Origin of the sequence: Dapis purpurea BLCC-M126, assembly GCF_050015975.1 — a bacterium.
GTDB lineage: Bacteria > Cyanobacteriota > Cyanobacteriia > Cyanobacteriales > Microcoleaceae > Trichodesmium.
This window is the reverse complement of record NZ_JBNHER010000183.1, coordinates 24,579-69,348: the sequence shown is the minus strand read 5'-3', so window position 1 is coordinate 69,348 and position 44,770 is coordinate 24,579. Positions and strand designations below refer to the sequence as shown.

Below are 44,770 nucleotides of genomic sequence, written 5' to 3'. Positions count from 1 at the left end.
TTCTAGCCTTCTCAATATCTGGCGTTGTTGTTCTAATGCTGCTTCTAATGTTTGAATTGTAGATTCTCGATTTCTTTCCAACTGGGTTACTCGTCTTTTTGCTTCTTCTACCCTTGCCTGAGCTGCTTTCTCTTCTTGAAAAATTTCCTGAAAGGTTAACTCAGCGATCGCTCCTTCTGCTCTTAACTTTTGGTTTCGTCTAACTTGTTCGCTAGCTAATTCTAATTCTGCTTGTTGTACTTCTATTTGTGCCTTAGCTTGGGCAATTTCTTCTAAAAGACTACCTGATCTAGCATTTTCTAATCGTACTTGTGCCTCTTGTAATTCTGCTTTTGCTTGGGCAATCTCTTCATAACGAGTGCCCGCCTGCAGTTCAGCCAAGGTTGCCTGAGATTGCTGGAGACGCGCTCTGGCTGCTGTAATTTGTTCTGGCCGTGTTCCTCTTTTGAGTTCAGCCAAGGTTGCCTGAGATTGTTGGAGACGCGCTCTAGCTGCTGCAATTTGTTCTGGTCTTGCTCCCGTTCTCAGTTGTGCTAAACGTGCTTCAGTTCGCTGGAGGTTAGCTTTAGCTCTCCTTAAGTTTGCTTCCACATTATCACTTTTAAGTTTAGCGATCGCCTGCCCCTTAGATACAAAAGTTCCTTCCTGTACTAAAATTTGTACTACTCTACCATCTATTTCTGGTCTGATTCTGACAGAGCGTTTTGCTTCCATCGTTCCAACAAATTCTGAGGTTTCTTGGAGAGAAGTAATTTTTATTGGTATTGCTTTAACCAAGATACTTCGTCGTCTACCTGGGGCTGGTATTGATGGCTGGTTTGCTTTTTCATTGCTATGAGATTGCCACGATTGTCCTCCCACAAATCCTACTCCGAGAGTGGTAATAATTACTATTGGCCACAATAGTTTAGTAAATTTTCTGTTGTGAGGTTGAGGCGACTGATAGATTGTTTTTTTTTCTTGATATAGTTTTCTGTTATTATCTTTTGTTATGGTATGTTCCAAATATTTAGTTTGATCTTGAATGTTAGTTTCGGATAGTTTCATGTTTGACATAATTGAAAATTTGAAAATTTTTTTATTGATTTTTTAGAACCTAATTAACAGTAATATATTTGTCTATTGTATCTAAGCTCCGATTTTTCGGTAACTGTAGGTATTAAGTATTAAAAATCAACAGCAGATTTTTTCAGATTACTGTACAAAAGAGACCTATAGCAAAAGTAAAAAATTTTTCATTTTTCTCGAAAATCTCTTACCTATTCCCTATTCCCTACTTCCGACTTCTACAATAAGTCTAAGTAATTATCTTAAAGTTCTTATCTTAGATTCAGATTAGTTTCATCAAAAACCTAGGTTAATTAGAAAACTACGACTTTTAATCAAACAAAGTTCAGACATTCTTAAATTAATTTAATTCTGAATATAAACAGAAAGATAGGTTTTACCTTGGTATAAAAATCTTCCCCAAAGAATATTACTTTATCTTTAGGAAAAATAATGGCCATATTTATTTTAGATCCATAAATTTTTTTGCAACCAAATAAAAAAATACTATTTCAAATTATTTTATAAACATAGCCTGAAAATTTTACTATTTTTTTATCTAAAATCTAAAAACCCCAACGTTATAGTTATGAGTGTTTCATATGTCAGTACAACAGAAGCAGCATTTCTACTCAATATTTCTACAGGTAGATTACGATTACTATTAAATCAAAAGCGAGTAATAGGAGCAAAAAAAGTTGGTAGACTTTGGAGGATGCCCCTCAACCATCGGGGAATGCCAGAGGTTATACCAGGTAGTCGCGGTCCTGAAGGAACTTGGAATAAATTCCAACGAAAAGCCAAAACTATCGTTCATGTGTTGCGAAAAACCATAGATTACAACAGACATAATGGAACTGCTTATCCAGCGGTTGCTGTGAAAGTAGGAGATAGAAAGGATTATTGCCATGCTCTAAAAATTAAAGGCGATTGCCAAATAGTTTATCAACCTCATCAGCCAAATAGAAGTCAAGCTGGGGGTGCCCGTTTGTGGATTGAAGTAGAATCAGAAAATATAGTAGAGCGGGTATATTTTTCAGACGGAGATTATGGTCTGCCTCCTGAAGTGGTTCAGCAAAGAGCGAGATTTGAAAAGAAAAAATCAAAAGTCAAAAAGAAAAAGCCAAAAAAGAAAGGTAAAAGGTAATTAAGAGAATCAGTTAAGTAAAAAATAAGTATGAGTAAAGAGAATTTTTGAGTAGAGGTAATGTTCTGCTCTATTTTTGGGTATCTATTTAAAGCATTGAATCCTTTGTGATATTTTGCTTGTTAATATAGGAAAGAAATGAATTGTTAGGACATTTTTTTTCCTGTAACCTTGTTCCCGTTTTTTGGTTATTTTTAGCCTTAGCTATTGTTCTAATCAACTACTTATTTTCTTTAGCGTAAAAGACAAATTCATCTGGCAGTTTTTTCTCAGACAATTTCGGGAAATTCAAAAACTTACAGGCTAGTCACCCATAGAACCGAAACACCTGCAAAAAACTTAGGAAATTTATAATTTAGGGTTAGTTGTTCTGAGTTTGGTGAGGCTTAGTATCTTTATTAAATAAGTTCAGTTAGATATTTTCCTATGAAAAGCGATCGCTTTATATATTTATTAGGTCTGATAATTCCATTAGCTGTTATTTTTATATTATTTTTACCAACATTGTCAAAAATAATAAAGGTAACTAATTTTTGTCAGGTTGAGAATATCGAGAATAAAACACCTCTATCCAAGAGTTGATGGTTTTAAATTCTCTCAAATATAGCGATCCAGAAATTAATACTTCTCTTAGTTCAACTACAGGTTAACTGAGAGGGGGAGAGAGAATAGAAATCGGCAATAACTTAGCTACGATAATATTTAAAGCCGAAGTTAATCAGGAGGATTTAGATACTATTGAGCCGACAATATTTCTGGAAAAGTGTAGTGAATTTGGAATTAGAGTAGTCGATACTAAGTTTTCAAATTTGAAAGCAGTAGTTGATGGACTTTCATTTGCTAACTGCCAGTTAGTTAATGTAGAGTTTTCTGAAGCTCAACTTCAAGGAGCTAATTTTTCTAACAGTTTACTTAATCAGATTAAATTTTTAAATTCTAATCTTAATCGTGCAAACTTTAGTAATTCAAAATTAACTCAAGTTGAGTTTTCTCAATGTAATAATTTCACAAAGGCTACTTTGGATAACTGTAGTACAACTTATGGTAAACAGAGAATAGAAAATAATGAAATACTGATTTTAAATAATTGTGATTTGACTGGTTCTAGCTTTAAAAAAGCTATACTTTGTAGCAAATTTGAAGACTGCAATTTATCTCAAACTGATTTTTCCTCAGCAAAACTTGTAGCTTGTATATTTTACGATTGTGAGTTTTCAGAGATTATATTCTCTCATTCTCAATTTAAGGCTTTTGGAACACAAATAGATAAAAATAAGAAGCAAAATGATAATAATGATGAATTAATTAATTGTTATATTGGAGTCAAACCAAATTTTCCTAGTAAAGAGGAAAAAGCTCATAATGCCACAATCAGCAAATGTAAATTTGATGGTGCTTTAATGGATTTTATTGAAATTAGTGAAAAGACTAAAATTGAAGACAGTAACTTTGAAGCCACAAGTTTATACAAATCTAAACTTCGTAAGTGTGAATTTGTTAAAACTAATTTTACTGGCGAAGTTATGAAATCAGCGAATCTTTCATCTGCTGATATTTCAGGTAGTACATTTAAAAGTTGCTGTTTGAACGAGGTCAACTTATTTCGAGTAAAAATGATAGAAGCTGAATTTAATAAGTCTGAGCTAGTAAGAGCCAGCTTCTGCAATGCTAATTTAAGAGGTAGTAAATTCTTAAATGGTGATTTAACAGGAATTGATTTTATATATGCAGATTTAACTCTATTAAATATAGATAAATGTATCCTTAACTGCGCAAATTTTTTTCAAACTCAAAGAGGTGGTATTAACTTAAATATTAGTAATGAAAAAAATAACAGCGAAAAATTCCTAAAAACAAGTTGCACTATTTTTTGTATTGATTGGAGTCCTAAAAAAGATGGTGAAATACAAATTAGTAAAGAAGCTTTTTTAGATATAATTCAAGGAAAACAATCAGCCGTTACTGTGATTACTAATCTGTCAAAAGAAGGAGCTAGTTATATATTCAATACTTACACAAATGCCAATGCAAAAAGTGCTGAAAACTTAAATGATGCCTCAGTCAATACTCAAGGAGAGGTGAATAATAGTTGATTTGCTAAAGGAAATATTGAAACAGATTCTAATGAAGAGTCAGAACAAAATGAAGATCATACTCTAGAGAATAATGAAACTTTATGCAATGATTCATCCGATGAAGAGAATGAAAAAATTTAGTTTTTACCAGATTTCCATTTGAAATAAAAGTATTAGTTCAAACAAACTAGTTATTGGAAACTATTTCAGATTAACAATTTTCTACTACTATTTAGAAAATGCTACACTGAGATTATCTAAAAACAAGAATAAAAGGTAAAATTATAAGTAAAAAAAATAATACATCTATTACGACTAGTTCTGTCATTAAGACTACTATGGAGACCGGAAGTATCTGCACTCCTAAAGATTCACTTTCTGATGAGAGTAATACATCTATGAATTTCTCAGATGTAGATGATGCTAACTTAAAGACAGGAAATATTGAAGAAACACTTGAAAAGTATCAACTAGAAGCAGAAATCCAGCAACTTAGAAACGAAATTAAACCACTATTAGAATATCTTGCCCAAAATCCCATAACTGCAAATGAAGCTTTAGCAGAAACAGCAAATAAATAGCAAATAAATAGCAAATAAATAACCATTAAACTTTTAGACGGCAACTAATGAGTGCTTGGAAAGAAGGAGGTACTGAAGCATTAAAAGCAATATTTAATCATCCTGCTTTCTCTATTCCTATTCAAACAATCAAGGGATTTTTAGAAGTATAAGAACATCTTCAGCAGATATTTGAAAATTTGAGGCAGATTAAGCGATCGCTCATCTCCTAAAAGTTAAAACCGCTGTAGATTCATAATAAATCTCATAACCAAAAATCTTATAGCGGTTCATAACTACTTACCTATAACAAAACTAAACTAAAGTGTTTTGCGACTCAATAAACTACAACAACAAATAACTTACCCACCAAAATAATAAGCAAATTAAAATTTCAGAACTTCAAACTCAATTGCTCATCGGGCGGACTAAAACCCAAATGCCTCCAACCAGCAGAAGTCACAACTCTCCCACGAGGGGTACGCTGCATAAACCCAATCTGCATCAAATATGGCTCATAAACCTCCTCAATAGTTTGAGCATCCTCCCCCGTCGCTGCCGCCATGGTCTCCAAACCAGCAGGTCCGCCATTATAATTCTCAATCATCGTCCTCAATAAATTACGGTCTGTCCAATCTAAACCTAGAGGATCGACATTAAACAACTCCAAAGCTTCACCTGCAACCTCAGCATTTATCGGACTTAACTTTTTCACTTCCGAATAATCTCTCACCCGCCTAAGTAAACGATTAGCTATTCGAGGCGTACCCCGGGAACGACGGGCAACCTCCTCAGCACCATCCTCTGTAATATCCGTATTTAAAAGTTTTGCTGCTCGGATAATAATTAAACTCAGTTCATCAACCTCATAAAACCGTAACCTCTGAATAATTCCGAAGCGATCGCGCAGAGGAGAAGTTAAAGAACCCACCCTAGTAGTTGCTCCTACCAGAGTAAAAGGTTTTAGAGGAATACTTCTAGTCTTAGATGTTTTTCCTTGACCGACTGTAATATCTAGTCGAAAATCTTCCATCGCTGGATATAGGATTTCTTCTGTCATTTTGGAAAGGCGATGAATTTCATCTATAAACAAAATATCCCCTTTTTGTAGACCTACTAGCAAACCAACTATATCTCTAGGTTTCTCAATAGCAGGTGCAGTAGTTATTTTACAATTTACTTCCATTTCGGCTGCCAATATCAGAGACATAGTAGTTTTGCCCAACCCAGGAGGACCATACAAAAGTAAATGGTCTAGAGATTCTTTTCTAGATTTAGCTGCCGAAATAGCAATATTCAATACTTCTTTCAGGTCTTTCTGTCCGATATATTCATCTAATCTTTGAGGTCGGATTTTTTCTTCATTTTGATTACCACTTTTTTCTTCAGTAGTTGCCTCTGCTTCTAACAAAGCGTCTACTTCGGCTGCTTCAGTTTGAGATTTTGATTTTTTGGTTTTATGTCTATATGAACTTTTACTTTCTGAGGCTAAGAAAATGTCATTATCTGGCCTTTCTGGTGGTTGTTTTTTAGAAGAGATTATGGCCATAGCTGGAAAATTAAAGCTAACACATTTATTATCATACAGAAAGTATATTCAATAATTGTCCCAAATTTATGAAATCATTATTATCAGTACCAGAAAATATCACATTTGAAGAAGCGATCGCCCTGACTCAAGAAATAATGTCGCAGATGGAAACAGGCCAACTATCGGAAGCTGAAATAGAAGCATTAATTGGAGATTTAGTCAAGAGTAAAAATGGTGCTAGAGGATTTTTTGTAGGTTATCTTACAGATTCTAAGCCTTTAGCGGATAATCCATCACCATCAATATTTAAAGCCCTAGAATCAGCTCCAGAAATAGTGGTAGAACTGTTAGTTAAAAATCTGGCCATGTGTTCGGCAATGGTAGTCCACCATCAGCGAAATCAAGATGAGGAGACAGCCAATGACTCGAAAAAAGTGCGATCGCGAACCACGAAACTAATAAAAAGTGTAAATATACCAGGCTTATCAGACAATATTCTGGAATTATATCAAGCTACAACTACTGGCCAGGGAAATTACACAGACTTTCTCAAACGTTGGGGCTATGATACGGAGCAATTAAAGGCTATTAAGCAAGCAATAGAACCTTTACTTAACTAGAATAGTTAGACAAATAAATCCCCATTGCTTTTCAGTAAACACCTAACAGGAAAAAAGTGATATTTCTGAAGAACAGTATGATTTTTGGTAATCATATAAATTTACTTAAATAGTTATACTCAGATATTTTCTAGGAGAAAAAACGGCTGTTTGCCCAGTATTCCCCAGGAAACGTCAGTCTATACGAGAGAATTATATCAATCCCATAAAAATGGCTAGAACTATTGGTAATTAAGGATTTATAACTTTTTGACATCAAAGCTTTTGCCTGTCTATATTTAAGTCTATTTTTGGGCACTATTTTGTCTAAGTCCCGATAGTACCACAAATATAGCAATCCGCGCATAGGTTGCGGTTGATTAAAAAGTAAATAAAAAAGTTGAAACTCTTACCTGTTGCCTGTTGCCAGTTAAGTGTTCCCTAAAAAGCAGTAAGATTTTTGCCACGAATATGCGGAGGATTGCTATAGTTTTACACGATTGGGGTAAAATAATCGCCTAAAAAGCTTGTAAGTAATAGTTTTCAGACTAAATAATCTTGTTTGTAACTGTTAACTTTTGACTTTTGACTTACTAATTACTTCTTGCATAGTGGAGGGAAAGAGTACATTATATACATTTAACATCAGGTAATTTTGCTTGAGTGTGGTGTAGAGGAGAAAAACGGAAATAAGTAGGACTATGAAAGGTATTGTCCGCAAAACTATCAGGGTTAGTAGTTGGCTAACCCTGATAAATACTCATTGGTTAGTTAATCTAAACCTGCTATTTACATTAGTACGAAGAGATTTGGAAGCTAGATATAAAGGCTCAATTTTGGGAAATTTATGGCCACTACTCAATCAGCTATCCCAACTTTTAATTTATACCTATGTCTTCTCAATTATTCTTAAAGTTAAGCTTAACCTAAAAGGATTACCAGAAGATAGTAAGTTAACCTTTGGATTATGGTTATTTGCAGGATTAATACCTTGGTTAGCTTTTACTAATGGATTGACTCAAGCTTCTGGATGTGTAATTAGACAGCCCAATTTAGTTAAAAAAGTAGTGTTTCCCCTCAGTTTATTACCCTTAGTTCCGATTCTTTCAACATTTATAGAAAGTACATTTGGATTAGTAGCTTTAACAGGAATGGTTTGTATATCATCTGGGGTGATAAATCAAACATTATGGCTACTACCTGTCGTGTTTTTACCTCAGCTTTTATTAACAGCAGGTTTAGGATATTTTACTGCTGGATTAACAGTATTTTTGCGAGATATTCCGCAGACTCTAGGCGTAATTCTAAATCTTTGGTTTTACGTTACACCAATAGTATATCCTGCATCTGTAATTCCAGAAAATTGGAGAATATGGGTGTTTTGGTGTAATCCTTTAACAGCGATCGCCGAAGTATATCGTGACCTAGTTTTAGTAGGAGAAATAAAACATTGGGGAGAATTAGGAATTGCTGCTTTAATGTCTGCACTAATATTTTATTTTGGTTTGTGGGTTTATCAAAAATTACGTCCTGCTTTTGCCGATGTTTTATGAGTAAGTATTTAGCCCTCAGCTCTCAGTTATTAATTCATTGCTTTAGTAAGAATAAATATTGAGAGATTTAAGGGGAATTAAAAGTGTTTAAATGCGAGGTTTAAATGAATACTTATAATTAATACTTTTCGTGGTTAAGGGAACCTAAACCTGCCAGTAAATTTTAATTATCTCTAAATTTTTCAATAGCTTTTACCTCCTCCATTCTGGAATAGCTAATGATTGAATACTTAATGAAAACTGCTATAATTTTTGACAAATCGAAGATCTAGTATATGCTACTAATTACCTTTTTCTTTCCTGGGTCATGCTAGGCAAACATATTTCACTTCTTGGAGACTAATTCCTCCTTCGATGTGATAATAATTCATAGCTGTTAACGCAGTTCCTCTGCAAGAGGCTAGCTAATAGCTGAAGACTGTTTTCGCAGCATTCCGCACCGAAAAGCTTACATATAAAATCCATGATGCCTGAAACTGTAATTTCACTGCAAAATGTTTCTAAATGTTTTAAACGATATCCACATCCTGTAGACCGTTTAAAAGAAATTTTACTCCCAGGAAAAAGTCGTGCTGATGAATTCTGGGCAGTACAAAATATAAGTATAGAAATAGAAAGAGGGCATACTTTAGGAATTGTGGGGCGGAATGGTTCAGGAAAAAGTACCCTTTTACAAATAATTGTCGGCACTCTAACACCAACAACAGGAAAAGTAAAGGTGCAAGGGAGAATTTCTGCACTATTAGAGCTTGGCAGTGGATTTAATCCAGAATTTACAGGGAGACAAAACGTTTTTTTTAATGGTCAGTTATTGGGATTAAAAACATCAGAAATAGAAGCAAAATTTGACAAAATTGCTAGTTTTGCCGATATAGGTGATTTTATTGACCAACCTGTAAAAACTTATTCTAGTGGAATGTTTGTTAGGTTAGGATTTGCTGTAGCTACCAGTGTAGATCCAGATATTTTAGTGGTTGATGAAGCACTTTCAGTAGGAGACGAAGCATTTCAAAGAAAATGTTTTGCTCGTATTCAAGACATTCAAGAAAGGGGAGGTACGATTTTATTTGTCTCTCATGCTGCTTCAACAGTTGTTCAGCTTTGTGATTCAGCAATTTTGATGGATCATGGCGAAATGTTACTTTATCATACTCCTAAATATGTAGTTTCTAAATATCAGAAATTAATCTATGCTTTTCCAGATAAAATTCCCTCAATAAGAGAGGAAATTCGCCAAATTCCTAATTTGACTATTCAGGATTTATTTGATGATGAAGAGACAGATGAATCAGCATCTCAATCCCAACAAAATCTTGAAAATAAAAGTAAAAATCAGATTGCAAAATCAACAGAATATGAAGAAATTTATGATCCGGAGATGATACCTTCAAATACTATACATTATCCTAACAAGGGAGCCGAAATTATTGACCCCCATATTATTACTTTGGATAGTAAAAGGGTAAATCATTTAATTAGTAGGCGGGAATATTACTATACATATAAAGTAAAATTTATTAATTCTACATCCAAAGTTAGGTTTGGAATGTTGATAAAAACTTTAAGTGGTTTTGATTTAGGAGGAGCATCATTACATGGTTATACTAAATCAGTAGAATATATTTCAGCCCAACAAACAGTTATAGTTAAATTTAAGTTCAAATGTTTACTAAATCCTGGTGTATATTTTTTAAATGCTGGAGTTGTTGGAATGGCAGACGATCATCTGACGTATTTATCCCGTTGCATTGACATTGCTATGTTTAGAGTGCAACATTATAGTGATTCATGTGGTACAGGTGTCGTTGACTTTTTAATAGAACCTAACTTAAACATTAAACATGGAACTCTGAATAAGCAGACAGAAATTGAATATATTTAAAAGAATAAATAGGGTAGAAAAAATTAGCTCAATTTCAAACCATCTGTAAAGATTTTTAATTGCAAATCAACAGTTTTGATACATAAGAAATCAAATTTTATGTCTCTTATAGCAAGGTTGATAAAATATTTTTTTAAATTACTAATAAGCTATTGTAAATTTAAACTATGAATATAGATATTGATAATAAAAAGTCCCTGATGACTTAAAAGTCTTTCCCTATTGCTTGCTGCTTCTTACTTCTGGTAGTTAGATTTATTATTCTCAAAATCAATCTAAATTAACTCAGGATTTGGAATACTAAAAAACTTGATTTGGTATCTTAGCAAGATTAAAACCTAGCACCTAAAACCTGTAGATAGATGTTATTTTATAAAACGACTACAAAAATATTTTTTCCAAATCGGATGATAGCATTTATCAAAAGTAATACTGTAGTTGTAAACTGATAAAATAATCATCAAAATAACAAATATTATTAAAAACTTATATCAGGTCAATTAATAGTATTTATAAATATAAATTTCAAGCACATAAAAGTTATTAGAGATTTGTATACCCTATTTTTATATAGTAACAACAAAACGACAGAAGTAAATTAAAACCTAAAAATATGAATACTGAAAAAATCAAGATAAATAATAAGTTAACGATAGATACATTTATTCAAGACCAAACTAGAAAACCTGAAAAAATTAACGTGAAAATTCATCCACAAGATGAAATGTATCTCTATGCTTTGAAAAATACAGACGGGAGAAAAGATGAAGCATTACTACGATATTTTTCTAATGGCAAAAGAATCTTAGATGCAGTTAAACAAATTGTAGAATGGTATTTTAATGGCTTTGAAAATATATCCTCTTTTCTAGATTTTGCTAGTGGTTATGGGCGTTTTAGTAGATTTTTGCTTCACGAAATACCAATAGATAAAATATGGATTTCGGATATTTATCCTGAAGCAGTAGAATTTCAAAAACAAGAGTTTGGTTTGGCAGGGATAGTTTCAACTAATGCTCCTGAAGATTATCAAATAAATCAAAAATTTGACTGTATTTTTGCCTGTTCTTTTTTTAGTCATACTCCTCAAAAAACTTTTACTGGTTGGTTACAAAAATTATATAGTTGTTTAACTGAAAATGGCATATTAATTTTCAGTACTCACGATTTATCTTTGATGACTATAGAAACAGATGTAGAAGCAGAAAAAATTTATTTTACTCCAGAAAGTGAAAGTCTTTTTCTCAAAACTGAAGATTATGGAGTTACTTATGTTGGAGAGAAATGGGTAGGTAAAGTTATTCAAAAAGTGACTCAGGGAAAAGCAAAATGGCATCGAATTAAAAGAGGTCTTTGTGGATACCATGACTTATATATTATTTGGAAGGAAGAAGGAAGAAGCAAGAAGCAAGAAGGAGTAAAAAAGAAGGAGGAAGTTAGAAAGGAAGATGTCTTTATAAATTCAGAAGTTGGAAGCCATAATTCAGAAATTAGAAAGGAAGAAGTTAGAAACAAGAAAGAAGAATTTGAGGAACAAACAGCTAAATTATTAAACTTTCATTGTCATCCTGATGGAGGTTGCGAACAAATAAAAATGACAGCTACAGGAGATATTTATTTAGAGGGATGGGCAGCAGATATTAATCCAGAAGAAAAGGTAGAAAAAATATCAGTTTTAGCCAATGGAAAGGAAGTAGAAACCTGTTTCCCAAAATATGAAATTCAAGCCCAAAGATATAAATGGTCATGTACTATTAATAGTCAAAATTTATCATCAGATGACATAATACTCGTGAAAATTATTAATAATTTCTGTTTGGAGCGAGTAGTTAATATTTCTCCAGTTGATAACATTGCATTACTACCACCAAGCCATCTGTTACTAAGAATTAGTGGGAACCCTAGTGCAAAAGCTTTTCTTAGTTCATTTGATGACCTTAGATATACAGTAAAAAATTATCTCCAGACCGCAGGATTTAATTTTAATCAATTCGAGAATATATTAGATTTTGGCTGTGGAGTAGGGCGTTATTTAATGGCATTTGAACCAGAACTTTTGCCAAATCAAAAACTATTTGGTTGTGACGTTTTTGCCGAATGTGCTGGATGGTGTCAAGAAAATATTAAATTTGCCACAGTCAAACATAATGATATTCAACCACCATTACCTTTTGAAAATAATCAGTTTGATCTGATTAATGCTATATCAGTATTCACTCATCTAAATTTAGATTTACAACATCTTTGGGCGTGGGATATTTATCGAGTTTTGCGACCTGGTGGAATATTATTTATGACACTTCACGGACCTCAATTTTTCCCGATAATTTATGATATTTTCCGCAGTGGTAATGCTCATAAAGCGGAAATGTATAGTATTGGTGAAGAGGGATTATTTTTATATCTTGACCATCAAGGTGAAACAGACGGTCAAGGTCAACATACTATTGCAGCAGTTCATACACCTGCAGCTTATCAGGAAATATTTTCTATGTTTAAACACATTAAAAGATTTCCTCAAAGTAATTTGGCAAATGGACAAGATTTATATATTTTACAAAAGCCAATTTCTGGAAGTTTAGTTGCTCAACCTCTAAATAGTAAGGAAGAAGGAAGAAGGAAGAAGCAAGAAGCTGGAAATATCAAGTTAGAAGTTAAGAATTTTGCCAAAAAGGAAGAAATTGTAAATCTTAAGGAAGAAATAATAGAAAAAAAGATAGAAGTAGAAAAAATCTCCATATCTGATAATAGAGAAAGTGAAAATTTGTCTGATACTCAAACAAAGGAACTACTAACAACAGAAGTTGAGAAAGTACCTTTATCTGATAATGGAGAAGGTGAAGATTTGCCACATAAAATATTCTCTGATACTCATCAGCACCAGACTGAAATTAAATTTCAAATACAAGGTCAAAAACGATTCCGAGTTTACCCACAAATAGAACCTGTAGGCACTTACTCTATTGCCTGTAAAATTGAAATTATTAACAGTAAAAATGGAAAAATATTAGTACAAAAAACTATTGCCTTAAACAATAAAAATATATTTGGCAAGACTAACTATGGAGTGATAGAAATAGAAATTCCTGAATATTCAGGAGAAGTAATTGTCAGATTAAAAACTGTAATTACTGACAGAATTAGTTTGCCACCAGAACAGGAAGTATTAGTATCTTGGAATTTTGCCAACTTTGCTTAACATAAGGAGAAAAATCAGATGAAATCAACAGTTTTGATTATTACAGGGATGCACCGTTCGGGAACGTCATTAACCGCTTCTTTATTTCAAAGCTTAGGAGTAAATATTGGAGAAAAATTAGTTGGACCAGAATATGGAAATATTAAGGGACATTTTGAAGATATAGAATTTGTAGAACTCCATAAAGGAATATTGCGATCGCAACAGATTGACGACCTGGGTAGCAATATAGAAATCAAAGAAATTCCAGTTAAAAAGCAATATTTAAAAGCAGCAAAAAGACTCATAAAAAATCGTCAAGAAGAAAAACAGAGAAAAAACAAATTTTGGGGATGGAAAGACCCTAGAACAACATTATTTTTAAATTTTTGGTCAAACTTATTGCCCGATGCTAAGTTTATTTTTGTTTATCGTTCCCCTTGGGAAGTAGTAGATTCTCTTTATCGGCGAGGTACGGATCAAAAGTTATTGGAGCAACCAGAAATAGCTGTAAAAATGTGGTTGAATTATAATCAGAGAATCTTAGATTTTTATCAAAAATTTTCAGCACAATGTTTAATAGGTAAAGTTGATAGTATTGGCAAAAATCCTGAAAGCTTCATTGAGGCAGTTAACGAAAAATTTGAAATAGATTTAGCGGTGCCTCCTACTGGAAATTTTACCGAATCATTATTAGTAAAAGATATTAGTAAAACTACTAAACCTAGTCTCATAGAAAAATATTTCCCAGAAACATTAGAGGTTTATCAGCAACTAGAAAAAATTTCTATAGGTGGAGATGAAGAAGTTATAAGTCAGAAATCAGAAGTCAGAATTAAAGAGTCAGAACTCAACACTCAAGGATCAAAATTTGAAGGTAAATCAGAGTTATTAGAATTTCAGGATTGGTTGAATATTCGAGGTTTAGAAAAAAAAATTAATAGTTTAGAAACAGATGTAGAAAGATGGCAAGAAATATTTCGAGAAGCAAAACAGAAAGTAGGAAATTTAGAAACAGAACTAGGTAAAACTCAGCAAAAACTTGATATTAGGTCACTTAAGCTCCAAGAGTCCAGTAAAAAGCTAGAATTACTGGAAATAGAATTAGGTAAAGCTCAAATTCAACTGGAGGGTAAAGATACAAATTTACAAGCATCTCAAACAAAAATAGTCACATTAGAAAGAAAACTAGGGCAGACTCAATCTCAACTGGAAAACAATCAAACAAAATTACAAGAGTCTCAACAAAAAATTATTAGGTTAGAAATAGATTTAGGGCAAACTCAGGCACAAATTAATAACTCAAAAACTAGGTTTCAAGAAGCTTTAGCTAAAATATTGAGTTTGGAAACAGAGTTAGGAAAAACTCTAGTGCAACTAGAAGGTACTCAGATTAAATTAACTGAGTCTCAGAGAAAGCTATTAGCAGTAGAAACAGACTTTGGGCAAACTCAAATTCAACTTGAGAGGAATAAAATTAAGTTAGGAGAGTCTCAAGAAAAAATTGGAATATTAGAAACAGAATTAGGTCAGACTCAACTACAACTTAATGGGAATATCCTGAAATTACAAGAGTCTCAGAATAAAATTCAACTGTTAGAAACAGAATTAGGAGAAGCTCAAGGATTATTAGATGGTACTCAGGTAAAATTATCAGAGTCTCAGAATAAAATTCAACTGTTAGAAACAGAATTAGGAGAAACTCAAGGAGTATTAGATGGTACTCAGGTAAAATTATCAGAGTCTCAGAATAAAATTCAACTGTTAGAAACAGAATTAGGAGAAACTCAAGGAGTATTGGGGCAAACTCAAGTAGTATTGGGGCAAACTCAAACTACTCTTGAACAAACCAAAGTTGAATTAAACGCTCAAAACTACGAAACAGAAACACTTAGGGCAGAAATTTCTGCTATGAAGTCTTCTAAATTCTGGAAACTCCGAGAAAAGTGGTTTAGTTTGAAAGGGAAACTAAAAAGGAGATTGAGAAGTTTAACATCACGCTTCCTTTTTTCTATCGACTCTCCTATTAACTGGAAAATTTCCAGTTCCCAAATAGAAATAGTAGGTTGGTGTTTCCACAATAGTCTGAATATCCAAAATATTCGTGCCAGAGTAGGAACAGAAACTTTTCTTGGTACGTATGGCATCCCACGACTAGATGTTACCCAACAATATAATGATATTTCCACTGCCGAAAATTCTGGCTTCCAAATATCTGTACAACTCTCACCAGGAAATTATCAGTTAACTATGGAAGCGGAGGATAGAAAAGGAAAGTGGCATGAATTTGTAACCCATCCCATATCAGTATCTACTGTTGAAGCTAATTTCGATGCACCCACAAACTGGCAACAACGGGAGGGAGTAATTTTATTTGCTGGTTGGTGTTGCCATCCAGAACAGAAAATTACCAAATTAGTTCTCAAATGTGGGGATATTTCTGTAGACTGCGCTTATGGTTTACGTCGGAAAGATGTAGGGGAAGTTTTTCCAGACTGGGTGGGAAGTGAGCATAGTGGGTTTGAAGTAACTGTGGAAGTTCCATCTGGAAAATGGGAAGTTAGTTTAGAAGCTTATTTGGAAACTGGGGAAATAGTAGGTTTCACTTGCTCAGAAATTTTAAAACTAAAACGTTATAGTTTCTGGGAGAAAACTAAGGATAAATTTCAAGAGTTATCCAAATTTGCCAAAGCTATTCAGAAACGGACTGCCGAAAGGAAACAAAGGTTAGGTCGTATCTTACCTCTACCTTCAGAGTTACCTAGTATTGCTAGACAAATATTAGCAATATATAGACAGCAACAAAAACAAGACGGAGAATTATTACCTCCCCCTGGTTTTGTCTTACCAGAAACTATAGATGTTTATGATGCTTGGTTAGCAGTAAATAAGTGGGGCGATCGCTCCCTTCAATATTTAGTATCCCGTTTGGAAGGTTCTCAGACTCCTTTGCCAAAAATTTCTGTGGTTATGCCAGTTTATAATCCCCCCGTGGAATTTTTACGCAAGGGAATAGCCAGTGTACTAAACCAAGTTTACCAAAATTGGGAATTTTGCATAGCCGACGACTGTAGCACTAACCTAGATATTCGAGAAATTCTGACAGAAATAGCTAAGACCGACTCCCGGATTAAACTGACGTTCCGTTCCGAGAATGGCAATATTAGTGCTGCAACTAATTCTGCTGCGGAACTTGCTACGGGAGATTTTATTCTCTTTTTGGATAATGATGATGAACTTACTCCGGATGCTTTAGGGGAAGTTGCTCTATATATAAGTCAAAATCCAGAGATAGATTTTCTTTATTCGGACGACGACAAAATTAATACGGAAGGCAAAAGATTCGACCCTCAATTTAAACCAGAATATTCTCCAGAACTATTACTTTCCTATATGTATATGGGTCATTTATGTGTAGTGAGAAAGGAAATTTTTGACAGAATAGGAGGTTTAAGAATTGGTTTTGAAGGTTCTCAAGATTATGACTTTGCTTTAAGAGCAACGGAAATTTCTCGTCAAGTCGGACATTTACCTTTAGTGTTATATCATTGGCGAACTTCTCCTGGTTCAACTGCTATTTCTGGAGGAGAAAAACCGAAAAGTTTTCTAGCAGGTCAAAAAGCAGTTCAAGAAAGTTTAATTCGTCGAGGTATCGCAGGAAATATTTATCAACCAGATTGGGCATTACGAGAAAAGTTAGGAATTTTTAAACCGAGTTTTCCTGACCAGGGTGACTCGGTAACTATTATTATTCCAACCAAAAATCAAGCCAAGTTATTGAAAGCTTGTATTGAGTCTTTGCGCAAGACAACTTATCAAAATTATCAGGTGTTTGTGATTGATAATGAAAGTGATGAACCAGAGAGTTTAGAATATTTGGCAAGTTTGAAAGATTTATATTTTGGTGAGGCAAATATATCTGTTATTCCTATTGCTAATACTGATGGAAAATTTAACTTTGCTGCCATAAACAACCGTGCCGTCAAACAGGCAAAAACTGAATATATTCTCTTTCTAAATAATGACACGGAAATTATTTCTCCCCACTGGTTAAGTCAAATGATGGGTTATGCAAAAATTCCTGGAGTCGGTGCGGTGGGTGCTAAGTTAATTTATCCCGATCAAAGAGTTCAACACGCAGGTGTTATTCATGGTTTACATCATGGTTTAGCAGGTCATGCTTTTAAATTATTACATAGTGAAAATAGAGGTTATCTTTCCCAAGCATTTGTCTCAAGAAATTATTCGGCAGTAACGGCAGCTTGTATGTTAACTTCCCGCAAATTATTTTTAGAATTAGGTGGTTTTGATGAGGAAAATTTTGCTGTTGCTTATAATGATGCGGACTATGGTTATCAACTTTTAGAAAAAGGTTATCGTTCGGTTTATTGTCCGGATGCTGAGTTAATTCATAAGGAAGGAACAAGTCGGGGTTATTCTGATAACCCTCAAGAAGAGGCAAATTATCGTCGGAAATATTCTCGGATGATAGATGGATTTTATAGTCCTCATTTTTCTCTAGAAAGTGAGTTGTTTGAAATTCAAGCAAGAAAATTTTTTATGAAGGAAGAAGGAAGAAGGAAGAAGGAAGAAGGAAGGAAGGAGGAAGTTTCTATTAAGTCAGATAATTCTCAGAAAGATTTAGAATTAAATACTCAGAAACTAGAGGCAAATTCTCCAAATGAATCAGAATTAAATGCTCAAGCAAAAGTCGATAATTCCCAGAAAGAATCAGAATTAAATGCTCAGGTAAAAGTTGATAATTCTCAGAAAGATTCAGAATTAAATACTCAAGCAATTAACTGCCTGTTCCCTGTTTCCTCTCTTGGTGCGCATTCCCTTGCGTCTGTCGCCGACGCGGGGTCCCACCGCTGTTCCCTTTTCCCTCCTAATCCCAAAATTAAATTATTGATGTGTAGTAATTCTTTAGACCTAACTGGCGCTCCACTTCATCAATTAGAAATCGCCCTAAAGTTAGCAAAAGATGGAATTGTCGAACCAATAATATTTTCTGTAAATGATGGAGAGTTGAGAGAAATTTATCAACAACAAAATATTCAAGTCATTGTTAAAGATAATCCCCTAGAACATATCTATCAAAGAGATGCTTATGATTCAGCTTTAACCACCTTTGCTGAAGAAATAAAATCTCTAGATATTGACGTCATGTATATCAATACTTTAGAAAACTTTTTTATGGTAGACGTCGCTCAAATGTTAAACATTCCCAGTGTCTGGAATGTGCATGAAAGTCAACCTTGGCAAACTTATTTTAATCGTTTCGGAAACGATATAGCTGCCAGAGCATTAGAATGTTTCCGTTATCCTTATCGCATAATTTTTGTTTCCGATGCTACTCGAAATAAATATCTCTCTTTAAATAGTCATCACAATTTTACCGTTGTTCATAATGGATTAGATTTAGATCTATTAAAAAAAGCTAGTGCTAAATGGTCTAGACGAGAAGCAAGGTTAGCTTTAGGAATAAAAAAAGATGAAATAGTTATTCTATTATTAGGTACTGTCTGCGAAAGGAAAGGTCAACACGACTTAGTAAAAGCTCTATCATTTATGTCAGAAGAAGAAAGACAGAAAATAAAATGTTTTATAGTAGGCGATCGCCCAAATCTTTACAGCTTAAAGTTACACGAACTTGTCAAAAGTTTGCCAGAAGAATTTCAGCAAAAAGTAGAAATAGTAGAAGAAACTTCAGAGACAGCAAAATATTATCAAGCAGCAGATATATTTGTTTGTACTTCTCGCATCGAGAGTTTTCCCAGAGTAATATTAGAAGCAATGGCTTATAATTTACCCATAGTTACTACTCCAGTTTTTGGCATAGTTGAACAAGTCAAACAAAATATTAACGGTTTATTCTATACTCCAGACAACCCTGAAGAATTAGCAAATGTTTTAACATCTTTATTAATAGATGAAGAGTTACGTCAGCGACTAGGAGGTAATGCTAAATATGTACTGGAGTCATTAAATACCTTTGCAGAAATGACTGAAACTTATGGTCAAATTTTTCAAGAAGCATACTTTTCTTTAGATAAATTAGCAGACATGGAGGATGGTAAAGCACACACGATTATGCCACGGATACACTGATTAATTAGTAGGTTTAATTTGACTAATAGATTCTAATTTGATGTAACTTTTGACTTTGGTTTCAATGTAATTAAATAGGGTTTTCTGAATAAACTTCAAAGTCATTACATATTAAGGTTTTAGCCTTTTTATATCTGGAAAAGTACCTGGTTTTCAGCTCTTAATGTAATGCTAAAAAAGCTACTATTTTAGACACATTGTTGGGAAAAAAAATTACTTTCCTGTTCCCCTACTCCCCTACTCCTTAAAAAAGACTTTTTCAGCAAACCCTAAATATTTTGGCAGAAATGTTAGATTGGCAAATTCCCTACTACCTAATCCCTACTCCCTACTCCCTACTCCCTATTCTCTAAAATGTTTAATCTAGATTTTCCTAAAAACACAGAGATAGATTACTTAACCAAATTTTCTGGCTGGTATATTTCTGAAAATAACCGCAATGTTAAACTAAATTTGCATCTAAATTCTCAACCTTATGCTTCTCTTTTACATGGTGGATATAGACCAGATGTTGCTGCTGCTTTTCCAGAGGAGAAATATGCTACTCACAGTGGTTTTTGGGGTGAAATTTTACTACCAGAAAATATTCAACCAGAGACAAATATAAAAATAGAAATATTTATTGATGGAGAAGAAAAAAGATTATTATTTAAAAATAAATTCAAAGTTATTGGTAAACCCTCTAAAATTTCCACAAGACAAAAAAAAATTAACCTAGAAAAAATCTTGATTTGCCCAGAATGCGGTCAAAAACCTAAACCATGTAATGCAGAAAATTGTCCTGTATGGATTAGAGGAAATACTCCTCATATTTTACAACTAGGAGAATTACCATTTATTAAACTGACAGAAACAGAAACCACCCATCCTTATTCAGAAGGAATTTTAAAAGTATTAAATCAAATTGGGGAAAATGGAATAGTTTTAGATTTTGGCGCAGGTAATACTCAAAAAGAATATCTCCAGCCAAATATTTGTTATTTAGATGTACAGCAATATCAATATACAGATATAGTTTGTTCAACATTAAAATTACCATTTATTGATAATTGCTTTGATGGGATAATTAGTCATGCTGTTTTTGAACATTTACCAAATCCATTTATCACGGCGAAAGAACTTTATCGCATTTTAAAACCAGGTGGTTTAATCTTTATCGATACTGCTTTTTTACAACCACTTCATGCTGACCCTAGTCATTATTTTAATATGACAATTCATGGTTTACGGGAAATTTTGTCAGACTTTGAAGAAATCAACAGTGGTATTCTTCCTCATCATTATCCATCTTATAGTATGATGATGTTAATTCAAACTATCTGGCCTTATCTTCAAGAAAAAGAATGGCAAGACCGTTTAGAAGATTGGCACGCTTTTTTAGTACAAGAAGGCGATAATTTAGATATAGCATTGGGAGAAAAAGGCAGAGAAATTTTAGCAGCAGGGGTATTTTTTGCAGGAAAAAAAACGTCATTAATGGATAATTAATAATTAATAATTAATAATGGATAATTGCCTCTGGTTAAAACCGTAACTGAATTGAATGTGAGGAAATCTCCTAAGTAGAGCGTGGTAAATTTTGTCCGTTATGTATCAAATTGTAAATTAGCTACAAACTCAGTTATCTCAGTTGCTTCAGGTGTTTTATGGCTAAATATGCAACGTCTTTTTTTGAGCTTCCTCTACTTAGCTAATAGCTAATACTAAATATTTATAATAAAGCTACAAAAAATAATACTTATTCATAGTCTTTTTTTGAGCTTCCTCTACTTAGCTAATAGCTAATACTAAATATTTACAATAAAGCTACAAAAAATAATACTTATTCATACTTATTGAGCAAATAAGAGCCGAAAAATTAAGAGATAGTTATTCCTCCTACTCAATCTATAATTTCCATTTCTCCTAACTACTTCCTATTCCCTATTCCCTATTCCCTATTCCCTACTCTCTACTCCCTAAATAGAAAAAATTATGTCAGAAAAAAGTTTAGATAATCAAACTCAAGCACAAAAATATTGGGAAGGTAATCCAAAAGCAGCTTTAGTCAGTAGTAATAGATGGATATCTAATTTAATTATTGAAAAAGCTATTAATAAAAGAATATCTGGTGGTAAAACAGAAAAATATTGGCTTGCTTGGTTAATAGAAGACTTCTTTGCTGGCAGAAAATTTGATAGTTTATTATCTATAGGTTGTGGGGTTGGTAATCATGAAATACTTATGGCTCAGTTAGGCTTTTGTAAGAAAATTGATGCTTTTGATTTTTCTGAATCAGCTTTAGAAATTGCTAGAAGAGATGCTGAAAAAGCTGGAGTTAAAATTAATTTCTATCAAGATGATTTTAATACTTTTACGATTAAAGAGAATCAAAAATATGACTTGATAATGTGTCTTGGTTCTTTACATCATGTTAAAGAATTGGAACATTGTTTATCAACGATAAGAAATCATCTAAAACCACAAGGATATGTAATATTAAATGAGTATGTTGGTGATTGCTACAATATTTATGAAAAGCCTCAATTAGATTTAATTAATCGTATATATAATTGCTTTGATGATAGTCTTAAATCTGTAAAAATTTCAGAATATAAAAGCCCAACTATTGAAGATGTATTTGCAGTAGACCCCTCAGAAGCAGTACGTTCAAAACTTATATTATCCTTCATTAAATATTATTTTCATATAGAAGTTTTAAATGAATATGGGGGAGGATTAATTCACGAATTATACCAACTATTAGACAGTAATCAATTTTCTCCAGGAGACCCTAAAGGAGAAACAATAATTAGACTATTGTTGGAAATTGAAGAAATTCTCATGGAAATTCCAGGAGGATTAAAAAGTGATTTTTGTGTATCTATTCTCCGACATAAAAATTTTGTACACCTGCCTCAAAAACCTGATTTTTTAATAATTGGAGCCCAGAAATGTGGGGTAAATTATTTACATAAGTATCTTTTTCAGCATCCTCAAGTAGTAGCTCCTAAACAACCATCATTACACTTTTTTGACTTGAATTTTGATCGAGGAGTAAATTGGTATCAAGCTCAATTTCAAACTACAAAAAATAGTAATTTAATTACAGGAGAATCAAGTCCTTACTATTTATTTCATCCTCTTGTTCCTGAAAGAGTTTACAATTTATATCCTCATATCAAGTTAATTGTTATACTTAGAAATCCTATAGATAGAGCAATTCAACACTATCAACATGAAATTAAATTAGGGCATGAATCTTTGAGTTTGAAAGAGGCGATCGCTCAAGAATCTCATCGCCTAGAAGGTGAAGTAGAGAAAATTATAGAGACAGAAACCTATTGTAGTTTTAACCATCAACACTTTACTTATGTATCTCGTGGTAGATATATTGAGCAACTTGAAAATTGGATAAAATTTTTCCCCAGAGAACAACTTTTAATTCTGAAAACTGAAGAATTATTAGAGCATCCTCAAGTAACTATGAATAAAGTATTTGATTTTCTAAATTTACCACCACAATCTATAGATAATTTTCCCGATGTTGAGCAGGAAAAAACAATTAATATTGACTCAGAAACATATCATGATTTGATTGAATACTTCCAACCTTATGACCAAAAATTAAATGAATATATTGGCATCAAATTTAATAAAAAATCTCACAATTATAGAAATATAAAAATCAGCAACAATCAACCGCATTTTTTAATAATTGGAGCCCAGAAATGTGGTACTAACTCCTTATATAACTATTTAATTCAACATCCTTTAATTTCTCCATCCTTAAAACATGAGATTCATTATTTTGACTTGAATTTTGACAAAGATTTAAAATGGTATCGATCACAATTTCCTGAATTCGAACCAGGAATGATTACAGGAGAATCAAGTCCTTACTATTTATTTCATCCTCTAGTAGCTCAAAGAGTTTTTGAGAAATATCCTAAGATGAAACTAATTATTCTTTTGAGAAATCCAGTAGAAAGAACTATTTCTCATTACTACCATGAAGTAAGATTAGGATATGAATCTTTGAGTTTACAAGAAGCGATCGCTGCCGAAGATGCTCGCTTAGAAGAAGAGGTAGAAAAAATTGTTCAAACAGGAACATATTATAGTTTTAATCATCAACATTATACATATAAAGCAAGGGGAATATATATCCAACAAATCCAAAATTGGATGAGCATTTTTCCCAAGGAACAATTTCTCATCCTCAAAAGTGAAGACTTATTTAGTCATCCTCAAGAAACTATGAACAAAGTATTTCAATTTTTAGAACTACCTGCATATTATTCAGAACAATATCTTCAATATAATTCTGGAAGTTACTCACAACCAAGCGAAGAAATATATCAAGAATTAGTAGAATATTTTCAACCATACAATCAAAAATTATTTGAATATATGAAAATTAATTTCTAAGTATTGAGCTAGCTTATCAACAATTTTTAAAGGTAATAAATTACTTAGATTAGTTAATAATCAATAACTAAAATCTTGAGTTTGCTGAAAAAGTCTTTAGAGTAGGGGTAGGAGTCAGGAGTTATACAAAATCAATAAATTTTTGCTACAAATAGCTAGGGTATTTTTTAGGAGTCAGGAGTCGCATGGGAATGGCTTCGATACTATTTTTTAGATCAGAAATTATCTTTTTTATCAAAGAGACATCTACTGTAAGGTCTTTTTATCGTCCTTATTATTCGTAACATTCTTTTTTCACAATGCTATTAGAATAAATGGGAATTATAGAGGACTTAGAATAAAGAATTGCCATTTGATTTTTCTTCCCTTGTTTGCTGAAAATGCTAATTTTTTGAACTTGAGCGACCGAAAAGCTAGCACTTTTGATGAAAAAACAATACTCAAGCCTTTATCTATAAAAGCTTTGAAAATTAATCGGCAAACCCTAAGTATCCCTTTTAAAAGGGATAAAAAAAGGAAATTTAAGATTTTATTGCTTCTTAATTCAGTAGGAAGTAGTCATAAGTCAAATAATACCGTTTCATGGAATTCATGCATTAAGTGAGTAATTATGAAGTTTCCATTTCCTGCGGAAACGCGTCGCAAACAGAATGTAAGACGCACATCTGATAGTTAAAATTCATCAATTTAAAAGTAAGATTCATAAGCTTAAAACACTGAATTTTTATGTATAGGGTTCAACTTATAATATTGTTTTTCTCAAATTTATGAGGTTAACTTAACTTTTATGATTTTCTGTTTCTTGTCTACAGTTCCCTAAAACCTATAACTTTGTACCTTATGAGTATGATAATTGCTATGTTATACCATTTTGAAAAAAGAATGTTACGAATAGTAAGGGAAATAAAAATATTTTACAGGAGATATATTTTTGACAAAAAGGATGATTTACGGCATAAAAAATGGTATTGAAGCCATTCCCATGCGACTCCTGACTCCTGACTCCTGACTCCTAAAAATCACCCTAGTTATTTGTAGCAAACATTTATCAAATTGGTATTAACTTAGAAGCATTCAGTTATTAGCAATAATACTCCATCCTTGAAAAAGGAGTTTCAATTAAAATATATTTTAAAGTCAAAAAATACAACTTTTGTAGTAGTATTTTAATTATAACTCAATTAATAAAGCTTTCATTACACAAAAAAAATGGCTGATACCTATTAGCTGATAGCTGAAGGCGGAATTATTACAAATAACAAACTTACAAAATATAGATATATACTATGACTATTGATTACGAAAAAGCCTGGGAAGAATATGCGAAAAAATGGCAAGAAAATTACCCAGAATTAATTCACATAGGAGATGAATGGATAGGTAAAGCAGCCGGAGCCACACACTCATTAGCAGAGTATGAAAAATTAATAGAAGAAAAATTCATCGTACCTTATGTCAAACCAAAAGATACAGTATTAGAAATAGGAATTGGTGGGGGAAGAACCGCAGCATTGTTACTTAAATATTGCCAAAAATTAATATGTGCTGATATTTCCAATTCCATGTTAAATGCCACTAAAAATAGACTAGGTGAAGATAGAATAAAATATGTAAAACTTGACGGAATAACATTAAATAAAATAGAGTCTCAAGTCGCAGATATTTGCTTTTGCTACGACACAATGGTGCATTTAGAACCCAGAGATATTTTCAATTACTTAACTAAAATTCCGGCAAAACTAAAAGGGCAAAAACTTTGCATATTTCACCATACAAATACTCTCAGCGATCTAGGTTGGCAAAGATTTCTCAAAGATTGGGATAAAAATCTGATGGGTAAACGAAGTGGCACCGCCCACTCAGTAATGACCGACACAATAATGGAAAAATTTCTCTCCCATCTTAATTACCAAATTATTCATAAAGATACTAACTCAGTTCCCAGAGATTGTGTGTGGATTTGCCAAGCACCTCAGAATAATTAATAATTAATAATTAACAATTAATAATTAGGGCTTGCTGATTAACTCTCTAAAGTATTTACAAATAAAGGTAAGTGCTTTTTTGAAGCTAAAAAAGTGTAAGCTTTTCGGTCGCTTGAGGTAAAAGACTAATTATTTTAAGCAAACAAGGGCGGAAAAATCAAGGAACAATTTATTACTTCTACCTTATTTATAATTCCCTTTTCTCCTTTACGTAGCCAATCCGACGGCTCCCCTACCTGACTCTTACCTTCACTCATAAGACTTTTTCAGCAAACCCTAATTAGTATTAAACTACAATCACCAAACTTATGAAAGCCTTATTTCTGCACCCGAATTTTCCAGCACAATATCGTCATATTATTACTGCTCTAGGAGCTAACCCAGAAAATAAAGTTGTCTTCGGTACAAAAAACGAACGGCCAGAATGGAAAATACCTGGAGTTTATAAAGCACTATTTAACCCCAGTCGTGAACCCCGCCCAGAAACCCACCATTATGTTCGCCCCTTAGAAAGTGCAGTAATTTATGGACAAGCAGTATTTAGAATGGCAGACCAACTAAAATCCCAAGGATTTGTGCCAGACGTAATTTGCGGTCATTCTGGTTGGGGACCGACCTTATTTGTCAAAGAAGCATTTCCAGATACTCCCCTTCTTTGCTACTTTGAATGGTTCTATCATTCTCAGGGGTCTGATGCAGATTTTGACCCCGCAGAACCTCTGACAGTAGATGATATGGCCAGAATAAGGGTTAAAAATGCCCCCATATTAATAGACTTGTACTCTTGTGATTGGGGATTATCTCCCACATATTGGCAACGTTCTCAATTTCCCAAAGAACTTCAAAGCAAACTATCCGTACTTCATGATGGAGTAGATACCGAATATTTCAAACCAAATCCTGGGGCAAAACTCGTACTGCCCAATCTAGACTTGTCTGGAGTAGATGAACTCGTTACATATGTAGCAAGGGGAATGGAACCATATCGCGGTTTTCCAGAATTTATCGAAGCGATCGCCTATATTCAAGAAAGGAGGCCCAATTGTCATGTAGTAGTAGTCGGTTCCGAAAGAGTTTGCTATGGTAAATCTTTACCTAATGGTAAAACTTACAAACAAGAGATGCTAGAAAAAATCCCCTTGGACTTATCAAGAGTTCATTTTGTTGGGTCATTGCCCTATGGACTATATTTGAAAGTCATTCAAGCATCAGATGTTCACATTTACCTAACCAGACCTTTCGTGCTGTCATGGTCAATGATTGAATCCCTATCCACTGGTTGCTTAATTGTCGGTTCAGACACAGCACCAGTTAGGGAAGTTATTCAAGATGGAGAAAATGGCCTATTAGTAGACTTCTTCTCTCCCAAGCAAATAGCTGACCGTGTTGATGAAGTCTTAGACCATCCAACTCGCATGGCAGAAATACGAGAAAAAGCACGCCGAACTGTTTTAGAAAGATACCAACTTTCAGACTTATTAGAAAAACATTTGGAACTAATTAATCAAATTGCTAATCGTAGTCTACCAGCTACTGTAGGTATGGAGAAAAAAACATCTCTAACCTTCTCAAAATTCTAGATACCTGAAAATTGACCATTATATCTGGGAACCTAAAATTAATTAAACCCGTCCTCCGATAATGTTCATACTATAATCAATCATTAAAAATGTTTTGCCTGAGAATCAACACCAAGTTGTACTTCAAAGTCAATAATGGTAAACTCACAGGCACATAATTAGGCCCATTTTGGGCTGATAATTTTTGTAGTTAAAAGGCTAGACTTATTCTAGATAAACAGGTTAAACTACAGCCGAATATAAAATTACTGGTGTTCTGAGTAGTATAACCAAATAGAACAATTGACCATAAATTTATAGATGTAGAGGAGTGAAACGGTATGGTAACACTAACTGACCAAGATGATCGTTACGATCAGGATGAACAAGGAAATCCGAGCCCTGATACAATTAATGCTCTTGGTGGAGATGACCTAATATTGACTTCTACCCTAGGAGGTAGTCTAGTTCGAGGTGGAGATGGAAACGATACTTTAGTATCTAGAGGTCCATCTGGTCTTGATAATTCTGGTCAAGCTGACACTCTCGAAGGTGGGGATGGAGATGATTCCTTAGAATTCCAAGCTGCAGCAGGTTTTGGATTTGGAGATGCAGGTAATGATACCTTAGTAGCTGTTTCCCGAACTAGCCTTTATGGGGGTGCTGGAGATGACTTTCTCCGAGGTTTGATTGGAGATAACTGGTACTCTGCCAATCAAGGTAATGATATCTTACTTGTAGGTGCAAGAGATAGCCTCTATGGTGGTAGGGGATCTGATACTATCAGTACCTTTAGTCCGGAAGTAGTAAGTACCCTAGACTTCGATACATTACCCACATTTACGGGTGATACAGGTCAAAATGATAACTTTATATCTGCAAACCGAGACGCAGATTTAGTTGTTGGTTTTGGCGATCGCGATACTATATATGGTGGTAAAGATGATGATACATTATATTCTTTAGGTAACCAAGTCCGTGTAAGTGGAGATAGCGGTAATGATACAGTTATTAGCTTGAATCAGGAAACGACAGGTACTCCTGTTGATTCTGAGGCTACGGTTTTAGTTCCAATACTAAGGTCTACTCTCCTAGGTGGTGCAGGTAACGATCTGATTCAAGGGGCAGTAGGGGAATTTGGTGATGGTAGAAATTATTTAGATGGTGGAGATGGCAACGATACCCTTCATGGTCAAGCTGCAAGGGATACTTTGAGTGGTGGTGAAGGTGATGACTTAATTGTTACAGGCTTGCTTGAAGAAAACGAAGGTAAATTTAGCCCTAATGGTGTAGCTGTTGAGACTGCAGGTTTTTCTGGTCAAAACAGACTAGATGGAGGAGAAGGTAACGATACTATACAATCAGGCTTTATTACAGATACCATGATTGGTGGTTTGGGCAATGATAGCCTGAGTGGTATCTTTAACCGCGTTGATGGGGGTCTTGGCAACGACACTATTGATGCTACAGGCATCAGTACCGATGCCTCCGGTGGTGCTGCTATTGAAGTCACTCTGATTGGTGGTGCGGGTAACGACAGACTGTTGGGTAGTTCAAGCCCCGGTGTATCGAACTTCTTCGATGGTGGTACAGGTAACGACTTTATCCAGTTTGGTGGAACTAGCGATGAGTTAATAGGTAACACACAGGGTAATGATACTATCATAGCAGCTCAGGGTGGAGGTACAGCAACCTTCCTTATAGAAGATACTCAAGGTAGTAACACCTTAAGTGGTGGTGATGCAGATGACACCCTAGTTACTGGAGCAGGTGATGACTCCATTGTTGGTGGTGGGACAGATGAAACAGGAAACGATAGTATTGTTGCTGGTGCAGGGGATGACGTTATATTTGGCCGTGGTGGTACCGATACTATTGTCGGTGGTGCTGGTGACGACTATATCGCAGCAGGTCTAAATGGTACGGGCGACTCATTAATTGGTGGTGAAGGAAACGATAGTTTTGCTTATTTTGCTGTTGAGATGGATGTCACTGAAAATAGTGTTATCACAGATTTCGATCCTGCTGACGACCGAATACTAATTCTTGATGATGGATTTAATTTAGCTAACTCGAGCGAAGGTTCAGTTATTGCTAGTGCTGATTTTGTTTCTATTGATCCTGGCAACAACTATGAAAATGGTGCTGGTGGTCTGGGTACAACTCCTTTAATTATCTACGAGCGTAACCCAGTAGCCGATCCTAGTGCTGAAGTACCAGACGGAGAAAGCCCAACTCTAGTTGGTTCAGGTCTATTAAAGTACGATCCTAGTGGTAGTGCTGGTCCAGAGGATCTAAGTGATGTTATTACTATTGCTCGCCTCAACGGTACTCCAAATCTCCTTCAAAGCGACATTTTAATCATCTAATACTATGTATTAAAAAACAATATGAGGTTGTGATTCATTTTTAATCACTCCTCTTTTTTTTTCTTATAGCGCTACGCGCTAGGGAATAGGGAATAGCAGATTGTGAAAAGGTTTTCCTACGGAATGCTGCGCAAACAGGATTTAGAAATCTCTTAACCTTAATGCATAGTGCTGTAATATAGGGTTTGTTGAATAACTGGAGTTTAGACTAATTACGGCTAGTACCGCTACGCGGAAGTCAGAATTCAGAATTCAGAAGCGAGTGTGTAATTCTGAGGTCCCCTCAGAATGTAAGACACACTCAAGACAGTCAGAAGTTTTGATTGGTAAGGCTTTGAGTATTTTGTTACTGGTCACTTATTTCCGTCATCCTGCACTAGAGCGAAGCTGGCCGACTGAGAATAGCGGCATTGGATAAATTTACTGAAACTCTTTCATTTTTTAAATATCCTAATTAGTTTCTCTTTTTATTTATTCTTTGACTTGATTTTTAGCTTTAGTCTAATTTTCTTCCTTACTCTTAACTTGTCTTTCCAACACTGATATTTGATTACCAATTAAACTTAAAAACATAGTACCAAAATGCTGAATTTCCAAGAAACTAGCATAATCAGCAGCAGGTTTATAAACTCTAAAAGTCTGCATAACTCCCAGAGTCGCAGCACTTTCTAAAGGACCAATAAAACTTGTATCTCTATCCAAAAAATAAGGTTTACTAGCCCATTCTGCCATTTGTTCAGCATTCAAAAAATAACAACCAGAATGGGGGTTAAGAGTTCTATTAAAAGTAATCAACTTTTCCATAATTTTTCCCTTAAGCTGAGGTTTCTCCCGGATATTTTGAAATTTAGCTGTTATTTCTGGTTTTAAATTTCCATCTACATAAGCTTTTGGCACAGCCCCCAAAGGTGAAATTTCATAACGATTAGGTTGAAGTAAATTACCATTTCCTGTATGGTGATTAAACCATTTCAATTTGACAAAAAACCAAGGGTCGTGTAGAACTAAATCATCTTCTAAATAACAATAATAATCATACTTTCCTAGACATGATTTCAGTACCGCTTGACATTCAAATCCTAATAGCATAGGTTCCACATTAGTATTATGGTGCATCAGAAAATCTGAAGACAAAGGAATCTGAGATAATAGGTGAAAACCTTTAGTTGTACAAACAATAATATCAAGATCATAACTGTTATCTTGATTGGCAGGAATAGCCTTATGTTTACCAATATCAATTAGATATTGAGATTTACCGTATAAAGCTTTCAATGAAGTCAAACAGGTAGTTAAAGCTATACGCCGTGTTTGTGGGTCTTTTCGTAAAGAACCATGTTGTCCGCTACCTTCAGGGTTAAAAAAATGAGCAATTGTAAATAATATTCGCATTTGATAATGGATAATTAATAATGGATAATGGATAATTTAAGAGTTAGAAGTCAGGAAAGAAGATAGTTTAGAAAGATTTCTGCTCTAGTTGAAGATGATACAGTATATTTCGGGCAAATGATGTACAAGGTGAATGGTGAAAATCATGCAGCCCGCATTTGGGTTTACCTTATAAAAATGGGAACCGCTGTACCATCTCTACTGGTATCTTTTGTGTAAACCTCAACATTCATCTATAGGAAATTTAAGCTTTCTTCCTTATTCCTTAGCTTAAGAAAACAGTTCTGGAACACGATTTTTTAACTCTTGATTTAAACGTGGTAATTCATCTCGCATTTGTAGATACCAATCTCGACGCTGACGATAATATTGACAAAATAAACGATTATTTTTGACAAAATCATAAGCGTTAGTTACTATTTTTTTTCGGAGATTTTGATCGATTATAAGTTGTCTAAATTTTCTGTCAAAATCTAACAAAGAATTATAAATTAAACCTGTTTCACCATCAACAATTGAATTTTGGTAAACTGTTGGACTAGCAAGCATAGCAACTTCATAACCTGCACATTCGACAAACTTTAAGTCTGATTTCATTTGATTAGTTTGGTTGTCATTTAGAGGTAATAAACCAATATCACAACTTCCAAGAATCTCCAGATACTTATCATAACTACAGAATGGATAAAATTCTTTATTCGCTGTATTTAAACTTTCAAAAAATAACTTATCATGGATTACCTTTACCCTAATTTTATCTTGATAATCTGACAAAATTTGATTAATTATTGGCATAATTTCTTGCCAGTCTGCCTCCCTATTAACAGCTCCGAAAAATATGCTAAGGTAACTATTTTTGGTAAAACCATGCTCAGATAGAGGTAGTATTCTGGCCAACTGATTCTGAAATACCGCCACATTTGGGTTATATTGGCGTAAAAATTTAGCTAGAGACTCAGTAGAAGTTTGAACACAGTGACACCCACGATAACTAAGATAATTATTTTCCGCATATTCAGGACGACGTAAAGGATTATCATCAATTTCAGCTACTATCAGATAATTCTTTTCCAGCAAAGACTTAAGTTTATGGAAGTCAGAGGGATAATTTAAAATTGTGCGTTGCCAAATAAACACCTTTTCCTCTTGAGGTAACCCAACATTCAAGTCAGCAGTTTTAACAGTAGAAATAGTTCTGATCCCAGGAATAGTAGCACTAAACTTATCAGGTTCTAAAACTCTGACAGTACCACAAACTTTCGAGTCCATAATTATAGTTTGAATTAACAACCTACGGGGAGGGATAGCAGAGTTGATAGCGCGTACAATGAAATATTCAGCACCTGTCTGAGTAGCAAACTTTTTTTCATCTAAACCCAAAGCATCAAGCAGAGGTTGGGTAAGTTGGAGAAACTTTTCAAACTCTTCTCCCTTTTCTCCACGAGTTTGTACTTCATATATTTGTAAATCTGCTGTAGCAAAACATGATTTGAGACTTTCTAGAGTAAACCAATGTCGAATTATTTCCGAAAATTCCCAGTTACCTTTCAACAAATTAATAATTCTGCGCCAATACTGTACATTTGGTATTATTGCCAAGACTTGAGCATCATTTTTTAACCAAGTTTGACAGTATTTCAAAATTTCAATTGGGTTAGACATACCCATTAAATTTAAACCATAAATCAGACAGTCTACGGTTTTTGGAGAGATATTGAAAGTAGAAATATTTTCTTGGATATTTCCCACTAAAATTTTATCTACTTGTGGAGTAGCATTTTTAGCTAACTCTGGATTAGATTCAATACCAATATAATGACAATGAGGATTAATTTGTTTATATTGAGAAGCAATTGTGCCATTACCACAACCTAACTCTAAAACAACCTTAGCATCAGCGGGAATAAATTTGAGTAATTCTTGGTGAACAGAAGTTTCTGAAAAATAAAATTTAGCTGGAGTCATTAGATCTAATTGAAAGTTTTCCTGGTAGTGAAATAAATTTATCAATCCATTATCCATTATATGTATAAGGCAATTTGTTAGTTATTTAGTAAAAATCAGTCTATGTTCCGAAGTAACTCATCCATAATTAATACCTCACAGTCAGAGAAAATCGGAGGCAACTAAACCTTTGCTCAGAAAAATATGAGTCGAACTAAGAAATTATCAAGTCTACTCTTGAAAATCAAAAAATTAGGCAAATTTTCCCGGCACATCTATAATATATAGTCAATTTTTGAGAGAATTGCCAACATTAAAAAGCCGAGGTAGTCAGAGATAACTTTCCGCAAAAGCACTCATCGTATCTATATATAAATAGTCAAACATTTTAGACTTGCTAATATATAGTAATATGATTTAAGTTGTGAGAGATGGAAGACTTTTAGGGCGCAGGGAATGGGGAATAGGGAACAGTAAAATTCTCACACTTCATTCCTGATTGCTATACATATTAAAACTATCAACAAACTAAGATCCAAGCAAATGATAAAATGCAAAACTATGTGACTATATCTCCTTAAAATTTTCTCAAGTTTACATCCTCAACAAAAAATACAAAATCGACTACTTCCAATGTCAAAACTGGAACTTTATCCAAACAGAATATCCCTACTGGTTAACCGAAGCTTATACCGAAGCGATCGCCTCTAGTGATGAAGGCTTAATCTTGAGAAATATGATATTATCTCAAATCACAAAAAATATTATCGATAAACTCTTCAACTCAGAGGGAAAATTCCTAGACTTTGCTGGAGATAGGGTTTATTTACCAGATTGATGTGCGACATCAAATACAAATTTTATTGGCAAGACAAATACTGTAAACATCTCTTTCTACAAAACTTAAAAGCTACCCCAAACCAAAAATATTAATCAGTTACTGCTTTTGAAGTCCTAGAACATTTAGTTAATCCCATTGCGGAAATCAAAGAAATATTAAACTACTCCTGAAATATCCTCTTCAGCACAGAAATATTACCACCAAACAACCCCAAACCTAACTAGTGCTGGTACTATGCTCTAAACGAAGTTCAATATATATCTATATATACAGTCAAATCTCTCCAAATCATTGCCCAAAAATTTCATCTCAATCTGTACACTAATTTACTCATCACTCCATCTATTAACAAACAAAAAAATCTCTCCAGCATTTTGTTAAACTCTTGAAATACGATGCAGAAAATCTGCGACAAACTCTCCGAAAAATCAGGATTATTTCAAAATTTTTAACAAAGAAGAAGAAGGAAGCAAGAGGGAAGGTGCAAACTCTAGACAAATCCCAAAATATAGTCAAAAATTTGAACAATTCTCAAACAAAATTCCATTTTACAACCGGAATCAAGAAACTCCATAGCAATAGAAAAATATCCTCAAAAATTTGAACAATTCTCAGACAAAACTTTGTTTTTACAGAAATAACAAGGAAGAAAGGCAAAACAAAACAAAATTTCCAAAACGCCAGAAAAAATGTCAGATACAACTCTACCTTCACCAACTCCAACTCCCCCTCAAAAACTAGGAATTAATATTGCAGGTTTTGTCAAAGGAGAATTAGGAATAGGAGAAGGAGTAAGAGCAACACTTAGATCAATAGAAACTACAAATATTCTCTTTATAGTAATGAGCGCTCAGGTATTTACAAGGCCCAGTTCAAAGTGCAATAAGCGAAAAGGTGTACAAAAAATAATGTGTAAATATGCCAGCACACATTGCTATATCATCAACAAAATTATCAGCACTCCTCACAGAAACTCCAACATAACCTATCAAAACTTTACCCAAGAAAACCCACATCTAATCAACCTATTTCAAGTCAACACCAACGAAGTAAAAACCTTCCTCAAAAAAACAAGTGTCAAACAATACTTCACAAATAAATACAACATCGGTTTTTGGGCTTGGTAACTTCCCAAATTTCCCCCAGAATGGATGGCAGTATTTACACCATTTAACGAGATTTGGAGTTAAAATTAAACCCAATTATAGCATTTTTAAATGAAAAATTTAGTAGTCAGATGATGTTATGATATGGCAAAAGTATATTTTGGATTAACATATTGATAACAAGCAGAGCAAAAAAAAGAATCACTTAGATAGTAGTAAAACTATAGATATATAAGCATATATTTTTACCTATATTGAGAGCGTTATAACTTAAGAGTGAGCTTCTACTAGTAGAGAAAAAACTCAAAACTACAAGACGTCATTAAGGTAAAAATTGTATATTCTATAAAAAAAAATCAGACTAAGTATCTGTGGAAAATTAATTTAACCTTTTTAAGGGAATAGGGTAAAAAATCTACTTTTATATGACTAAGTAAATTGAGAATAATTTAGCCTACTTAATTAAGGGTAGTACCAAATATACAATTAATTTGACTTGACTACTGATAAATATCAAGCGATCAGGAACAACCTAAAGCAACTATAGAACCCCTGAGCGTATCTTTTCTTAAAATACAAAGGCTTCAGGAAACCCGTTTTAAAAAGCCTAACAAATATCAGGCTTCAGAAAACCGAAAAATTATGAAAAATGACTGCCAGAATCATAAAACCCTAATGGGTATTAGACTTGCAACTTGTTAAATAGATACCAAATGGCTTCTATAGAACCGATTTTGGATCTTTGCTGAAAGACTATAATAGATAGGAAATTCCATACTCAAGTAGCTTGAAGAATAGAAAAAGGACATCATTGTCCTCAAGAAGTAACTTGTTTGGGCAGTGCCCCCAGGCGGTTAGTGCTCTTTACCAACAAGAACAATGGTCAAGAGTTCAAAGTATTGTGATTGTTGAAATAATTCACCATCTTTGGAATCAAACTACGAATACCCTTACCTTGTTTAACACGGCACTGAATAAAACTGAACTTTCCTGAATAAAACTGAACTTTCCTTACCAAAACTGAATTGAAAATTTACTGAACTTTCCTGAATAAACCTGTATTGTTTTTACCATAAAAATTCGGTATAAATAATATCAAGAAAGGAACCTAAATAATTTCTATATGATAGATATAGTGAATAAAAATAATAACGTCTTTAGATAAGTAGTGTTTAAAACTCATGGGTTGCCTCAGTCCATGTACTCAAAAAATGAATTGATAAGTTAATTTGCCACTACTTTCAAGAGAAGACTAAATTAAAAGGATAGTGCAAGTCAGTTGGAGATATAAAAAATGACAGGATTATTTCAAATCGGTGATAAATTATTGCAAGCCCAAGATATACCATCGTTATTACAACGTTATCAGTTAATGCCTCATTTTTTACGAGGGGTAATAATCGACCAAGCGATAGCTAACTTGACTTGCACAGAAGAGGAAAAAAAGACGGCCTTAGAAAAATTTGAGACCCAATACCAGTTAAATAACCCCGAAACTAAACAAGCATGGCTGAAAAGCCAAAATATGACCCAAGAACAACTAGAAGAAATGGCAACCAGGCCAATATTACTAGAAAAATTTAAACAACAAACTTGGAGCAATCAAGTAGAAAGATATTTTCTCACCCGTAAGAGCAGCTTAGACCAAGTAGTATACTCTCTAATTCGGACAAAAAATCCCGGCCTAGCTCACGAACTATACTTTCGCATAGTAGAAGGAGAGCAAACTTTTGCGGAAGTTGCTCGTCAATATTCTGAAGGTCCAGAAGGGCGAACAGGAGGATTATTAGGTCCTGTCCCGCTAAGTCAACCACACCCCTCTATAGGCAAAATTTTATCAGTAAGTCAACCAGGTCAGATTTGGACGCCACGTCCATTAACAGAATGGACAGTAATTATTAGATTAGAAAAATTTATCCCAGCACAACTTGATGATTCAATGCGTCGCGCTCTAATGGACGAATTATTAGAAAATTGGATACGAGAACAAATAGGAAAAATAGGTACCCTCAAGCCATTAAGTTCAGAGGTATCAGATGTAAAAATTCAAGGATAAGTTCAAATAAATATCTAATTACTAATTATCTAACTAGATGGGAAAATTAACAGGTAACTCCCAATCTAGAGTGAAATAACATAAACCATAAACTAAATGGCTACTTCTTCAACAATATCAAGAGTACAAGTTCAAGAATTTCTAGCAGAAAAACCTCCATTTAATCTGCTTTCTGAAAATGCTCTAAAACAATTAACAGGAAAATGTCAACTACTCGGTTACCGTGCTGGACAACCAATATTTGAAAGAGAAAAAATGCCGACCCAGATAGCAATTATCTATCAAGGCCAGGCAAGAATCTTAGGTTATGACCAGCGCTCCCAACGTCATGTCAGTTTAAAGTTAGTTGGGCCAGGAGAAATGCTTGGTTGGGCAGGGTTGCTACGGGGAATGCCTTGTGAAACAGCACTTGCCTCAACAGACTTAATTGCAGTTACTCTATCAGCAGCAGATTTCTTCGCCATATTAGAAGCGGAACCAGAATTTGGTAAAGCTTTTCTAGAAACTCCGGCGGTAAGTGAGGTTTATGAAATACTAAGCCAAGAATTTGCCAGAAGGGCAGAAGTTAATGCTAACCTTAAACAGCTATCTCAAAATATTGTCTCAAATACTGTAGTAGTAAATCTGCCCCCAGGAGATACAAAAACTCAAGAACTAGGGTCTATTCTAAATGGGTCACAAATATGGTTGGTGAGTAGTGGGGTAGTAGGAGAGTTTGCCCCTGGTAGCCAAGTAGTTTTGGATGGAGCAGGTAAGTCTCTAAAGGTAGAAGGATCTAGAGGAGCAAGAATACTAGGATTTCCTGAACAACAGACCAATGCAGAAGTTGGAGAAACTCAATTAACAGAAAATGGTGAGCAAAAAGCTGGGTTAGCTGCCTTGGATATGTCGATAGTGCCTCAAGCACCGGCACGTCCCCCAGAACCAAAAGTTGTTCAAGATACCCCATCAAAAAAATATCCAATCTTCCGAGCTAAAGGAGAAATAGCAGCTCCTTTGGCTTGCTTCCAAATGTTGGCTAAACATCTTGGTCTGAAGTTCCGTCGGGATGTAATTCGGCGCGTATTAGATAATCAGATCCGTACAGCAGGTAGGGTCTCTCTCCAAGCTTGTGGAGCAATTACCCAAATGATGGGATTAAGTGGGCAACTTGCACAAGTGCCAGCAGCAGCAGTACCTCGCCTCAAAGCACCAGCTCTGATTCAATGGCAGGATAGTTTTGCCGTACTTTATAGCATTACAGAACAAGAAATAGTATTAGGTAGCCCAGAATTCGGATTAACTCGCCTCAAACCAGGTGAGTTCCAGGAGATTTGGGGAGAGTCAGGACAAGTTTTACTACTCCAAGCACCAAAAACCGAACAGAAAGAACAGTTTAGTTTTTGGTGGTTTGTTCCTTCCCTGATGGAGCATCGCACGGTATTTATTGAGGTGTTGATTGCTTCATTTTTTGTCCAGATATTTGGTTTGGTTAACCCCCTAATGACGATGATTATCATCGATAAAGTTATGGGGCAACGGAATATTGAGGCTTTGGATGTTCTGGGCATCTTGATGTTATTGGTGGCTTTATTTGAAGCCTTGTTAGGAGGTCTACGAACTTTCTTATTTGTAGATACAACTAACCGCATAGATGTCAAACTTAGCTCTGAGGTAATTGACCACTTACTCCGTCTACCACTCAACTATTTTGATAATCGTCGAGTGGGCGATCTGACAGGTAGGATTGGAGAATTAGCTAATATTAGGAATTTTCTGACAGGTACAGCTTTAACAGTGGTTTTGGATGCGGTATTCTCAGTAATTTATATTGCTGTGATGTTGGCTCTCAACCCAATAATGACGGCGGTAGCTTTGGCTGGGGTACCTTTCTTTACGGGAATTATTTTAATTAACTCTCCGATTGTCAGAAGACTACTACGGAAAAAGGCAGAACGTTATGCAGATTCTCAGTCATACCTAGTAGAGGTACTAAATGGTGTACAAACCGTTAAAGCACAAAATTTAGAACTGCGGTCTCGTTGGGAATGGTCATCTCGTTATGCCAAGTTTATGACTGCTAGTTTTAATACTGTTCTGACTCAAACTACTTCTAGTTCTATTAGTACCTTTTTAAATAAACTTTCAGGATTAGCACTTTTATGGGTTGGTGCTTATTTAGTTATTGATGGTCAGTTATCTGTAGGGGGATTAATTGCCTTCCGAATTATTGCTGGTAATGTGACAGGTTCTTTGCTACGTTTTGTTAGTGTTTGGCAGAGTTTCCAAGAAGTTGGAATGTCAATTGAACGATTAAGAGATGTTTTAGATACTGAACCGGAAGTAGATGAGGAAGACAGGAATAATATTGATATGCCACCAATTGATGGTAGTGTCAAATTTGAGGAACTTTCCTTCCGATTTACCCAAAGCGGACCTCTACAATTAGCAAATATAAATTTGGAATTTCCTGCGGGTTATTTTGTTGGCATTGTGGGTTTGAGTGGTTCGGGAAAAAGTACGTTAATGAAATTATTACAGCGTTTATATCCTCCACTTTCCGGTCGAATTTTTGTTGATGGATACGATATTCAAAAGGTAGAATTATATTCTTTACGTCGTCAAATTGGAGTGGTTTTACAGGATACTCTCCTATTTAATGGTACGGTTCAAGATAATATTGCTTTGACAAATCCAGATGCAACAACTGATGAAATTATTCGGGCTGCTAAGATAGCAGTTGCCCATGAATTTATTATGAATTTGCCTAGTGGATATAACACAATGGTGGGAGAAAGAGGTGCTTCTTTATCAGGGGGGCAAAGGCAAAGAATTGCAATTGCTCGGACAGTTCTACAAAACCCTAAATTGTTGATTTTAGATGAAGCAACTAGCGCCTTAGATTATAGTTCAGAACGTCAGGTTAGTGAGAATTTAGCTGAGGCTTTTGGCAATACAACAGTTTTCTTTATTACTCACCGTTTAACAACAGTAAAAAATGCCAATACTATCATTATGATGGATAAAGGTTCGGTTGTAGAACAGGGAACTCATGACGAATTAATGGCAGTAAAAGGACGTTATTTCTGTCTCTATCAACAACAAGAAGCTCAACAGTAATTAATAATGGATAATGGATAATGGATAATGGATAATGAATTAAAATACTAAACTTTGTACTATTTATTTTAGATAAGAGAAATGCAAAAGTTTTGATTTAGTACAAGAATCTTCAAACTAAATAATTATCAATTATCCATTATCAATTATCAATTTTTCCCTATTCCCTATTATTTAAAATGCAAGATAAATCAGTATCACTAAACGAACAACCAGTAATTTTAGAGAAACCAGCTATATTATCTAGGCTATTTCTCTGGATGATTATGTTAATGACCAGTTCAGCAATAATCTGGGCTTACTTTGCCGAGATTGATCAAGCTGTACCTGCAACAGGTCAATTGGAACTTAAAGATGGTTCAATAGATGTCCAAGCTCCTACAAGTGGGAATGTAGTTAGACTTCATGTAGAAAATGGCGATCGCGTAGAAAAAAATCAACCATTATTAACTTTTAGTCCCACTGCTCCCAGTGCAGATTTAGGTTCGGCAATTAAGTTAAGAGAAACTCTCAAAAGAGAAAATGAATTTTATAAGGAGGTATTAAATGGTAAAGTTCCTACAGCTTTACCTCCAGACTTACAAAAACTTGCTCAAGAAAGACAAACTAGAGTATCAGAAAATCAAGCGTACCGCACTTTAATTGATGAACTGTACTTAAACAGAGGTGGTTTTGTAAATATTGACCCAAGTTTACAAGGATTATATATCAATTACAAGGCTGAATATAATTCTCGTGTAGGTGCTGTAGAATTACAAATTAGAGAGCTAGAAAAACAACTTCAACAAGCAGAAAAAGAGGAAGAAGCAGCAATAGAACAACTAAGAGTAGCTCAAACACAATTGCAATATGCCAGACAACAATTACAATATGCCAGACAACAATTAAACAATAGTAAGCAACAGCTAACTTATGCTTATGAGCAATTAAATAATACAGAAAAACAACTTAAATTTGCTAGGGAACAACTGAAAAATACTCAGGAACAATTAAAGTATTCTCAAGAACAATTAGAACTAGCCAAAGGACAATTAGGTAAATCAGAAAAAGTATTAGGTTCTAACGAAGAAATTCTCGGACAAATATCGCCTTTAGTAGAAGAAGGAGCGATCGCTGAACTACAAAAAAAACGTCAGGAACAAGAAGTATTCCGAGGGGAAAGTGAGATATTAAGACAACAAGACCAGATACAATCAAGAGCAGCAGAAATAAATACTAGATTAGGAGAAATTAACAGCCGGTTAGCAGATATTAATGCCAGAGAAGGAGAAGTAAATTCTCGGAGAGCAGATATAAACACATTTGAAGGAGAAGTAAATACTCGCGAGGGTGAAATCAATTCTAGGGAAGCAGATATTAATTCCAGGGAAGGAGAAGTTAAAGCGCGTCAGGCAGAAGTAGAACGTGCTAGATTAGAACAACAGCGTTTAAATGTATCCATTAGTAGAACCAAAGAACAATTAAAAAATACAAGAGATGCTTGGGCAAGAGAACTTTATGCCAGAATTGCCGAAAATAAAGGTAGAGAAATTGCCAGAATAGATTCTGAATTTACTCGCTTACAACTAGAAAATAATAAGCGACTAACTGAGGTTAATGCTCAGATAGAAAAGTTAGAAGAAGCTCGTGATAATCAAGTTTTAAAATCACCAGTTTCTGGGGTGATTTTTGATTTACAACCTACAACTAAAGAAGAATCTTCTCTAGATATAAAGACAGACCCTATTTGTCAATATGTAATTAATGAAGTTTTAAAACCAGGGGATATTCAACCAACAAGATGTGAAGATGCTTCTTATGAGGCGCAACAAACTCAACCTTTAGTGACAGTATTAGATGATGATGAAGGTTTGGAGGCAGTAGTTTACATTCAGAATAAGGATGTTGCTTTGGTGTTAAAAGCTTTAAATGATAAACGGAAAAAATTAGAACCTTATCATGACCAAGAGTTAGCTGATGGGGAAATTATTGAATGTGAAACAGGTAAAAAATGTGTTTGTCCGGAGTTGAAAGAAAATAGAGAAAAGTTAGGTTTAACTGATGTGGAATGTGTACCTGTAGAAGTGCAAGTTGAAGCTTTACCTGCTAATGAATTTGGAACTGTAACTGGAGAGGTTATTTCTATTAGTGATGATGCTATTCCACCAGACCAAGAAGCAGGAAGACCTTATTTTTCTTTTGAAACAACAATTGATTTAGAACGGCAAACATTTGTTCTGGATAATGAAAATGATTTAGAAATTGGTTTGCAGAATGGTATGGCAATTAACTCTAATATTAATGTTGGTAAACGGACAGTTTTAGAGTTGTTCTTTAACAGATTTACTGGCAAGTTCCAGAGTTTGACTAATGTTAATTAGGAGTCAGGAGTCAGGAGTCAGGAGTCAGGAGAATTATAGAAGAGGGAGGAAGAATAATCATACATTGATTTTTCCGCCCTTTATCTAGTCAAAAGGCTAACTTTTTGCAGATCATGAGCTGAAAAGCTAGCACTCTTGTCACTACAAAAAGGCTAAAGATTCTATCTGTAAATTATTTCAGGGTAATCAGCAAGCTCTAACTAGCTATTAGCTAAAAAAATGTACTTAATTCACTAGCTAAAAATCCTGGACTTGCTGCAAGTAGAACAGTTAAGTCCAGGTTTAAATTATCTTTTTTAGATTAATTTGAAATTATGCTTTCTACACCTTCAGCATAAAACTTTCTGAGACGTTCCGCAAAATCAGTAAAATCTGGTTCTCTAATTAGAGAAGTCCTTAATAATTCAACTTTTTTTCCTTTGATGCTTGAAACTAATACAAACTCATTTCCTGTAACATATCCTTGAAATTCCGGAAAAAAGTTTTCGTTTGAAAACTCACAGCTTATACCTGTAACTTGTTGTGAGAATTTTAAATTAGCCCAATCTATTCTTCCAAGTCTTTTGGTAGCTCCTCTATAACATACATAAAAATAATTAGAATCTAGGTCTTCGTAAACTAAACTTCTAACAGCTTGAGTAATCTGTTCTATAACTTTTTCAGCTAATTTGCGAAATAACTTCTTTTCTATATTAGAGTCACTTGATAGTTTATTTTTGATTTTTTCTAAAAAAGTTTCAGCTTTATTCCCTTCTGAATTTTCTAATTCTAAAATATCTATCAAAGCTTCCATAACTGCAGGAATAGACTGCCAACGAGAATCTATTTTGATCTCAAAAGCTGTATCAAAAACCCTATTGATCTTAGATAGTATAGACTCAGGTAAATTAGGTGAAGCTGATGATTTTTGTTTAGCTTCTTTTCTCTGATGTGGTTTATTTCCATTTTCAGAATCTAAAAGATAAAGAAGAAATTTTCCTGTTATTGTAAAAAACAAAATGCCACAAATTTGTGTAATATCTGACCTGGGATCTCTTTGTAAACTACTTTTTCTCCAAGTTCTGGAAGTTGAAAAAATCTATTTCCTAATTGTTGCCATGTAGGTGTTAAATCTGTGGCATACTCATCAACTTTATTGAAAGAAATTCCAAAGTCTATTAATACTGGAGTGCTAATGTCGTTATTTTTGATGATTATATTATCCGGCTTAATATCTCTATGTACTATCCCTATTTGATGGCAATATTTTAGAGTATCTAATAGTTTTATTGTCAAACTTACAGCACTAAAAATATTCATTACTTCTGTTCTGATAAAATCAGATAAGATATCTCCGGGTATAAATTCAGTTACCATATAAAGGGGAGTATCTGAACAGTTTATATATCTCCAGAAGCACCAATCTTTTGTAATAACAATTCTACTCAATAGATAGCGGTACTTTGAGATTTTTTACGTCGAAAATGGCTTCAAACCAAGTATTAGCAAGGGAAATAACTCACAGTGCTAAAAATAGCTCAAACCTAGATAGATCAAGAAAACAGTTAATTCAAGGTAAAAATATTACTGTATAAGGTTTTGAGCTTATTTTTAACCTATTTTTTCTAAAGTCCAGATAGAAATTTTTACTCACTTCTCTTTTATTGCGGATATGGCAATAGGAGTTTTTGCCGAGAAAATCCAGAGGTAAGCTTTTAGAAAATCAGAAATAAAAATTTAATTCATCTATATTGCCACATACGCAATCGGAATTTTGACTCACTTGTTTTTTGCTGCGGATATAGCAATGGAGTTTTTGCCGACAAAATTCAGAGGTAAGCTTTTAGAAAATCAGAAATAAAAATTTGATTCATCTCTATTGCTACATACGCAATCGGAATTTTGACTCACTTGTTTTTTGCTGCGGATATCGCAATGGAGTTTTTGCCGACAAAATTCAGAGGTAAGCTTTTAGAAAATCAGAAAT

Annotated in this window: 23 protein-coding genes; 17 read left to right on the top strand and 6 right to left on the bottom strand. The window is 34.1% G+C overall.

Annotated features, from left to right (window positions below; genetic code table 11):
* The coding region (locus ACP6PL_RS16190) for an HlyD family secretion protein (protein WP_426546296.1) at positions 1–1,056 on the bottom strand (1,056 nt) is incomplete at its 3' end.
* 580 nt (positions 1,057–1,636) lie between these two features.
* On the opposite strand from ACP6PL_RS16190, the gene ACP6PL_RS16185 reads away from it, so the two are divergent.
* From ACP6PL_RS16185 to ACP6PL_RS16175, 3 genes are all read left to right on the top strand, one after another.
* Complete coding sequence (locus ACP6PL_RS16185) at positions 1,637–2,194, top strand: hypothetical protein (protein WP_426546295.1); 558 nt, start codon at positions 1,637–1,639, stop codon at positions 2,192–2,194.
* 809 nt (positions 2,195–3,003) lie between these two features.
* Positions 3,004–4,287 carry a pentapeptide repeat-containing protein gene (locus ACP6PL_RS16180; protein WP_426546294.1) on the top strand — a complete coding sequence of 428 codons (1,284 nt, stop codon included), beginning with the start codon at positions 3,004–3,006 and terminating at the stop codon, positions 4,285–4,287.
* A gap of 380 nt (positions 4,288–4,667) precedes the next feature.
* Positions 4,668–4,850, top strand: a complete 183-nt coding sequence (locus tag ACP6PL_RS16175; protein WP_426546293.1) for a hypothetical protein — start codon at positions 4,668–4,670, stop codon at positions 4,848–4,850.
* Positions 4,851–5,223: 373 nt separating this feature from the next.
* Here the strand turns inward: ACP6PL_RS16175 and ruvB are convergent, their stop codons facing one another.
* On the bottom strand, positions 5,224–6,378 hold the full coding sequence (ruvB, locus tag ACP6PL_RS16170; protein ID WP_426546292.1) for a Holliday junction branch migration DNA helicase RuvB: 1,155 nt from the start codon (positions 6,376–6,378) through the stop codon (positions 5,224–5,226).
* Between the two features lie 68 nt (positions 6,379–6,446).
* On the opposite strand from ruvB, the gene ACP6PL_RS16165 reads away from it, so the two are divergent.
* The 10 genes from ACP6PL_RS16165 (at position 6,447) to ACP6PL_RS16120 (ending at position 30,006) form a co-directional block, all read left to right on the top strand.
* Positions 6,447–6,980 carry a hypothetical protein gene (locus ACP6PL_RS16165; RefSeq protein ID WP_426546291.1) on the top strand — a complete coding sequence of 178 codons (534 nt, stop codon included), beginning with the start codon at positions 6,447–6,449 and terminating at the stop codon, positions 6,978–6,980.
* A 680-nt stretch (positions 6,981–7,660) separates the two neighbouring features.
* Complete coding sequence (locus ACP6PL_RS16160; protein ID WP_426546290.1) at positions 7,661–8,512, top strand: ABC transporter permease; 852 nt, start codon at positions 7,661–7,663, stop codon at positions 8,510–8,512.
* Positions 8,513–8,978: 466 nt separating this feature from the next.
* Positions 8,979–10,394, top strand: coding sequence for an ABC transporter ATP-binding protein (locus ACP6PL_RS16155; protein ID WP_426546309.1), 1,416 nt, complete (start codon positions 8,979–8,981; stop codon positions 10,392–10,394).
* Positions 10,395–11,007: 613 nt separating this feature from the next.
* Entirely contained in the window at positions 11,008–13,593 is a 2,586-nt protein-coding gene (locus ACP6PL_RS16150; RefSeq protein ID WP_426546289.1) for a methyltransferase, read from the top strand.
* Between the two features lie 18 nt (positions 13,594–13,611).
* On the top strand, positions 13,612–19,683 hold the full coding sequence (locus ACP6PL_RS16145; RefSeq protein ID WP_426546288.1) for a glycosyltransferase: 6,072 nt from the start codon (positions 13,612–13,614) through the stop codon (positions 19,681–19,683).
* A gap of 354 nt (positions 19,684–20,037) precedes the next feature.
* Positions 20,038–21,171, top strand: coding sequence for a class I SAM-dependent methyltransferase (locus ACP6PL_RS16140; protein ID WP_426546287.1), 1,134 nt, complete (start codon positions 20,038–20,040; stop codon positions 21,169–21,171).
* Positions 21,172–21,657: 486 nt separating this feature from the next.
* Positions 21,658–24,093, top strand: coding sequence for a sulfotransferase domain-containing protein (locus ACP6PL_RS16135; RefSeq protein WP_426546286.1), 2,436 nt, complete (start codon positions 21,658–21,660; stop codon positions 24,091–24,093).
* Positions 24,094–25,379: 1,286 nt separating this feature from the next.
* Positions 25,380–26,078, top strand: coding sequence for a class I SAM-dependent methyltransferase (locus tag ACP6PL_RS16130; RefSeq protein ID WP_426546285.1), 699 nt, complete (start codon positions 25,380–25,382; stop codon positions 26,076–26,078).
* Positions 26,079–26,386: 308 nt separating this feature from the next.
* On the top strand, positions 26,387–27,658 hold the full coding sequence (locus ACP6PL_RS16125; protein ID WP_426546284.1) for a glycosyltransferase family 4 protein: 1,272 nt from the start codon (positions 26,387–26,389) through the stop codon (positions 27,656–27,658).
* A 320-nt stretch (positions 27,659–27,978) separates the two neighbouring features.
* Complete coding sequence (locus ACP6PL_RS16120; protein ID WP_426546283.1) at positions 27,979–30,006, top strand: calcium-binding protein; 2,028 nt, start codon at positions 27,979–27,981, stop codon at positions 30,004–30,006.
* Positions 30,007–30,507: 501 nt separating this feature from the next.
* On the opposite strand, the gene ACP6PL_RS16115 is transcribed toward ACP6PL_RS16120, so the two are convergent.
* Both ACP6PL_RS16115 and ACP6PL_RS16110 read right to left on the bottom strand, forming a co-directional pair.
* Complete coding sequence (locus ACP6PL_RS16115; RefSeq protein ID WP_426546282.1) at positions 30,508–31,398, bottom strand: calcium-binding protein; 891 nt, start codon at positions 31,396–31,398, stop codon at positions 30,508–30,510.
* Between the two features lie 270 nt (positions 31,399–31,668).
* Positions 31,669–33,363 carry a methyltransferase domain-containing protein gene (locus ACP6PL_RS16110; protein WP_426546281.1) on the bottom strand — a complete coding sequence of 565 codons (1,695 nt, stop codon included), beginning with the start codon at positions 33,361–33,363 and terminating at the stop codon, positions 31,669–31,671.
* Positions 33,364–34,872: 1,509 nt separating this feature from the next.
* Here ACP6PL_RS16110 and ACP6PL_RS16105 point away from each other — a divergent pair.
* The 4 genes from ACP6PL_RS16105 to ACP6PL_RS16090 all read left to right on the top strand — a co-directional run bounded on the left by ACP6PL_RS16105 (position 34,873) and on the right by ACP6PL_RS16090 (position 42,804).
* A complete protein-coding gene (locus ACP6PL_RS16105; protein WP_426546280.1) occupies positions 34,873–35,310 on the top strand; it encodes a hypothetical protein in 438 nt (145 codons plus the stop codon).
* Positions 35,311–36,583: 1,273 nt separating this feature from the next.
* Positions 36,584–37,345, top strand: a complete 762-nt coding sequence (locus ACP6PL_RS16100) for a peptidylprolyl isomerase (protein WP_426546279.1) — start codon at positions 36,584–36,586, stop codon at positions 37,343–37,345.
* A gap of 96 nt (positions 37,346–37,441) precedes the next feature.
* Positions 37,442–40,444 carry a peptidase domain-containing ABC transporter gene (locus ACP6PL_RS16095; RefSeq protein ID WP_426546278.1) on the top strand — a complete coding sequence of 1,001 codons (3,003 nt, stop codon included), beginning with the start codon at positions 37,442–37,444 and terminating at the stop codon, positions 40,442–40,444.
* 179 nt (positions 40,445–40,623) lie between these two features.
* Complete coding sequence (locus tag ACP6PL_RS16090) at positions 40,624–42,804, top strand: beta-barrel domain-containing protein (protein ID WP_426546277.1); 2,181 nt, start codon at positions 40,624–40,626, stop codon at positions 42,802–42,804.
* A gap of 301 nt (positions 42,805–43,105) precedes the next feature.
* Here the strand turns inward: ACP6PL_RS16090 and ACP6PL_RS16085 are convergent, their stop codons facing one another.
* A complete protein-coding gene (locus tag ACP6PL_RS16085) occupies positions 43,106–43,801 on the bottom strand; it encodes a hypothetical protein (protein ID WP_426546276.1) in 696 nt (231 codons plus the stop codon).
* A complete protein-coding gene (locus tag ACP6PL_RS16080) occupies positions 43,786–44,232 on the bottom strand; it encodes a protein kinase domain-containing protein (RefSeq protein ID WP_426546275.1) in 447 nt (148 codons plus the stop codon). The genes ACP6PL_RS16085 and ACP6PL_RS16080 overlap by 16 nt, the downstream gene beginning before the upstream one ends.
* Positions 44,233–44,770: the final 538 nt, after the last annotated feature.

Excerpts from the sequence above, each read along its gene's own strand:
- ACP6PL_RS16185 (WP_426546295.1), top strand. The coding sequence starts at position 1,637 with ATGAGTGTTTCATATGTCAGTACAACAGAAGCAGCATTTCTACTCAAT.
- ACP6PL_RS16175 (WP_426546293.1), top strand. The coding sequence starts at position 4,668 with ATGAATTTCTCAGATGTAGATGATGCTAACTTAAAGACAGGAAATATT.
- ruvB (WP_426546292.1), bottom strand. The coding sequence starts at position 6,378 with ATGGCCATAATCTCTTCTAAAAAACAACCACCAGAAAGGCCAGATAAT.
- ACP6PL_RS16165 (WP_426546291.1), top strand. The coding sequence starts at position 6,447 with ATGAAATCATTATTATCAGTACCAGAAAATATCACATTTGAAGAAGCG.
- ACP6PL_RS16160 (WP_426546290.1), top strand. The coding sequence starts at position 7,661 with ATGAAAGGTATTGTCCGCAAAACTATCAGGGTTAGTAGTTGGCTAACC.
- ACP6PL_RS16155 (WP_426546309.1), top strand. The coding sequence starts at position 8,979 with ATGCCTGAAACTGTAATTTCACTGCAAAATGTTTCTAAATGTTTTAAA.
- ACP6PL_RS16150 (WP_426546289.1), top strand. The coding sequence starts at position 11,008 with ATGAATACTGAAAAAATCAAGATAAATAATAAGTTAACGATAGATACA.
- ACP6PL_RS16145 (WP_426546288.1), top strand. The coding sequence starts at position 13,612 with ATGAAATCAACAGTTTTGATTATTACAGGGATGCACCGTTCGGGAACG.
- ACP6PL_RS16140 (WP_426546287.1), top strand. The coding sequence starts at position 20,038 with ATGTTTAATCTAGATTTTCCTAAAAACACAGAGATAGATTACTTAACC.
- ACP6PL_RS16135 (WP_426546286.1), top strand. The coding sequence starts at position 21,658 with ATGTCAGAAAAAAGTTTAGATAATCAAACTCAAGCACAAAAATATTGG.
- ACP6PL_RS16130 (WP_426546285.1), top strand. The coding sequence starts at position 25,380 with ATGACTATTGATTACGAAAAAGCCTGGGAAGAATATGCGAAAAAATGG.
- ACP6PL_RS16125 (WP_426546284.1), top strand. The coding sequence starts at position 26,387 with ATGAAAGCCTTATTTCTGCACCCGAATTTTCCAGCACAATATCGTCAT.
- ACP6PL_RS16120 (WP_426546283.1), top strand. The coding sequence starts at position 27,979 with ATGGTAACACTAACTGACCAAGATGATCGTTACGATCAGGATGAACAA.
- ACP6PL_RS16115 (WP_426546282.1), bottom strand. The coding sequence starts at position 31,398 with ATGCGAATATTATTTACAATTGCTCATTTTTTTAACCCTGAAGGTAGC.
- ACP6PL_RS16110 (WP_426546281.1), bottom strand. The coding sequence starts at position 33,363 with ATGACTCCAGCTAAATTTTATTTTTCAGAAACTTCTGTTCACCAAGAA.
- ACP6PL_RS16105 (WP_426546280.1), top strand. The coding sequence starts at position 34,873 with ATGTCAGATACAACTCTACCTTCACCAACTCCAACTCCCCCTCAAAAA.
- ACP6PL_RS16100 (WP_426546279.1), top strand. The coding sequence starts at position 36,584 with ATGACAGGATTATTTCAAATCGGTGATAAATTATTGCAAGCCCAAGAT.
- ACP6PL_RS16095 (WP_426546278.1), top strand. The coding sequence starts at position 37,442 with ATGGCTACTTCTTCAACAATATCAAGAGTACAAGTTCAAGAATTTCTA.
- ACP6PL_RS16090 (WP_426546277.1), top strand. The coding sequence starts at position 40,624 with ATGCAAGATAAATCAGTATCACTAAACGAACAACCAGTAATTTTAGAG.